The 57,671-nt window shown below is 44.8% G+C and carries 60 protein-coding genes and 1 pseudogene (1 of these 61 running past the window's edge); 15 read left to right on the top strand and 46 right to left on the bottom strand.

Annotated features, from left to right (window positions below):
* Window positions 1-131, bottom strand: the beginning of a protein-coding gene (locus BEP19_RS02295) for a metal ABC transporter substrate-binding protein (protein ID WP_120188224.1). Its footprint begins 838 nt before the window's first position; 131 of the gene's 969 nt are visible here — the first part of the coding sequence; its start codon is at window positions 129-131; its stop codon lies beyond the left edge, outside the window.
* A gap of 255 nt (window positions 132-386) precedes the next feature.
* Between BEP19_RS02295 and BEP19_RS02290 the strand changes: the two genes are divergently transcribed.
* Entirely contained in the window at window positions 387-836 is a 450-nt protein-coding gene (locus tag BEP19_RS02290) for an OsmC family protein (protein ID WP_120188223.1), read from the top strand.
* A gap of 138 nt (window positions 837-974) precedes the next feature.
* Here the strand turns inward: BEP19_RS02290 and BEP19_RS02285 are convergent, their stop codons facing one another.
* The 7 genes from BEP19_RS02285 to BEP19_RS17495 all read right to left on the bottom strand — a co-directional run bounded on the left by BEP19_RS02285 (window position 975) and on the right by BEP19_RS17495 (window position 7,824).
* Window positions 975-1,607 carry a YcnI family copper-binding membrane protein gene (locus tag BEP19_RS02285; RefSeq protein WP_120188222.1) on the bottom strand — a complete coding sequence of 211 codons (633 nt, stop codon included), beginning with the start codon at window positions 1,605-1,607 and terminating at the stop codon, window positions 975-977.
* 30 nt (window positions 1,608-1,637) lie between these two features.
* Window positions 1,638-3,221, bottom strand: coding sequence for a copper resistance CopC/CopD family protein (locus BEP19_RS02280; protein ID WP_120188221.1), 1,584 nt, complete (start codon window positions 3,219-3,221; stop codon window positions 1,638-1,640).
* Window positions 3,211-3,792, bottom strand: coding sequence for a DeoR family transcriptional regulator (locus BEP19_RS02275; RefSeq protein ID WP_281269258.1), 582 nt, complete (start codon window positions 3,790-3,792; stop codon window positions 3,211-3,213). The genes BEP19_RS02280 and BEP19_RS02275 overlap by 11 nt, the downstream gene beginning before the upstream one ends.
* Before the next feature lie 208 nt (window positions 3,793-4,000).
* On the bottom strand, window positions 4,001-4,999 hold the full coding sequence (locus tag BEP19_RS18085) for an ATP-binding protein (RefSeq protein WP_170145232.1): 999 nt from the start codon (window positions 4,997-4,999) through the stop codon (window positions 4,001-4,003).
* Window positions 4,935-6,602, bottom strand: a complete 1,668-nt coding sequence (locus BEP19_RS02265; RefSeq protein ID WP_120188219.1) for a PAS domain S-box protein — start codon at window positions 6,600-6,602, stop codon at window positions 4,935-4,937. Before BEP19_RS02265 ends, BEP19_RS18085 begins: the two co-directional genes overlap by 65 nt.
* A gap of 456 nt (window positions 6,603-7,058) precedes the next feature.
* On the bottom strand, window positions 7,059-7,628 hold the full coding sequence (locus tag BEP19_RS02260) for a YdcF family protein (RefSeq protein WP_120188218.1): 570 nt from the start codon (window positions 7,626-7,628) through the stop codon (window positions 7,059-7,061).
* Window positions 7,629-7,644: 16 nt separating this feature from the next.
* Window positions 7,645-7,824: a hypothetical protein gene (locus BEP19_RS17495; protein ID WP_170145231.1), complete on the bottom strand. Its 180-nt coding sequence runs from the start codon at window positions 7,822-7,824 to the stop codon at window positions 7,645-7,647.
* A 180-nt stretch (window positions 7,825-8,004) separates the two neighbouring features.
* Here BEP19_RS17495 and BEP19_RS02255 point away from each other — a divergent pair, with 180 nt between their 5' ends.
* Window positions 8,005-9,006: a DUF3231 family protein gene (locus BEP19_RS02255; protein WP_170145230.1), complete on the top strand. Its 1,002-nt coding sequence runs from the start codon at window positions 8,005-8,007 to the stop codon at window positions 9,004-9,006.
* Between the two features lie 27 nt (window positions 9,007-9,033).
* Here BEP19_RS02255 and BEP19_RS02250 read toward each other — a convergent pair whose 3' ends face one another.
* From BEP19_RS02250 to BEP19_RS02200, 11 genes and pseudogenes are all read right to left on the bottom strand, one after another.
* Window positions 9,034-9,567, bottom strand: coding sequence for a hypothetical protein (locus BEP19_RS02250; protein ID WP_120188216.1), 534 nt, complete (start codon window positions 9,565-9,567; stop codon window positions 9,034-9,036).
* Window positions 9,568-9,728: 161 nt separating this feature from the next.
* Complete coding sequence (locus BEP19_RS02245) at window positions 9,729-11,225, bottom strand: MDR family MFS transporter (protein WP_120188215.1); 1,497 nt, start codon at window positions 11,223-11,225, stop codon at window positions 9,729-9,731.
* 235 nt (window positions 11,226-11,460) lie between these two features.
* Window positions 11,461-13,011 (bottom strand): alkaline phosphatase family protein, encoded by a 1,551-nt coding sequence (locus BEP19_RS02240; protein WP_120188214.1) that lies wholly within the window; start codon window positions 13,009-13,011, stop codon window positions 11,461-11,463.
* Window positions 13,012-13,021: 10 nt separating this feature from the next.
* Window positions 13,022-14,128: a zinc metalloprotease gene (locus BEP19_RS02235; RefSeq protein ID WP_120188213.1), complete on the bottom strand. Its 1,107-nt coding sequence runs from the start codon at window positions 14,126-14,128 to the stop codon at window positions 13,022-13,024.
* A 22-nt stretch (window positions 14,129-14,150) separates the two neighbouring features.
* Window positions 14,151-15,098 (bottom strand): ATP-grasp domain-containing protein, encoded by a 948-nt coding sequence (locus BEP19_RS02230; RefSeq protein ID WP_120188212.1) that lies wholly within the window; start codon window positions 15,096-15,098, stop codon window positions 14,151-14,153.
* Between the two features lie 86 nt (window positions 15,099-15,184).
* The gene (locus tag BEP19_RS02225; RefSeq protein ID WP_120188211.1) at window positions 15,185-15,406 is read right to left on the bottom strand and encodes a hypothetical protein; all 222 of its coding nucleotides are present in this window, start codon (window positions 15,404-15,406) and stop codon (window positions 15,185-15,187) included.
* A 221-nt stretch (window positions 15,407-15,627) separates the two neighbouring features.
* On the bottom strand, window positions 15,628-16,020 hold the full coding sequence (locus BEP19_RS02220) for a rhodanese-like domain-containing protein (protein ID WP_120188210.1): 393 nt from the start codon (window positions 16,018-16,020) through the stop codon (window positions 15,628-15,630).
* A gap of 37 nt (window positions 16,021-16,057) precedes the next feature.
* Complete coding sequence (locus BEP19_RS02215) at window positions 16,058-16,258, bottom strand: hypothetical protein (RefSeq protein WP_147393758.1); 201 nt, start codon at window positions 16,256-16,258, stop codon at window positions 16,058-16,060.
* 258 nt (window positions 16,259-16,516) lie between these two features.
* Complete coding sequence (locus BEP19_RS02210; protein WP_245983250.1) at window positions 16,517-18,325, bottom strand: adenosylcobalamin-dependent ribonucleoside-diphosphate reductase; 1,809 nt, start codon at window positions 18,323-18,325, stop codon at window positions 16,517-16,519.
* 266 nt (window positions 18,326-18,591) lie between these two features.
* Window positions 18,592-19,506, bottom strand: coding sequence for an endonuclease domain-containing protein (locus BEP19_RS02205; RefSeq protein ID WP_120188208.1), 915 nt, complete (start codon window positions 19,504-19,506; stop codon window positions 18,592-18,594).
* A gap of 116 nt (window positions 19,507-19,622) precedes the next feature.
* A pseudogene (locus BEP19_RS02200) lies at window positions 19,623-20,291 on the bottom strand (adenosylcobalamin-dependent ribonucleoside-diphosphate reductase); the annotation flags it as partial.
* Window positions 20,292-20,506: 215 nt separating this feature from the next.
* Here BEP19_RS02200 and dat point away from each other — a divergent pair.
* On the top strand, window positions 20,507-21,340 hold the full coding sequence (gene dat, locus BEP19_RS02195; RefSeq protein ID WP_120188207.1) for a D-amino-acid transaminase: 834 nt from the start codon (window positions 20,507-20,509) through the stop codon (window positions 21,338-21,340).
* Between the two features lie 123 nt (window positions 21,341-21,463).
* Here dat and BEP19_RS02190 read toward each other — a convergent pair whose 3' ends face one another.
* From BEP19_RS02190 to gcvT, 5 genes are all read right to left on the bottom strand, one after another.
* A complete protein-coding gene (locus tag BEP19_RS02190; RefSeq protein ID WP_170145229.1) occupies window positions 21,464-24,145 on the bottom strand; it encodes an S-layer homology domain-containing protein in 2,682 nt (893 codons plus the stop codon).
* 163 nt (window positions 24,146-24,308) lie between these two features.
* Complete coding sequence (locus BEP19_RS02185; RefSeq protein WP_120188205.1) at window positions 24,309-25,148, bottom strand: lipoate--protein ligase family protein; 840 nt, start codon at window positions 25,146-25,148, stop codon at window positions 24,309-24,311.
* A 126-nt stretch (window positions 25,149-25,274) separates the two neighbouring features.
* Window positions 25,275-26,738, bottom strand: a complete 1,464-nt coding sequence (gcvPB, locus tag BEP19_RS02180; protein ID WP_120188204.1) for an aminomethyl-transferring glycine dehydrogenase subunit GcvPB — start codon at window positions 26,736-26,738, stop codon at window positions 25,275-25,277.
* Window positions 26,731-28,086: an aminomethyl-transferring glycine dehydrogenase subunit GcvPA gene (gene gcvPA / locus BEP19_RS02175; RefSeq protein WP_120188203.1), complete on the bottom strand. Its 1,356-nt coding sequence runs from the start codon at window positions 28,084-28,086 to the stop codon at window positions 26,731-26,733. The genes gcvPB and gcvPA overlap by 8 nt, the downstream gene beginning before the upstream one ends.
* A 67-nt stretch (window positions 28,087-28,153) precedes the next feature.
* Window positions 28,154-29,254 carry a glycine cleavage system aminomethyltransferase GcvT gene (gcvT, locus tag BEP19_RS02170; RefSeq protein WP_120188202.1) on the bottom strand — a complete coding sequence of 367 codons (1,101 nt, stop codon included), beginning with the start codon at window positions 29,252-29,254 and terminating at the stop codon, window positions 28,154-28,156.
* A gap of 580 nt (window positions 29,255-29,834) precedes the next feature.
* On the opposite strand from gcvT, the gene BEP19_RS02165 reads away from it, so the two are divergent.
* The 3 genes from BEP19_RS02165 to BEP19_RS02155 all read left to right on the top strand — a co-directional run bounded on the left by BEP19_RS02165 (window position 29,835) and on the right by BEP19_RS02155 (window position 33,253).
* Window positions 29,835-31,526, top strand: a complete 1,692-nt coding sequence (locus tag BEP19_RS02165; protein WP_120188201.1) for a DEAD/DEAH box helicase — start codon at window positions 29,835-29,837, stop codon at window positions 31,524-31,526.
* On the top strand, window positions 31,526-32,380 hold the full coding sequence (locus tag BEP19_RS02160; protein ID WP_120188200.1) for a YqhG family protein: 855 nt from the start codon (window positions 31,526-31,528) through the stop codon (window positions 32,378-32,380). Before BEP19_RS02165 ends, BEP19_RS02160 begins: the two co-directional genes overlap by 1 nt.
* 108 nt (window positions 32,381-32,488) lie before the next feature.
* On the top strand, window positions 32,489-33,253 hold the full coding sequence (locus BEP19_RS02155) for a hypothetical protein (RefSeq protein ID WP_120188199.1): 765 nt from the start codon (window positions 32,489-32,491) through the stop codon (window positions 33,251-33,253).
* 18 nt (window positions 33,254-33,271) lie between these two features.
* Here BEP19_RS02155 and BEP19_RS02150 read toward each other — a convergent pair whose 3' ends face one another.
* The 13 genes from BEP19_RS02150 to BEP19_RS02090 all read right to left on the bottom strand — a co-directional run bounded on the left by BEP19_RS02150 (window position 33,272) and on the right by BEP19_RS02090 (window position 42,289).
* A complete protein-coding gene (locus tag BEP19_RS02150) occupies window positions 33,272-33,454 on the bottom strand; it encodes a YqzE family protein (protein WP_120188198.1) in 183 nt (60 codons plus the stop codon).
* A gap of 57 nt (window positions 33,455-33,511) precedes the next feature.
* Complete coding sequence (locus tag BEP19_RS02145) at window positions 33,512-34,021, bottom strand: shikimate kinase (RefSeq protein ID WP_120188197.1); 510 nt, start codon at window positions 34,019-34,021, stop codon at window positions 33,512-33,514.
* 5 nt (window positions 34,022-34,026) lie between these two features.
* Window positions 34,027-34,410, bottom strand: coding sequence for a hypothetical protein (locus BEP19_RS02140; RefSeq protein WP_120188196.1), 384 nt, complete (start codon window positions 34,408-34,410; stop codon window positions 34,027-34,029).
* A 26-nt stretch (window positions 34,411-34,436) separates the two neighbouring features.
* Entirely contained in the window at window positions 34,437-34,916 is a 480-nt protein-coding gene (locus BEP19_RS02135; RefSeq protein WP_147393757.1) for a PilW family protein, read from the bottom strand.
* Window positions 34,853-35,194, bottom strand: a complete 342-nt coding sequence (locus BEP19_RS02130) for a hypothetical protein (RefSeq protein ID WP_120188194.1) — start codon at window positions 35,192-35,194, stop codon at window positions 34,853-34,855. The genes BEP19_RS02135 and BEP19_RS02130 overlap by 64 nt, the downstream gene beginning before the upstream one ends.
* Window positions 35,191-35,643: a prepilin-type N-terminal cleavage/methylation domain-containing protein gene (locus BEP19_RS02125; protein WP_120188193.1), complete on the bottom strand. Its 453-nt coding sequence runs from the start codon at window positions 35,641-35,643 to the stop codon at window positions 35,191-35,193. Before BEP19_RS02125 ends, BEP19_RS02130 begins: the two co-directional genes overlap by 4 nt.
* The gene (locus BEP19_RS02120) at window positions 35,636-35,962 is read right to left on the bottom strand and encodes a competence type IV pilus major pilin ComGC (RefSeq protein ID WP_170145228.1); all 327 of its coding nucleotides are present in this window, start codon (window positions 35,960-35,962) and stop codon (window positions 35,636-35,638) included. The genes BEP19_RS02125 and BEP19_RS02120 overlap by 8 nt, the downstream gene beginning before the upstream one ends.
* 11 nt (window positions 35,963-35,973) lie before the next feature.
* Complete coding sequence (locus tag BEP19_RS02115) at window positions 35,974-37,014, bottom strand: type II secretion system F family protein (protein WP_120188191.1); 1,041 nt, start codon at window positions 37,012-37,014, stop codon at window positions 35,974-35,976.
* A complete protein-coding gene (locus BEP19_RS02110; RefSeq protein ID WP_120188190.1) occupies window positions 37,001-38,095 on the bottom strand; it encodes a GspE/PulE family protein in 1,095 nt (364 codons plus the stop codon). The genes BEP19_RS02115 and BEP19_RS02110 overlap by 14 nt, the downstream gene beginning before the upstream one ends.
* Window positions 38,096-38,193: 98 nt before the next feature.
* Entirely contained in the window at window positions 38,194-39,384 is a 1,191-nt protein-coding gene (locus BEP19_RS02105; RefSeq protein WP_120188189.1) for an LL-diaminopimelate aminotransferase, read from the bottom strand.
* A gap of 51 nt (window positions 39,385-39,435) precedes the next feature.
* Window positions 39,436-39,759 (bottom strand): YlbG family protein, encoded by a 324-nt coding sequence (locus tag BEP19_RS02100; RefSeq protein WP_120188188.1) that lies wholly within the window; start codon window positions 39,757-39,759, stop codon window positions 39,436-39,438.
* Window positions 39,760-39,920: 161 nt separating this feature from the next.
* Complete coding sequence (locus BEP19_RS02095) at window positions 39,921-40,382, bottom strand: YlbF/YmcA family competence regulator (RefSeq protein WP_120188187.1); 462 nt, start codon at window positions 40,380-40,382, stop codon at window positions 39,921-39,923.
* A 77-nt stretch (window positions 40,383-40,459) separates the two neighbouring features.
* A complete protein-coding gene (locus BEP19_RS02090; protein ID WP_120188186.1) occupies window positions 40,460-42,289 on the bottom strand; it encodes a helicase-associated domain-containing protein in 1,830 nt (609 codons plus the stop codon).
* 100 nt (window positions 42,290-42,389) lie between these two features.
* Here BEP19_RS02090 and BEP19_RS02085 point away from each other — a divergent pair, with 100 nt between their 5' ends.
* Window positions 42,390-42,833 carry a protease complex subunit PrcB family protein gene (locus BEP19_RS02085; RefSeq protein WP_120188185.1) on the top strand — a complete coding sequence of 148 codons (444 nt, stop codon included), beginning with the start codon at window positions 42,390-42,392 and terminating at the stop codon, window positions 42,831-42,833.
* 62 nt (window positions 42,834-42,895) lie between these two features.
* On the opposite strand, the gene BEP19_RS02080 is transcribed toward BEP19_RS02085, so the two are convergent.
* Both BEP19_RS02080 and BEP19_RS02075 read right to left on the bottom strand, forming a co-directional pair.
* A complete protein-coding gene (locus tag BEP19_RS02080) occupies window positions 42,896-43,474 on the bottom strand; it encodes a hypothetical protein (protein ID WP_120188184.1) in 579 nt (192 codons plus the stop codon).
* A gap of 416 nt (window positions 43,475-43,890) precedes the next feature.
* Window positions 43,891-44,331 (bottom strand): CBS domain-containing protein, encoded by a 441-nt coding sequence (locus BEP19_RS02075; RefSeq protein WP_120188703.1) that lies wholly within the window; start codon window positions 44,329-44,331, stop codon window positions 43,891-43,893.
* A 173-nt stretch (window positions 44,332-44,504) separates the two neighbouring features.
* On the opposite strand from BEP19_RS02075, the gene BEP19_RS02070 reads away from it, so the two are divergent.
* Both BEP19_RS02070 and ftsW read left to right on the top strand, forming a co-directional pair.
* The gene (locus BEP19_RS02070) at window positions 44,505-44,849 is read left to right on the top strand and encodes a YugN family protein (RefSeq protein ID WP_120188183.1); all 345 of its coding nucleotides are present in this window, start codon (window positions 44,505-44,507) and stop codon (window positions 44,847-44,849) included.
* Between the two features lie 64 nt (window positions 44,850-44,913).
* On the top strand, window positions 44,914-46,077 hold the full coding sequence (gene ftsW / locus BEP19_RS02065) for a putative lipid II flippase FtsW (protein ID WP_120188182.1): 1,164 nt from the start codon (window positions 44,914-44,916) through the stop codon (window positions 46,075-46,077).
* A 338-nt stretch (window positions 46,078-46,415) separates the two neighbouring features.
* Here the strand turns inward: ftsW and BEP19_RS02060 are convergent, their stop codons facing one another.
* On the bottom strand, window positions 46,416-46,796 hold the full coding sequence (locus BEP19_RS02060) for an Asp23/Gls24 family envelope stress response protein (RefSeq protein ID WP_120188702.1): 381 nt from the start codon (window positions 46,794-46,796) through the stop codon (window positions 46,416-46,418).
* Between the two features lie 241 nt (window positions 46,797-47,037).
* Between BEP19_RS02060 and sleB the strand changes: the two genes are divergently transcribed.
* Complete coding sequence (sleB, locus tag BEP19_RS02055) at window positions 47,038-47,781, top strand: spore cortex-lytic enzyme (RefSeq protein WP_120188181.1); 744 nt, start codon at window positions 47,038-47,040, stop codon at window positions 47,779-47,781.
* A gap of 54 nt (window positions 47,782-47,835) precedes the next feature.
* Here the strand turns inward: sleB and BEP19_RS02050 are convergent, their stop codons facing one another.
* The 4 genes from BEP19_RS02050 to BEP19_RS02035 form a co-directional block, all read right to left on the bottom strand.
* The gene (locus tag BEP19_RS02050; protein ID WP_120188180.1) at window positions 47,836-48,093 is read right to left on the bottom strand and encodes a DNA alkylation repair protein; all 258 of its coding nucleotides are present in this window, start codon (window positions 48,091-48,093) and stop codon (window positions 47,836-47,838) included.
* Window positions 48,094-48,316: 223 nt separating this feature from the next.
* Window positions 48,317-48,574 (bottom strand): Fpa/YlaN family protein, encoded by a 258-nt coding sequence (locus BEP19_RS02045; protein ID WP_425452716.1) that lies wholly within the window; start codon window positions 48,572-48,574, stop codon window positions 48,317-48,319.
* Window positions 48,575-48,710: 136 nt separating this feature from the next.
* Window positions 48,711-49,217, bottom strand: a complete 507-nt coding sequence (locus BEP19_RS02040; protein ID WP_120188178.1) for a hypothetical protein — start codon at window positions 49,215-49,217, stop codon at window positions 48,711-48,713.
* A gap of 9 nt (window positions 49,218-49,226) precedes the next feature.
* A complete protein-coding gene (locus BEP19_RS02035) occupies window positions 49,227-50,282 on the bottom strand; it encodes a M42 family metallopeptidase (RefSeq protein WP_120188701.1) in 1,056 nt (351 codons plus the stop codon).
* A gap of 153 nt (window positions 50,283-50,435) precedes the next feature.
* Between BEP19_RS02035 and BEP19_RS02030 the strand changes: the two genes are divergently transcribed.
* Entirely contained in the window at window positions 50,436-50,702 is a 267-nt protein-coding gene (locus BEP19_RS02030) for an alpha/beta-type small acid-soluble spore protein (protein WP_120188177.1), read from the top strand.
* A gap of 71 nt (window positions 50,703-50,773) precedes the next feature.
* On the opposite strand, the gene BEP19_RS02025 is transcribed toward BEP19_RS02030, so the two are convergent.
* Complete coding sequence (locus BEP19_RS02025) at window positions 50,774-52,306, bottom strand: fumarate hydratase (protein ID WP_120188176.1); 1,533 nt, start codon at window positions 52,304-52,306, stop codon at window positions 50,774-50,776.
* A gap of 260 nt (window positions 52,307-52,566) precedes the next feature.
* Between BEP19_RS02025 and BEP19_RS02020 the strand changes: the two genes are divergently transcribed.
* On the top strand, window positions 52,567-53,244 hold the full coding sequence (locus tag BEP19_RS02020) for a tetratricopeptide repeat protein (RefSeq protein WP_120188175.1): 678 nt from the start codon (window positions 52,567-52,569) through the stop codon (window positions 53,242-53,244).
* A gap of 36 nt (window positions 53,245-53,280) precedes the next feature.
* Here BEP19_RS02020 and BEP19_RS02015 read toward each other — a convergent pair whose 3' ends face one another.
* Complete coding sequence (locus BEP19_RS02015; RefSeq protein ID WP_120188174.1) at window positions 53,281-53,823, bottom strand: MarR family transcriptional regulator; 543 nt, start codon at window positions 53,821-53,823, stop codon at window positions 53,281-53,283.
* Between the two features lie 278 nt (window positions 53,824-54,101).
* Between BEP19_RS02015 and cysK the strand changes: the two genes are divergently transcribed.
* The 3 genes from cysK to BEP19_RS02000 all read left to right on the top strand — a co-directional run bounded on the left by cysK (window position 54,102) and on the right by BEP19_RS02000 (window position 57,573).
* Complete coding sequence (gene cysK / locus BEP19_RS02010) at window positions 54,102-55,019, top strand: cysteine synthase A (RefSeq protein WP_120188173.1); 918 nt, start codon at window positions 54,102-54,104, stop codon at window positions 55,017-55,019.
* 110 nt (window positions 55,020-55,129) lie between these two features.
* On the top strand, window positions 55,130-55,945 hold the full coding sequence (locus BEP19_RS02005; protein WP_120188172.1) for a metallophosphoesterase: 816 nt from the start codon (window positions 55,130-55,132) through the stop codon (window positions 55,943-55,945).
* Between the two features lie 164 nt (window positions 55,946-56,109).
* A complete protein-coding gene (locus tag BEP19_RS02000) occupies window positions 56,110-57,573 on the top strand; it encodes a S8 family peptidase (protein WP_120188171.1) in 1,464 nt (487 codons plus the stop codon).
* Window positions 57,574-57,671: the final 98 nt, after the last annotated feature.

Raw genomic sequence — 57,671 nt, 5'->3', positions numbered from 1 at the left:
AATAAAGAAGTGTAGATCGAAAGTTGCTCCCCTTTTCCCACAGTTTGACTTGCATTTTGTTGTTGTCCGCATCCGCTGACAATGAGCAAACATCCGATCACCAACAACCACACGACTCTTCTTCTCTCCATTAAAAGCGCCTCCCAATCGGAATCATTCTTATTTAATGCGGTAAATTATATCTTACCGCTCCCCTTTTGTAAATAGAAACATTCTATTTTATCTAAAAGCATATTGCGCCCTTAACGTGAGCAGGAGTCAGGCCCTGTCGCGCAGAATAAGGAATTGTATGGAAATCATTACATTCAGTTAATGCCTGCGCGCTGAAAGCAATCTAAGCAAAGATTGGCAAAGGCGTAATTGATCTATCTGAGGAGGAAACAAGCATGTCTAAAAAATATCATTTTAATTTAGAAGCCAACTGGTCAGGGGGAAGAGATGGAGCAGGGAAAATTTCATCTGGGAAATTACAAGCTCCGATTTCAGCGCCAGCTGAACTAGGCGGTCCTGGCACAGGAACGAACCCGGAGGAGCTACTGCTCGGGGCCGCATCCACTTGCTACTTGATCACACTTGGCATTGTCCTAACGAACCGTAAATTACCGGTAGAAGACATCACGCTCGCATCCGAATGTATTTTAGATGGCGAGGGCGGACTGAAATTCGAAAAGATTATTCACCGTCCAACGATTATCCTTGGTAAAGATGCGACAGAGGAAGATATCGAGACGGCCAAAAAAGGAGCCGAACGAGCGGAATCCGCTTGTATGATTTCCAAAACGTTAGAAGGCAATGTCGAAGTGACCGTAGAACCAACGATTACAATCCAATCCTAACAGATCCAAACAAAAGCAGGCAGTTCAAATTGAACTGCCTGCTTTTTCGCATTCATTGACCGCTCAAGAAGACAGGACCTGTCCGGCATTTACATGGAGCGTTGACCCAGTTACGAAACATGAGCCCGCCAACGAACCTTACGCTCGTTTCCTAAACGACATCCCTAACGCGATTAATCCGAGAACCAACGCTGCAATAGATAATAACAACGAGGCATTCGATCCTCCGCCGTTTGTCGTTTCCACCCCTTCTACCGCCGCTCCAGCTGTCTCATGATCGTGATCATCTGCCGCTTGGCCCGCTGGAAGCGGTTTAACGGTTGTTACCGAAGCCGGCGTTTCCGAACCTTCCGCTCCAACCCAGTCGACAACGTCACCATCACCGTACGTTTGATATGCTTTCCAAATCAGGTCTGTCGCATCATCATTGACACGTCCTTGGAAGGTAAATTGCGCAAATTCAATGGGAGCTAATCCCTCGCCCGTCGCGCTCCAACGAACCCCTTCAATCCGACCATCATCGTTTTCCTCAACCTCATAAGACCAACCTGGTTTCGGTTCAAAACGGGAGACAGAAACTCCTTCCGGAAATTTCACTTCCACTTTCATCGTAGGTGTATCATCCTTTTCAGAAGGGACACGCACTGTAAAAACTTCATAAGAACCTTGCGTCACTTCCCTGGGCTGCACCGTGACGTGGGCCTCCGCCAAACCGCTAAACATCGTGACCGTAAGAACCGTTGAAAGAAGAACTTGAGTTAATTTTTTCATATATGATCAACCTTTCCATTCGTTTATATTTTAATAGACTGTAAAATCTTTTTTGTACATTTTTTCATCATCATTAGAATCACGGACACGAACCTCAATCGTCCAATTACCGGCAAAAGGGAGATACGGTCCTTGGGCCCTGAATGCATCGCCAATTTCCTCTACTTCAGAGTCGATCGGTTCCACTGGCACTTGAATCGGCGCAACCTTACCATCGCGATTCACCAATGAAACTTCAACTAACTTCACTTCCCGATCCGCTTGGACCATCTTGGCGTGAACTGAAATTTGATTGTCGCCTGGCGCTTTTGGCGTAATTTGTGTCATCAAGTGAACAGAAGGTCGTTTTTCATTCCAATATAAAGGCTTATTCTGTGGCAATGGATTAACATACGTTAGCGCTCCCACGATAATCACAATTGCAATCATGAGGGAAAAATCAATACGCAGTAATCGTTCCAACTGATCCACTTGATTTAGCTTCATCTTCGTTCGAACGGACTGAGCAACCAAGACGACAGCCAACACGAGCGCAGTCTTAACAATTAACAAAATTCCCCATACCGTTTTAATCAGGTAAGACCACTTCGGGATAAATAAAAAGGTTAACAACAGTCCGCTGCCAGTCGCAACAAGGATACTGATCAATGCGGCCTGACTAAATAGCGGGTAAAAACGAATCATCTCCCGTCGAGCGCTCTTCCAAAAAACAATGAAGAACCATAAGCCTCCGACCCACACTGTGGCAACGACCAAGTGAATAATATCGATGAACACAGTCAGGAACGCGGGACTAAATGTAATCGCGTGACCGACCAATCCCTCGATAACAAGCAGTAGCAAAATCCATAACGCATCGATCCACTTTGTTTTTCGCAGGATCCAGTAAGCCGAAGCTGCTAACAGTAGACTTATAAGCCAGGTCCAACCCCATAGCGACTTTGATAATTCAGGAATTAAACTGGCGATCCCCCAATCTCTTAACAAGGAGGAAAGTTGAAGTCCACCTGTAATCAGCAAGGAAAAAAGGAAAAAGTGTCTAAAACGCTGCAACCATTGGCGATATGTCGCTTCGTTCGTCTCTTCTTGAAAAGAAAAGAAAATCCCCCAGAAAAGCCAGCCTGTTAAAAATAGAAGAGCGGCATAATAGAGCATACGATCGATGCTAACCCCTTCATGGTTTTGCTGGTTGACCACATTTAACATGTACCAACTGCTCGGTTGTTGCGATGAGCTGCCGACCGTTAAATAACCTGACTGTTCCACGGGATGCCCGTCCGCTGAAACAATATGATACGTTACCGTATACGTTCCATTTGGCAAAAGCGGCAGCTCCAGAGAAACTTCCCGTTGATCTTCGCTCATTTGCGCCTGATCATCGGTCATGAGCTCGCCATGCTCGTTAAAGACACGTATATAAAACAATCTTTTTTCTAATCTTTCATTAAAGACATAACGGATTTCTGCGGGTGACTCTTCCACTTGACTATTTAAGGGCGGATTCGCCTCTATTAACACCGCATGTCCAAATGTCACTTGACAAAAAGAGAATATGAATAAGAATAGAAAAGAAACAACGACCGAGACGGGTTGCAAGCAACGCTTATTTGCCATGCTTGCAGCACCCTTCGGTCCGAGTGACTTCACGAGTCGCCTCTTCAAAAGAACAAACACGACCGCCAAACCCTTTCACAAACTTTTCAGCATCCGAGATACGACCAAAGGCAAGCGCCTGCGGTTGGCAACATTGCATATCAAGTGAAGTGTCCAACACATACCACGCTAATGGGGCGCTGATTGTCGTCTGCAATAGAAAGTCGTAACATAGGGCTTGTATGACATCATCCTCGTATTCTTTATGAAAAATCAATCCACAGTGCGCGCAGCAAGCAGAGTCGATTCGATTGTTTGGTAGAATTAAACGATACGATAGACGCTCATTGATCGTTCGATAGCATACGACGCATTCTTGCGAACCTCTCACCTCGCGTTCGTTCTGCATTAGAGCGATACCGCCAAACGTCTTCATCACCAGTCCCTGTTCGATCAACGGTTTTATGTCACGGTAGATCGTCATTTCTGACACATTAAACCGTTCACTTAGTTCGGCAGTCCTTAAACTTCTTTCAGTTTGAATCAAATCCATGATTTTTCTTTGTCTCTCATTTTGAAACAGCTTTCTCACCCCTCGTCATGTTGTATTCAAACATACTTTAACACTATGACAACAATTATAATATTAAGTTCCATTTCTAGTAATTTCAATGGGTAAACAGGCTCATCTATGACATTTTTGTGAACACTTGGACAACGACAAGCAAATCTAATGTTTGTTTATAACAACTTATCAAGTGGCAACAAAAAAAGAGGTCAGTCATAAAACGACTGCCTCTCTATCTTTTACCAGTGGTCAAGTGGGCCTCATTCACAGGTTCAGTGGGTAAAAACACTTCGATCACCGTACCCTCATCCACTTTGCTTTTTAGCGTCATGCTTCCACCATGATCTTCAATGATCTTTTTACTAATCATAAAGCCAAGCCCTGTACCATTTTCTTTTGTCGTGAAAAAGGGTTGCCCGATCTTCTCCAATATTTCCTCTGGGATGCCACAGCCTTGGTCGATAAAACAAATGCGCAACATCCGCTCTTCAATTCTTTGTAGTTCAATCGAAATTTCTCCGCCTTGTGGCATCGCTTCCATTGAATTTTTTATGAAATTAATGAAGACTTGTTTGATTTGGTTTTCATCACAATCGATATAAGGATGTTCTACCTCAAAATCAGTGGATATGGAGATATTATGCAAATTCCCTTGTGTGCCTAACAAGGCGACAACATGTTCCAAGAGCTTCTGCGCATTAGCCTGTTCATACTTGGTAATTTGCGGTTTTGCTAAGATAAGCAATTCACCTAAAATAATCTCTATTCGGTCAATTTCTGAGGTCATAATTTCCATGTATTCTTCTTTCTCTCCGTACCCTGTTTGCATGAGTTGCAAAAAACCTTTCACCGATGTAATTGGATTTCGAATCTCATGAGCTATCCCTGCGGCTAACTGACCCGCGACAGATAACTTTTCAGATTGCTGCAACATTTCTTGCGACTTTTTCCACTCGGTAATATCGCGAAAAATAACCGCCCAGCCGTCAAACTTTTGATGTAAGTTATACAGAGGAAAAGTCGTAACCGACACGTAGATAACGTCGCCGTTGCGATCAATTCTCTTTGTCTCGCTAATGTGAAATTGTTCCCCTTCTTTTACCGATCGGATCCCTTGCGGCAGTTCAACTGCTTTTAGCTCTGCAGGCACAAATACGACATCAGAATTAATGTTGATTGATGACTTCTTCCGCGGTCCAACCAAATAATCTTTCAAAGGCGCGATTGACACGGATGATCTGACCATTTTCAGAGGAGATAATGACGGCGTCACTATGATTATCAATAAACGATTCTAATTGCGCCTGGGCCGCTCGCGCTTGCTTTTCCATCGTTTTCCTGCTCGTAACATCGCGACAGACGCCAGAAATTCCGACAACATTTCCCTTCGCATCGCGAATAGGCGACAACGTCGTGCTCACATACAGACTAGAGCCATCCTTCCGTTGGCGAAGTGTTTCAAAACTAATCATCGACTCACCCGCTTTGACACGATGGTGCAGTTGTTTATTGGCGATGAGCAGTTGTTCGGGCACGATCGGCAACGTGTTCCCTACAACTTCATCCGTATGCCAACCAAACATTGTTTCAAAAGTCGCGTTCACTTCAGATACCTGATCATCCAAGTCAACCAACCACATTGCATCCGCGCTATTTTTAAAGAACGCTTCCAGCCGCTCCTTCGTTTTGCGCAGTTCCTCCTCCGCCTGTTTGCGTTCCGTTATATCCCGACCGACCCCAATCACCTGCTGAATTTCGCCTTGTTCATTGTGGGTCAACTTCAAAGTTGTTTCAATCCATAAGTAATGACCGTCTTTATGACGCATCCTATTTTCCATTTTAATACAATTCCCATTAAATGCCTCTATATAATCAGGCGATGACAAGATTGCTGCGTCTTCTGGATGCAAGAAATCGGATGCTGGCCTACCAATAACCTCATCAGGAGCATAGCCTAATATCGATTGAACGGACGGCGCGATGTAGCAAAATACACCCTGTCGGTTCGTAAGCGTAATAATGTCCTGCGCATTCTCAGAAATCAAACGATACAGTTGTTCAAGTTCACGTAATTTTTGGCTTTTTTGCTTAAATACAGTTACATCTTTCGCGATACAAAACTTACCGACCAATTTCCCTTCCTCAATAATGGGAATACTCGTTACGCGCAACATGACTCGTTTGCCCATTTTATGAATGGCTGTGATTTCAAACTGCTGTGACTTTCCCTGGTAAGTTAATTCAAAATGTCTTCTCATCCGTTCAAGATCTTCAGGGACCACGAGGGATGCCGGATAAGTAATTTCCTCTGGCGAATAACCTGTGATCCTTTCAAAAGCAGCATTGGCTTGTACTAACTTCCCATCCATCGAAACAGCCATCACGAGATCAGGATGGTACTCAAACAATGAACAATAGCGTTGTTGTTCTAATTTAAGTTGAGTTTCCGCTTTTTTTTGAGCCGTAATATCCTGGATTTGCAAAAAAAATTGCAATGGTTTTCCAAGCTCATCTTCCACTAAAGATAAAGTTAACAATCCCCAAATGACCTTCCCCGATTTATGTAGATACCGTCTTTCAGACTGGTAACATTTTACTTGTCCGCTTATTAATTTTTGAGCTTGGTCTCGCCCTGTTTCAACATCATCTGGGTGGGTGATGGCTTGAAAGGGAGTAGTCATTAACTCTTCTTCTGTATAACCTAGAAACCGACAAAAGGATTGGTTTGCTTTCAACCAGTCACCTTCCAACGAAACCAAAGCCATTCCAATCGATGCGCTTATAAAAGCATTGACAAATATTGAATGGTTGTCTAAATTCAAATCCTTTGCCATCTTCGTTCTCCTCTGCCTCACTTTATATAGTAAAAAGGCCGAAATAGATCAGGGTTGTCTATTCCGGCATGCCTAGCTTATTAACTAGTTCAATTCCGTTTTTCTATTAAATTGAATACAGTATGAATATCAACACTCAAGCAACGACCAAAGTTGTTCTATCTTCAAGGCGCATTCAAACGGGATGCTTATATAAAAACTATCTTTTTCAAGATTTTGTTTATTATTTCGCTTCATAAAATCCCAAATAATTAAGCTTTTCTTAAACTAGAATAAGCATGTCTAATACGAATTATCCTACCCTATCTATATTTTAATTCAAACAGCCAACATTTGCAAAAGAACCCAACAAATTTATATGTTTTTTTATTACGCATCTCTTTTTTCACCAATCTGCGCGTTCTTTTTTACATATACTAAAATTCAACAGTGTTATGGCGATTATTTAGCAGCAGATTACTTTAGCTTTGAAAGAACGAACGTCTGAATGACTGCGAAGCATTCACGAATCGTGTAATTGATTCTGAGTCCGATCCGCGATTCGCTCGCCTGTCCATAAATCTGATACCCTGGTTCCGCCGCCAATTTCTTTGCCCGAAAAAGGTGGTAATCACTCGTAACGATCAACACATGGAGCGGATCCCGCGCGCTTTTGTTCATCAGCTGTTTGGAAAAGACAATATTTTCTCTTGTCGTTGTCGATTGCGTCTCGAGTATGAGCCGTTCTTTGTTAAGGCCTCGCTCGGTTAGATAGTTTGCCATCGCTTCCGCTTCCGTGATGAGCTCGCCCGAACCTTTTCCACCTGAAAGGATAATTGGGACGTTCGGGTGTCGTCTCGCAAATTCCAAACCCGTATCCAACCGTGTTCGCAGTGTTTCCGATGGGATTGTGCCGCGCAAGCCCGCTCCTAAAATAATCGCATAATCAATCGCTTCGGATTCGCCCTCATTCGCGTTAAATTCGGTGGAAATCAACAGCGTAACAACGAACAACATAACAAATAAAGCAGCAATTGACGCCGACAATAAGCGAGAGCTCCATTTATAAATAGAACGTTTCGTTATCTTGTAGAAATAGCGCAGACTCACGATGATTAGTAGGACTAGACTTGCAAACAGCAACTAAAACCCCAAAACTAGCGCCAAACAACATAAGCAGCAGACAAGGAAGGCCGACTAAGCCTGCTGCTTTATAAAGGAAGTTTCTCCTTTGTCGATACATAATCCCACTCCAATTATAAAAACGATTTTCACCACAAAAAAGGCGGTATACCGAAGTATGACCACCTAAGTTTACTGGTTGATTGACGCCTCGTCTAATTAATTTTTTATCAACAGCCAACATGATTTATCTAAGCGGTGGACATACTAACCACAAATCACATTCATGGAGGAACCCGCCTTGAGATTAGCAGACAAACCAATGACGGCTCCCGAACTTTCCAACTTGTGGGCAACTTTTCAATCGAATAGCATGGCGAACTGTATCTTACGCTACTTTTCGGCTAAAGCGGAAGATGAGGAAATTAAATCGACAATCGACTTTGCCCTACGTATTGCCCAACAACAAACGGATCGCATTAAAAATCTCTTCGCCGCCGAAGAGATTGCAATTCCGATCGGATTCACGGACAGTGATGTTGATGTTAATGCGCCGCGCTTGCTGAGCGATATGTTCATGCTCGAATACATCAAACATATGGCTAGTGTTGGCATGATGACCTACAGCTCGGCTCTCTACATTTCCTCGCGCGCTGATGTCAGAGAGATTTTTGATGACTGTTTGATCTCCTCCATTCAATTGGAGCGACGCTCTTCTCAAGTTTTACTTGAAAAAGGGATTTTTGTGCAACCTCCCTACTTGAGTCCGCCCCAAAAGGTCGATTTCGTAAAAAATCAAACCTTCTTAAACGGGTGGTTAGGCGAGCGACGCCCCATTACCGGGATTGAAATTACGAGTCTGTTTATAAACATGATAACCAACTCGATCGGTAAAGCTTTGATCACCTCGTTTGCGCAAGTCGCGGAAATGAAGGATGTTCGCAAATATTTAATACGCGGGAAACACATCGCAACAAAACATTTATCCGTATTTGGGTCCATCCTTACAGAAGAGAATACGGATGTGGCTCCGACATGGGACAGTCATGTCACCGATTCGACCGCCCCTCCTTTCTCCGATAAATTGATGTTATTTCATACGATCGGCTTGATCGCCTTCGGAATTGCTAATTATGGGACCGCCTTATCAAGCTGCGCCCGACGTGACATTAGCAGTCACTACGAGCGACTCATGCAAGAGATATTACTGTATGCAGAGGATGGTATGAATTTAATGATCAAGCGCGGTTGGATGGAAGAACCACCTTTAACCGTAGATCGCGGTGAACTTATAAAAAAATGATGAAACCCGGCGATATCTCACCGGGTTTTATCTTTTGAATTTGAAGTTGCCATAATCAATGACGACGATTTTTCGTTTGCGACCCCTTCGGATATTAGCCCACCTGACTCTTTTACTTTTCTTAGAAAACAAATCTCCCGCTGAAATACCGCTGCGTTCAAATCTTTTTCGAAGACGTCGCGCCTTTACTTTTGTACGCTTTGTTTTAGCAACTTTTCTTTTCATCTTCTTCATCACGAGCCAGCCTTTCCCCGATTCCCGCACTTTTGCAAGATTCCTCTTCAATTTGTTCGGGGCCTTGCGATACATCTCTACTTCCCGTTCTATATCTTTGATTCCATTGACGGAAATCGCAATTTTTAAAACGCTTCGTTTGCCCAGATCCAACACAAGCCGCTTTTTACCGCAACCAACTTCTTTATAACGCAACTGTTTCTTTACTCTTTTGCGCGCCTGTTTTTTGTGCGATTTCTTGGGCTTCTCGTTTTTACGTTTAACTCTATTAATCCAAGCCCGAATGATTTTCAAGTCCCTCGATTTCAAATATTTAGAGGAAGACATCGTATCACGCTCCTCTCCTGAAACCTTAACTCTATTAATTATATGCGAGATAAGGCGCTTTGGAATTAACGGATAACTAGATTCAAACTAATTGGTTCTTCAACTAAATAAAAAAATGCCAGAGAGATCCGCTTACGCCGACTTCTCTGACACGTTCGTTATTAAACAACACCTTCATTCGGTTGTCCAGACGGTTCTTCAGTCGTGGATACCGTTGTTCGATTTATCTTAAATGACCCGAGCCAAGCGACAAGCACGAGTGTGAATGCCAACAGAAATGCCGTTTTCATCCCAACTGTCATCGCTTGGATCAAGAGTTGCGGGTCTGGCGTTGCGCCAGCGGATTCGTTAGCCAAATATCGGGCCTCGCTAGTCGACATGACCGACACGAGCAAAGCCGTCCCGATCGCGCCAGAGACCTGCTGCAATGTGTTAATCACCGCTGTCCCATGCGGATAGAGCCGACTCGGCAGTTGGTTAAGCGCATTGGTCATCACGGGCATCATTAACATTGAAATACCTAGCATCATAAAAGTATTAAATAGCACAATTTGGAAATAAGGGGTTGCCGCGGTAATAAAAGCAAATCTCAACAAGCTCATCCCCATCAGTCCTAAACCAATGATCGCAAGCCATTTTGCCCCAAATCGATCAAACAGGCGCCCTGTAATCGGCGACATAATCCCCATTAAGATCCCGCCAGGCAACATCACAAACCCAACACTGGATGAACTGTATCCTAACCCTTGCTGAAGATAAATAGGCAGTAAAATCATCGAGGAGAACATCGCCATCATCACAATCATCAAAATTAACGTCGATAAACTAAATATTGAATTTTGAAAAACGCGTAAATTTAACATTGGTTTTTCCATCTTTAATTGACGCCGCGTAAAAAAGACAAGCGACGCAATCCCGATCACAATTGGCAACCAAACACCGACACTGGACCAAGTGACATCCTCCGCGCCCGCGCTGCTAAAACCGTATACAATCCCGCCAAAACCGATCGTGGAGAGGATTAATGAACGAAAATCAATTGTTGGTCGGCTCACTTCTGTCACGTTTTTTAGTTTAAAATAGGCAAACAAAAGCACAAATAAAGCAATCGGTAAAACCCCATAAAAAAGTGTCCGCCAGCTAAAGTGTTCAACGACGATGCCTGAAACGGTCGGACCAATCGCGGGCGCGAAAGTAATGACAATCCCAATCGTCCCCATAGCCGAACCCCGTTTATGAAGCGGGACCATCACAAACACGACGTTCATCAACAACGGGAGCAGCAATCCAGTACCCGAAGCCTGCAACACTCTTCCGATTAATAGCGCCATAAAATTCGGCGCAATCGCGGCGACACCTGTTCCAATCGCAAACAATCCCATCGCTGACAGGAAGAGCATTCGCGTCGTAAACCGCTCGATTAAAAACGCGGTAACAGGGATTAACACGCCAATAACAAGCAGATACCCCGTGCTAAGCCATTGCGCCGTACTTGGCAGAATCTCGAGATCACCCATAATTTTAGGTAACGCTACATTCAACAGCGTTTCATTTAAAATAGCAACAAACACACCTAAAATCATAACAATCACGACTAACAGATTTTCTTTGCTGCCAAAGGCGCCCCCTTTAACGGTCCGTTCACTGTTCTGTTCCATATATGTCCTCTTCCCTTCATTCTTGAAAAAGCAAGCTTAACCACTCACTTCCGTTACGTAACGACTACCATTATCTATAATTATTCAGCTGTTGGCAACCACCTTACCTCCTGGTTTATAATGGACGAGAGTGTTCGGCGCGCTTCCTTTCAGACGGATGAGCGCAATAAAAACGGTCTCTACCTTGGCGCGAAAGCGAGTATCGGTAAAGACCGCAACGAGTCCGATTAACTACTTATTTTCCTTCAACCACATCAAGAATAAAAGATTTAAGATCAACGATCCGCCACGTTCGAAGCTTTTTATCCGTTCCGGCAATAAATAGCGGAAATAAAACGTCTTGTTCATGAAATGAACCGTGAGCCCCTCCGCCAACATGATACGGCGAATCCGCGTCAATCAACTCATAACCCGGCTTTGCCGTCACAATCATGTAACGCCCTGGATGGGATTGGCTCGCGGAATATAGGTGCATCAACCCATCGGGATAACGTCCATACGCCAAACGCTGGTCATGACGATCTGTATCGACGCGCAAATCAAGAACTTCTCGGTCGCCATCAATCTCCCAACGCTGCTGGAAAGGATCCGTAAACGTGTTGCCTGGTCGAAACCTCATCCTTTTTTGACTATCCGCTTGGACCACTTCAATCCATTCCCCATCTTTCCAACTCACCGTATCAATCCGCGGCTCCATTGCTAACTTTTCAAGCAACACCGTTTCATCCAGTTGATTCTCTAATAAATAAAGATAAGCCATTCTCTCATTCGTAGCGATCGCCAATGAATCGGCTGCAGTCGGCTTTTCGCCTAACGCAACGTTTTTCAACGGGGATAGCAGCTGCTCCAAATCAATTAGGGCCTCTGTTTTATCCTCCTTTACCTTACTCACTCCACTGTCCCCCATCACGATAAACACGTGCTGCTTAATCGCTTCTTGCCAAGAAGGATAACGATTCAAAATCTGCTGTAGCTTTCGGTCCGCCTCTATGACCGCATCTGTCGGATTCCGTCCGGCTTTATGCGTTTCATGATCGAGATCGGGCAAATAGGCTAGTGTAAAGTGGGGCAACTGGTTATGGTCGAGCAGTTGGATGATATGCTCCACAGACATTTGGTCGTTAATACCATAGTATTTTAAAAACTGATCCTTCGGATTCATCGTTAAGTAATGATGAAAACTGCCTAACACGAAGTAAGCGGGAGCCATCGTCTGAATATCTTCAAAGGGAGTTGGAACATGCAACGTTTGTTTCGTGTCACCCCGATACACAAGCGCATTGACCGAGGCCGTCGAATACCCTTTTTTCGATAGTTCCTCATGGATCGTCTGCTCCTTCTGACTCAAGTGTTCATTATTTAGACGATACAAACTATCCGTAAGTACTTGCTTGGCGCCCAATTTCATGACCGACTTTGGACCATCACCATAACTAACCATACGCTGAGCGTGAACATCATACCACCGCAAACCAGGGATATGATGTTTATCGGCATAAGCGCCTGTCAATAATGTACTGTCAATATTTACAGACATGGTTGGAAATGAGCTAATCATTTTATCGATGTAAACCCCATTCTCCTTCAAAAAGGAAAAAGCAGGCAATTTGTTTTGATCCATTAGTGTTCGTAACGGTTCAGCCAACAACGAGTCAACAATCATCATAATAACTTTTTTACCAGATTCAGTCGGTGGGGACGATTGGATTTTAAGCGGAGGACGTTCCAAGCCGCAACCAGCAAGGAAACACAGCAATAGCAGGAACACGCCTATCTTTCGGGGCATCTATTTCACCTCATTCGTTTTCCTTAAGATGCCCCATTGTAACTTTTCTATAAAATACCAACCTTAAAAAAGAGTAAAAGATGTAAATCATATTTAACGAGATGAGTAGCGGGGCTGGATACAGGATAAACTGGGATATTTCGTCGAACGATCGTCCGATCAAGTTACTGCCCCAAAAATAGATAATATAGGCATATAGGAACCAGATTAACCCTAAAAAGGCATATCTCCCAAGCGCATAGACAGATAACCATGATATTTCCCGCTGTTTGAGTTGGGTTGTCGCCTTTGCCCAAAGATTTGGCTGATCAAATAAGTCGACCAATACCCAATACCCATCTCCTGGCAAAAGCGGCCAGAGGGCAAACACCATGCGGATCATATGCACAAAGAGGAACGTCCAAACCCAGGGCGCTGTTGACCCAACCACAAGACCAATGAGCGCCGCTAGCCCACAAACGATCACATCCGCGACAAACCCAGCGAGGTTGATCCGCATTCGCTGCCATTTTGATAGTTTCCAAGCTTCGTTGCATATAATATTTAAAAGGGGGATCGGTCCTGACCATTGCGCCGAAATCAAGAGATGTTGGTTGCGCGGCATCGTGAATAAATGACCCACCTCATGAAGCAGCACCGACACCGTCAGCAATCCCGCGACGATCCACTGTTCCTTTAAACCGATGATAAACACAAATGGGGTTGTGACTAAAAACAAGGCAGCAGCGAGGATTGAACTGGCAAGAACCAAACCGATTGCAATCGCGAACCAACGTTGTCCAAGCCAGGGATGAAGAATTAAATCTTGTTCCGAATTCTGTAGTGTCGCTTGAGCGGGCAAAACTTCTTTCTTTGCCGTGTTATTATCTATCAGCGCAAAAGGTGACCGTTCATCTAAGCCGATCCTATCAAGGAGCGCGAGAATGTCCTCTTCTTCCACCCCGACTATGTCAGAAACAGCTGAAATCGCTTCGTCATTGGCGAGTCTTTCCAGCGTTTCTTTCGTATCCGCATCAATTTGCAGCATACGGCCATCCGGACACTGCAGCCAAAATCGATCCGCATTCATTTTTCCAATTTGAAAGGTAGGCCTATCGATCGCTAGCAAATTGTTCACACCGCTTCCCCCAAGTTTCCCATTATAATAGCGCAGGATCCCCTTTTTTCATTTGGGAAGCTTGCTCGATTAAGTAGGACGCCAATTGTGACACAATCGAAGTCGGGGCTACCTGATCGAATCCTTCAAACATCGGACTCGGATTGCACTCAATACATACGACAGAACCGTCAGGCCGTAATTTAAAATCAATCCCGCTAAAAATAAGACCGAGCGATTCACACGCTCTGATGCTTATTTCCGCAATTTCGGGTGTAATTTCAAACGGTTGTACAGTGTGTGTTCCCTCGCGGTAATCAATCCCTTCCCCTTCAACGATAAACGAAGCGATCACTTTCCCACCAACGACAAACACGCGTAAATCTTTCCCGCGAATACACTCTTGGAATTGAACAGGCGCCGTCGCCAACGCTTCCAACCGCTCAGGATGCTGATCCTCTGCTGTTAACAAACGACACAACGCCCCACCTGCGACCGGCTTGTAAACGACTTCCCGTTCACGACTAAAATCGAGCAATTGCGCTGGATTTCCCGTCACCAATGTTTTCGGCACCGGAATGCCCGCCGCCCGCAACCGTTCTAAATGGTATGGTTTAGCGAAATGAATCATCAACGTGTCCACAGGATTGACGATTAATCGATTGTGGAATGGCGCTGACATCAGCCAAGAAAGCCACGTTGCATAACGTTCACGTTCAGCCGCATAGGCTGCGTAACCTTCCTCCGCTACTTCTGTCGCATCGAATGCCGGGGTAGGCAAAAACAACGCGCGTAAAAAATACACGTTCGTCTCCGTTAAGTCTCTTCCTTCAAAATGACTCTTTTCTTCTAATAGCGTTAAAGGAAAGGGGCGATTGGGCATGTTGTCAATAATAAACGGTCGGGCGCCCTGTCGCTCCAGTTCTTCAAACAAATAGAGACTATGCCGCTCCGTTTCTGAACCAATAATTCCAATTGAAAGTTCACTCATGTTATACCTCCTGCAAAACGATCATGATCTATGTAAAATAACGACGTCGCAGACCGATGGACCTGCGACGTCAATTGAGAAGAATTTTATTTTAACATGCCGCCTTCTTCACCGATCGCAAACGATGTCATAATCGGGCTACCTTCTTCACCGACCGCCATTGTTGTGACAGGGGGGCCACCGCCCTCTTCGCCAATCGCCATCGTCGTGATTAAACCTGGATCAACAGGCACAATCGGAGCAACAAACAATGGTGAGCTTGATTGACGCGTTTCAAGTTCTTCAATAAATAGCTTTTTCTTTTTCATGATTCCCTCTCCCTTTTTTGGAAATTTTTTGCCTATTCCGACGAGTTGACCTAAATATACAAAATAGGCTCCTAGCCTGTCCATAGTTAATAGAGGCTAAATATGACGAGTAGATTTTATATATATATTAAAAAGGAACTACCATCGCTCCCATTTATGGGTAATAAGTGGTGATGTGAGCGGTTTCCTTGTTATCGATCGCTGTCCAAATCAGGTTAAATTCATGATCTTTTTCTGAGCTGTCCTCTCCAATTCATGATGCCACCCTGCAAATGCGCTATATTTTTAAAACCCTTTTTGAACAAAATCTTTGCGGCGCGTTGGCTACGCGCCCCGCTTCGACAATACAACAGGACATCCCGTTCTTTTGGTATTTCATTTACGCGATCCTCAAATTGAGACAACGGAATATTGATCGCCCCGCGAATATGCCCCGTTTTAAATTCATCTGGCTCGCGCGCGTCAACTAAAAATGCATTGCGGTTATTCCTTAATTGATCATCAAATTCATTCTCTGATAAATTCTTTAACCCGTTGAATCGGACAAAACGTCTATAAAGCAGCCATCCGATCAGAACATACAGTAAAATCCTAAATAACAACGATAGATCCACTGAAAAAACCTCCTTTCAGCCTGCTTAAAACAGTCTATTAATATTCTACTCTGCCTTGCGGAACCACTTTATACGATTCAAATCCCTTTGTCTTTGCGTATGTTTCCGCTTCAGGCACTGATATAAATAACCCCTCCATTCTTTCACTCCCGTTTTCAAGAACAATTAACCTAACCGTCTTATTTTTCTTATTAACCAGTTTGTTGAAAAAATTACTAAACATTTTACCTAACATCATCTCTTCCTCCTTTCCAATGCTTGTTTACTAGAAAATACACTTTATTCCATCGATGCGCTCTACGCCCCAGTTCATTTTTATGATTAATATAAATGTATGTCTATATTTAAAATTCTGTACTATTAATAAAATTCCTTCGCGGTTTGTTTGGAATCATGAAAAAATCCCCGCCTTTAAAAGGATGGGGATTTTCGGTAATACATGTTTATACAAAAGAGCTTATGATTTCACAAGATGATCTATTCGTTTTTTACTTCCCTAACAACGGCTATATCCGCAATTTGCGCAACTCTTACAGCCTTCCGTATTGATCAGCGCTGCTGCTCCACAGGAAGGACAAATGTCCTTTCCTTCGAAGTCAAAATCTTCGTCTTCGAGTTCTGTCGCATTCATATCAGGCAAAGTGGTCGCGGCAACTAAGCCATTTGGATCTTGACCATCGAGATGGATTTCTAGCGCTTTCGCAACCGCGTCGGCTACCGACTCAACGCGATTTGGACCGAAACCAACCGCCCCTGTGCCACCAATTCCTTTCAAGTGCTTGATCAACAAACGCTCTTTGTTACCGTCCGGCAGCTCACCGAAACGCAAGAACAAAGTAGCTACTCTGCCTAACGCTTCAGACATTGCAAACACGTCAGAACCCGCTTTTCCAATGTTGACGATCACTTCAAACGGAGCGCCGTTCACATTGTTAATTGTGATGTACGCTTTGCCTAACGGCGTATTCATTTTATACGTCGCGCCTTGTAAAATTTGCGGCCTGCGCTGATATTTCTTTTCTTTGACAGGCGCCGCTGCCTCAACGGCGACTGCTTGCTTTTCTTCCGGCTCGTCCTTTTTCTCTGTCGTCAAGACCTGCGTATCCCGACTGCCGTCGCGATAGATCGTAACTCCTTTACAACCTAACTCAAAGGCTAATTCATATAAATCTTTCGTCTCTTCAACCGTGAAATCATTCGGCGCGTTCGCTGTCTTCGAAATGGAACTATCAACCCACTTTTGAATCGCAGCTTGAACGCGTACATGATCCTCAGCAGATAGGTCCTGCGCAGTTACAAAATAAGCAGGCAAATCCCGACCTGGATTTTCATTAAGCCACTCTTGGGCGATCGGCACATATTGCTTGTCCATCCCAAGACGACTTTGACGGAAATACTCAAAGGCAAAGTAAGGTTCGATTCCGGTGGACGTTCCAACCATCGTCCCAGTGCTGCCGGTTGGCGCTTGAGTAATTACTGTTACATTCCGCATCCCTTGTTTTTGAATCGCGGAACCGACCTCAGGGAATGTTTCGAGCAGATGTTTCATAAAGCCGCTTTCCAAATACTTATCGACTTCAAAAGCTTTGAACGATCCTTTTTCCCCGGCTATTTCCGCTGACGCGAGATAAGCCTCGCGAGCGATAAAACCGTACAACTTATCTAAAAACACAATCGATTCCGGACTGCCATAACGGACCCGCAACTTGATCAACAGTTCAGCAAGTCCCATTGAGCCTAGCCCGATCCGTCTCTCTTTTAATTGATTTTCCTTGTTTTCTTCAAAATGGTATGGCGTTGTATCGATGACGTTGTCTAGGAAACGCACGGAATGGCGCACACATGTACCCAGCTCGTCCCAAGCAACATCATCATTTAGTTCATCATAGAAACGCGATAAATTGATCGCTGATAAGTTACATACGCCCCAGCCCGGCAACCCTTGCTCCCCGCAAGGATTCGTGGCGATGACTTTATTAAAATACCAAGAGTTGGACATTTCATTGTAGCGTTCCATAAACACAACGCCCGGCTCAGCAGATTTCCAAGCGGACTCAATGATCGTATGCCAAACTTCTCTCGCTTTAACTGTTTTAAATACTTTGACCTCTTTGCCAAGCTCTTTCCACTTTTGGAGGTCGCCATCCCATATTTCATCGTATTCTGGATCAGTCGTGTCTGGAAATACAAAATCCCAATCGGCGTCATTTTTTACAGCTTCCATAAAATCGTTACTCACACAAACAGATAGGTTCGCATTTGTGACGAGACCGGCGGTTTGCTTAATCGTTGTAAATTCCAGCAAATCCGGGTGCCAATCCCAAAGCATTAACATAAGGGCCAAAAAAATTAAAATGTTACGTCGGTTCGCTACACCGACTCTCTAAGTCACCTTAGAGTTCAGACCATATCTTACGCCTTTTGGCGTCCCTGCGCTTCGAGTTCGCTTGAACCCTACTCTACTTGCTTTCGTATTCAAAAAAACACGCGCTTTCGATGGCCGTTGGACCTTCCCCATATCTTTTGACGTAGGGGCTTGGCTGCTGATTGTCTTTAACCTTCCATCATTTTTCAAGCATTCACGTTTATCGTTTCCGATTCCGTTGTAGCAGATGGAACATATGTCGCAATAGTTGATCTCACTTTAGCTAAGTTATTTAATATATCATCTTCCCAGAAACGAAGAATTTGATAGCCATTTCTTCTTGCAATCACATTCTTTTCTTGATCAATCTGAATACGTTCAAGTTGCCAGTCTTTGGGATTTGGGTAAAACTTGGGATTCGCATGCCAATAATCTCCGTCACACTCTATTACGATCTGATGTTTAGGGAGGACGAAATCAAACTGTCTTTTCTCGATACAGAAGGAATACCGATTGGTTATTCCCATTTTATTCAACATATTTTCCATAATTCTCTCAATTTTGGTTTTACGAAAAGATTGTGTTTGAAATTGACGTATCGTCGCATTACGAATCTTCTCAATCGTCTCGGCGCTATAGATTCCCGTTTTTCCTTTATTCCATGCAGGCCTGTAATTCTTCTTTCTGGTCATCGCTGTTTTTTTACCGATAACGGCAAAGTGTGCTTTTTTGTATTCTTCGCTCATTAATTTATGCCATTTTGCAACACCGATTGATCTAAGTTTATTACCGCAAACTTCACTACATCCTCGTATCCGCAAATCCTGATTTTCAAATAAAGTTCCGCAGACTACACATTTTCGAAACTTTGTCTTTGTATTACCACACGATTTGCTACAGTATGTATTAGGAACTCCCCTTCGAAGCTTAACGGTGTTTAAACAAAAATCACTGGCGCACTTCAAGTCCTCTTTCGTGTAATAGTACATTAAGAGGTAATCATGCAAGCTGATTGAATGGCTATGTAGCAAGTGAGATGTAAATCGCCCTTGTTTATTATGCAAAAAGAACATTCCGCAAATTCCACAAGTTTGCTCAACCTTCGCATCATAAGGAATCATAATAACACCCCAAATCCATTATACCAGAACAGATGTTCCTGTTCAATGATTTTGGTGTCAATTCCTAAAAAGATTTCCCAGCAATTCACAGGGTTAAGAGGCACCCCTTTTTACATACCTCTGCGCGAACCGCCCTGCTCTATTAGTCCTGTTGTATAACTAAATAATCCGCCCCAGCTGACCGACCCGCTCGATGAGCCGTTAACGCCTTTAACGAGCGCTCTTCTTGGTCTAAGCGAGGATAGGTTGATTCCAACCCCGCCGCCGCGCGACATAATTTCCGTCATTTCCGATAAGGTTTGCATGATCCCGCCGCGACTATCATGCGGGGATGGGATCACATAGCAGTTAAATAAGGTCAGTTCATCATTCGTTCCCGCCCCAGCGGCAATTCTTCCCCCAGGCACAAGCTTCCAATCATCAAGTAAATAACGAAATTTATTTTCCCATTCCTGTTGCTTCTCAGGCGTTTGTTCACACCGAGACATCGTATAAGCTAATCGGTCCCACAATTTATCGGGCGTTTCTTCAAGCGCCTTTACCATTTTTTCAGGAGTTGTCGTTATTTGTTCTCCACTGCGCAACTGAATTGTCACTTCATCACCGTCACGGCTAGAGACAACACCGACTTCTTTCATTGGGAAACGCGGGTCATCCTTCGTCAGAACGACCACTGTATCACCTTCCCCGATATGATCAGGGTCCAGATCCTTATCCGAATAACGATCCAAGAAGATCTTCTCGCTCAACCCCTCAAGTCGGTATGTAGTTTTTATAAAATCCATCCTTACTCCTCCATTTATATATAGAATTGACCTTACTCTCAGTTGTTTGTTACATTAAATATAGAGCCGTATATTAAGATACCACACACAGGCCCGCCTATCAATATATGGTTCATTCATATTCTATCAGCACTAGATATTGAGTCATATGCGCAATTCCGAAAAAAATCAAGTCTTGTATTTTTCACATCATTTAGGGAGGTTTTCGGAGACAAATGATCTTATACAACGATCAACTAGTCAAACGTGGGGACGTTCAAATTGGGATTGAAGACAGGGGCTATCAATTTGGGGATGGGGTTTATGAAGTCTTAAGTGTGTATGACAGTAAGATTTTTCGGCTAAAGGAACATCTGGACCGTCTATCTTATTGCGCGCAACAACTCGGGATTACTCTCCCAGTATCTCTCGCTCAGTTAGAAACTAATTTGTATCAACTAATCAAAACTGAAAATGTCCAAAATGGGCAACTATATTTTCAAGTGACACGCGGCGCTGCGGAACGAAACCACCTCATACCAGAATCTAGTCAATCTGTGCTAACAGGGTATGCCACTTTTAAGCCAAGACCCATCGAACATATGGAAAAAGGTGTGTCTGTGATCACAACCGAGGACATTCGCTGGTTACGTTGCGATATTAAAAGTTTAAATTTATTAGGAAGTGTATTAGCTAAGCAAAAAGCGGCTGAGCAAGGCGCTTATGAAGCGATCTTACACCGCAATGGCATTGTTACGGAGGGAAGCGCTTCCAATTTATTTATCGTAAAAGACGGCAAGCTACATACCCATCCAACAGGTAACTTGATTTTAAACGGGATTACAAGGGTGGCCGTGATTGAATACGCGAATGAACTTTGCATCGAAGTGATGGAACAGCCATTTACATTAGATAAATTAAAACGAGCGGATGAAGTCTTCTTGACGAGCACAGTCAATGAAGTGATGCCGATTATCGAAATTGATGGAAAAACCGTTGCATCAGGAAAAGTGGGCGAGCTCACACGACGCTTGCAACAAGTGTATGAAGCAAGACTTAAGCATCTTTAATGGACAAGCAAACAGGCGCAGGAAAACAATTTGTTCTCCTGCGCCTGTTTATATTAGAAAGCTGATCAGCAGCCTCTCTGTTTATGACTCTTTAAAAGGTTTTTCTCCAAAACTCCCCTAGTGCTATTGGATCTTATGAACTTCGTACACGATCCCATCTAGGCGATACATGCGAATTTTATCATTTTTACTGAGCATGTCCAATGTAATGCCTCGATTATCCGTTCCACGCACGAATAGATCTGGATCGTATCGATAGCTTCTCACATTTTCGATCGCATAAATAAAGTTGTTATCTTTGTAATAAAATTCTTCTGTTACTTGCTGCATCTTCGTCAGACGCTTTTTACCGCCCAGCCACGTTTGAACGATTACGCGGTCATTGACGACCAAACTGTTCAGTTGGGTATATTCATTATTACCATACTCAATGACGTCGCCTGAATTAAACGTGTATACCGCTGTCGTCCCGTCATTTTTAGCCAAAGTAAATTGTTTCTTATCCTGATCAACATGTGTGACCATGCCCTTATCGCTTGGCAATACGGCTAGGTTTTTTAGATCATCGCCGAGGTAGCTCGCTTTGACGATATCTCCTTTGTTGAAGTCAGTAATTTTCGGAATCGATTTGCCAGGAACCTCTAGTTCTACATTCGTATTTAACGTCATACTGTAGGAGTTTCCTTTTTCATTCTTAACGTTTAGTCGCTTGCTGCTTTCATAAACATCTGTAACGAGATAAGCAAACTCGCGCTGAACCGCAATATCAGTAATCCGATTGTTTTCATCTAGCTTGACTCTTACTTGATCTTGCAACTCCAAATCCGATAGATCGGCGCCGCCTTGATGACGGATGACCATATCGTAATTGTTATCTACATAATACGGAACTTGTTGACCATTTTCATGTGCGAGTGTAAGCAGTCTACGATCTTTATCCACCCTTACGACTTTCCCGCTCAAGCGGTTGTCCACTTCAAAATAAACAATTTTATCTTCAAAAAGTTGGACTTTCGCTCGCATATCTTTTTTAATATCCGCTAAACGCGTCGACCATTTGCCATTGATAGACAGGTCATACGTTGAACCAAAGTCGTACGGATGGTACGTTTTTTGACCATTTGTTTCTTTTTCTAAAATGACAGTCCCCGATCCACTGTCTACAGCGTAAACTTTTCCTTCGATCAAACCATCATCCACTACTGCGTTCCCCGCGCTGCGATTCATGATGTTTAGTGTTTGAATCTGGCCATCCGAACCGATGCGTAATTTCACATCATCCCCCGCTTGAATCGTTTGCGAAGTTGTCGCCGTTCCTTGCAATGTAATCTCAGCATCCGTCGCTAACGAATATACTTTTGCGGCTTGATCCCCCGCGCTTGTAATCGTGATATATTTTTTGTCTGCTGAAACTGAAATAATTTTACCTTGTTCGACAATCTCAGTCACTTTTATTTCAACAACTTCATTGTCTTTTAATTTAATCTCAACTTCCATTTCGCCGCTAAGTCCCGCTAATCCCGTTGCTCGACGATCCGGATATTGAACAGTCGCGTCTTTATTAAGTGTGTATACTTTTGCTGACTGCTGTTCACCATGTTGCAAAGTGATCAGATTGTTAGTCAAATCAACTTCATAAATCGTACCTTTACTGCTCCCTGCGGCGCTGCCTGTGATGAGATACGCTTTGCTTACTTGTCCACCTACAAAGGTGAGTTCAATCGTATCCCCTTCATTGAGATCATCGATCGACTTAACCGTTCCATCTTTCGATCCATAAACAACACCATCGGATAAGTAAAAACTAGTCAGTCCTTCGGAGGTCGTTAAAGCGACTGTCTTTAACGGTTTGACAACTTTCGTGATCGTTCCTGTAATCACTTCTTCCGCCGCGTCTTCATCTAAAATTTGGATGAATTGCGCCACATCAGGCTTACCTGGCGTATATAACGCGTAAATCGGTTGGAATCGTTTGATCACCGAAGATGAAACTTTTTTGTAATCTTGGAATATCGCTGTATCGCCCGTCACTTTCAACTTGCGATTGCCATCTTTCGTTCCAATCAACCACTCATCGCCTACAGACAATATTTGTCCGCGCAGTTCGTTTCCGACAGGATTTGACATGAAGCGTTCTGCTTTACTGATCAACACTGTCATTTGAGCCCGCGTAACATTTTCCTTTGGTTTAAAGCTGAACGTGCCATCATCATTTGGAAAACCGCTGATCAGCCCGTAATCGTCGGATGCGGCCAATTTCACATAGCCATCCGCCCATTTGGAAATATCTCTTGCGTCCGTAAACGAACGACTATCGTGTTTAATAGCGAGCGCTTCGGCTTCCTTATCAATCATCCGCACTAACAGTTGGGCAATCCATTCGCGTGAAGCTGCGTATTCCCCATGGAAGCGGTCCCCTTCATCTACTCGCAACAAATCTTCCTGATGAGCAAAAGAAACATACTTTTTCGCCCAATCAGCCACTCCTTTGTATTGAGCGGAATGATCTTTCCCTTTGTAATTTTCTGCTTCTTGCTCATAGCCCATTGTCTTAATTACCATGACAAGCGCTTGCTGTTGCTGCACACCTTGATCTGGAAGAAATTGACCTTCAGGGGTCCCAACAATAATGCCTTTCAGCGACATTTTAGTAATGTCCTGTAAGGCCCAGCCTTGTTTGGGGCCTACGTCTGAAAATCTTTTTGCGGCAGCCGTTGTCGCCGGGGCATAGCCAGCAACCCAAACACCGAGCGCAAGAAATAGAACAAGCGCTCTTGAGACAGCCGCGATTACCTTTTTAGTCATGTTGTTAGCTCCTCTCCTTTGTATAAATGCAGTCATTTATGTACAGACAAATGACATCTTACCCTCATAACTGAAAAGGAGGAAACGAATTCCTCCCTACCCAATTAATTTTCGACACTTTTATCCCATTTCCTTTTTTTTCACCAAACTTTTTTGCCGAAATTTATCTTTTCCAGTTCCAATCGCTCGAGCCGTATTTTTGCTCGGCCAGTTGCTTAGCAAGCGTTTGTTCTTGTGATGTGAGCTCGCCTCGCTGCAGCTCAATTCCCAACCCCTCTTCGAATCCTTTAAAAAAGGCTTGCTTCGCTTCGGATAAACTAATTTTCTTGTCGCTTAAATGATTGATCGCCACCGCCTTCTCCAAAAACGACGCCTTCAATCTTTCTTTAACTCGTTCCGAGCTAAACTTAAGCGTGTCAAATAGCATCTCCACATCCCAATCGAGAATAATCGAACCGTGTTGCAGAATCGTTCCCTTTTGCCTCGTTTGAGCGCTGCCCGCTACTTTTTTTCCCTCAACAACGAGCTCATACCATGACGGGGAATCAAAACAAGCGGCAGACCCGGCGGAAACGTACTTCGCTTTCTCGGCTTCGCTTGCCAGCGAAACCATCTCCGCCTCCAAGCCCAATTGTTGGAACCCTTTTAATAAGCCATTACTGATCACGCGATACGCCTCATTCACTTGCGTTGGAATCCCTGGATACTGTTCGGAAACAATCACACTATAGGTCAGTTCCTGATCATGCAGCACAGCGCGTCCGCCAGTTGAGCGGCGCACAAAACCAAGTCCGAATTTACGCACTTTTTCAAAATCAATCTCCTGTTCGGCCTTTTGAAAATAACCGATAGATAAGCTCGCGGGATCCCATGTATAAAATCGAATCGTCGGGGGCGTTTCGCCCAAACTATGCGAGGTCAGCAAAGCCTCGTCGATTGCCATATTCATCGCTGGCGATAAGCTGCCTGAATCAATAAAGCGCCATTGCCGCTTCTCCCTCATCCCTATCCCGTCCTCTCATCGTCACTTTTTTTCTGTTCCTAGTCTATCATTTTTATAGATCGAACGGCGCATAAAAGAAAGAGGACTGCCCATTTGGGCAATCCTCCTGTACTTGAATAGAATCAGTTACTGTTCTTGTTGATAGCGTAAAATCGGACGACGGGCGGCGGTGACTTCATCCAATCGGTTCACGATCGTATGATGCGGCGCTTCTTGGACGATCGTCGGATTCTCCTCCGCCTCTTTTGCAATTTGTATCATTGCCTCGATAAATTCATCCAGCGTTTCCTTCGCTTCGGTTTCAGTCGGCTCAATCATCATGCACTCCTCAACAATCAACGGGAAGTAAACCGTTGGCGGATGGTAGCCGAAATCGAGCAATCGCTTCGCGATATCCAGCGTGCGAACACCGAGGTTTTTCTGTCTACTGCCAGATAAAACGAACTCATGTTTACAGGCCCGATCAAACGGCAACTCATAATATGGAGCCAACTTACGCATCATGTAGTTCGCGTTTAAGACCGCTTCCTCCGCGACGCGAAGCAAACCTTCCGGTCCCATCGTTCGGATATACGTATGCGCTCGAACATTGATGCCAAAGTTTCCATAATATGCTTTGACCCGCCCAATTGATTGTGGGATATCGTAGTTCAAATAGTATTGATCACCGTCTTTCCCAACAACGGGCGCTGGCAAAAATGGAGCAAGCGCATCTTTACAACCGATCGGTCCAGAGCCCGGGCCGCCCCCGCCGTGCGGACCTGTAAATGTTTTGTGCAGATTCAGATGAACCACATCAAAGCCCATATCGCCTGGTCGCGTGATGCCTAAAATCGCATTAGCATTCGCCCCATCGTAATAAAGCAAGCCGCCCGCTTCATGAACGATTTCAGCAATTTCTTTAATCTGCTCTTCAAATAAGCCTAATGTATTCGGATTAGTCAACATTAACGCGGCCGTATCGGATCCGACCGCTTGTTTCAATCCTTCAATATCGACTTCGCCTTTTTCATTGGAAGGAATCGTCACCGTTTCGAGCCCCGCGACCGCAACACTGGCTGGGTTCGTCCCATGCGCCGTGTCGGGAACGATTACTTTCGTCCGTTGTTCACCGCGACTTTCATGATAAGCCCGAATCATCATCAGAGCCGTCCACTCCCCTTGCGCGCCCGCGGCGGGCTGTAAGGAGACTTGGCTCATTCCCGTAATTTCTTCTAACTCTTGTTGCAAATTATACATTAATTCGAGGGCGCCTTGCATCGTCTCTTGCTCCTGATATGGATGGACCTGCGTAAAACCTGCGTAACGAGCCACATCTTCATTAATTTTCGGATTGTATTTCATCGTGCAGGAACCAAGCGGATAAAACCCCGAATCAACGCCATGATTCCGAGTCGATAGTTCCGTGTAATGTCGCATTAACTGCAGCTCAGAAACTTCTGGCAATTCGGCCGGCTCTTGACGGATATATTGTTTTGGAATCACGCTCGTCACATCGACTTCGGGCACATCGCACTCAGGCAAACTATAAGCGGTACGCCCTGGTCTACTCATCTCAAAAATTAAAGCTTTGTCTTTATTTTTAACCACGCGCAAACCCCTCCAATCCTTGAACAAACGAATCGATCTGTTCTTTCGTTCGGATTTCCGTGACAGCAACTAATAGGTGTCCCGCTAACTCAGGATAATCTCTCCCAAGGTCATAGCCGCCTACGATCTGCCGCTTTAACAACGCCCGATTCAGGTCGCCCACTTTACCTGGAACTTTGACAACAAACTCATTAAAGATCGGCGCTGAAAATGGAATCTGGTACCCATCTAATTGCGCAATCGCTTGTTTCGCGTATTGTGTTTTCTGAACATTTAACAACGCCATCTCTTGAACGCCGCGTTTACCGAGCGCCGTCATCGCCACGGATGAAGCAAGGGCCATTAGCGCCTGGTTCGAGCAAATGTTTGAAGTCGCCTTCTCGCGACGAATATGTTGTTCTCGCGCTTGCAAGGTCAACACAAAACCTCGTTTTCCATCTTGGTCTGTCGTCTGTCCGACAATGCGCCCAGGTATTCTGCGCATTAGCTTTTGCCTGACCGCAAAATAACCGCACGTCGGTCCACCTAGCTGCATCGGAATCCCGAGTGGTTGGACGTCGCCGACAACAATGTCAGCCCCGAACGCCCCTGGCGGTTGCAACATCCCTAACGCCAACGGATTAGAAGAAACAACCAGCATCCCATTGTGACGATGAGCAATTTTTTCAATCGCCGCCAAATCTTCAATCGAACCGAGAAAATTCGGGTATTGAACGATCACCGCCGCCGTTTGTTCATCGACCGCTGTTTCTAACGCCTGCAAATCGGTCATGCCGTCGACGAGATCAATCTCCACCACTTCATACCCTTGACCTCTTGCGTTTACTTTCAAAATCTGACGGGCCTCGGGATGAACCGCCTTCGAGACGAGAACTTTCTTTCCGGATTTTCCGCCCACCGCCAGATTACCCGCCTCCGCCAATGCGGTCGGTCCATCGTACATCGAAGAATTGGCCACTTCCATTCCCGTCAATTCACAAATCATCGTTTGAAACTCAAAAATCGCTTGTAGTTCACCTTGACTAATTTCCGGTTGGTAAGGGGTGTACGCTGTGTAAAATTCAGAGCGGCTAATGACATGATCGACTGTGCTTGGGATGTAGTGATCGTAGATTCCCGCTCCCAAAAAGTAAGCGTGGTTGCTGCTATTTACATTTTTTCCGGCTAACTTAGAAAAGTATTGTACGGTATCGACTTCAGACAACTCTTTCTGAATGTTCAGCTTTCCTTTGAATCGAATCGCTTCAGGTATATCAGAGAATAGTTCATAAACATCCTCAATCCCTAAAAAAGACAACATTTCTTGTTTGTCTTCGCTTGTCATCGGCAGATAACGATAGCGCGCCATACTACTCCTCCTTCACTTATGCTCATGTATTTTGGCTTCTGTAGGCCAGTGATTAAGCCGCTTACGCTTAGCTCGGCCGTCGATAAAATGGGATCGGAACAAGCTGAGCCTTCAACCGCCTACCGCGAATTTCAATCGCCAATTCGCCGTCCGCTTGCAGGGCTTCCGTCTTAACCAACGCCAGTCCAATGTTTTTCTTCAAAGTAGTAGATTGCGTTCCCGATGTAATCTCCCCAACCTGCTTCTCCCCGAGATAAACAGGATAACCGGTTCGTGGGATGCCGCGATCAATCATTTCAATCCCGACAAGTTTACGCGCAACACCTGCTTCCTTTTGTTTACGCAATGCCTCTTGACCGATAAATGGCGACTCCTTATCTACTTTGACCGCAAAGCCAAGCCCTGCTTCCAATGGGGATATATCGAGACTAAGCTCCTGACCATACAACGGCAATGTCACTTCAAAGCGAAGCGTATCGCGGGCCCCTAACCCGCATGGGAGCAAGCCATCGGCTTCGCCCGCTTGCAATATCCGTTCCCAAAGCGAGAGAGCATCCGCCGACTGGCAGTAGATTTCAAAACCATCTTCTCCCGTATAGCCTGTACGCGAAACGAGGGCGCGACTGCCTGCGATTTCAACATTTTGTTTAAAACGAAAAAAGCCAATTTCGGACAAGTCCTCGTTAGTCAGTTTTGCTAGGATCGTCTCCGCTTTCGGCCCTTGAATCGCAAGCAAGGCCATTTCCGAGGAAATATTTGTAATTACGACATCACCTGCTTGGTGATGCGTCAACCATTCAATATCTTTGTCTATATTTGAAGCATTAATGACTAACATATAATCGTTGTCCGCTTTTTTATAAATAAGTAAATCATCGACCGTGCCCCCATCGGGGTAGCACATGAACGTATATTGGGCCTGACCGACTGCAAGCCGAGCGACATCGTTCGTCGTTACTCGTTGCAAAAAAGTAAGCGCGTCTGGGCCTTTAACCTCAACTTCGCCCATGTGAGAAACGTCGAACAGACCAGCAGCCTCGCGAACAGCTTGGTGCTCCGCTTTGATACTAGAAAATTGAACAGGGAGAGCCCAGCCGCCAAAATCAACCGTCTTGGCTCCATATTTTTCATAAACGGGGTACAGCGGTGTTCTTTTCAACTCACTCATACGAACCCTCCATTCTCTATTTTGTGTTGCAATCTTCACCCAATGGGATGTTCATATACTCAATAGTATGCGTCAGCGCCGCGGCATTACGCCTTAAAGACTTTGTTCTTGCCCATCGCCCCATAAAAGTGAACGCCAAAAAGGACAGTCGTAGAGCTTCCGCTAGTTTGCTCCTCTGTCCTTCTATGTTTAGAGACGACCCCCTTTCCGATAAAAACGTTACCGCCACGAGTTATGTCGGATCCAGCGTCGATTCAGAAGTACTGTTGCCTGAGAGAGTCACCAGCCAACGGCTTGCTCTTTCAGCTCATCCTATGAAGTTTTGCCCTGGACCACTCTTACGATGATCCCATTTTTTGAGTATGAAAAGCTCTTTTTTGTTCCATCCTATACTAACAGTATCCAATACATCGTAGCTTAGCGAGGTTCAGGTTTCGAACTCGCGCTAGAAGCTCTACCTAAAATTCAAAGATCGGACGCAGATGATAACGACATACGATTATTTCAATTTTATCATAGTTTTTTCCAAAAAGGAATGCCGTGTTGTGAATTTCTGGAAATAGGAAAGGAAGTTATATCGATGACTACGATTCCTGTTCATTATGATCGTGAATGGATCTCAGAATTAAAAACACGTACCGAAGCAGACGGTCCCTGGCATAAATGGGAACTGTTCCAGCTCGCATACGAAGCGGAAGAAGTTACTTCCGTGACTAACTTTGATCAGTTGCAATGTTTAAAACACTTGCCGCAATTGGAACCTTTTCCGCATCAACTTGATACAGCCCAACGCGTCGTTACTGAAATGAACGGACGCGCCATTCTCGCCGATGAAGTCGGTCTCGGAAAAACAATTGAAGCGGGATTAATTATAAAAGAGTATATGGTCCGCGGGCTCGCAAAGCGCATCCTCATTTTAACGCCAGCTTCGCTCGTAATGCAGTGGACGCGTGAGTTGAACCAGAAGTTTGGCATCCCGGCCATTGCCCAAAAGAAAGAGTACATGTGGAAACAATATGAGATTGTGATCGCCTCAATCGATACCGCAAAGCGAGACCCGCACCGCCAGCATGTATTGGACCAAGCTTACGATATATTGGTGATTGACGAGGCTCATAAATTAAAAAACAGAAAAACAAAGAACTATCAATTTATAAAAGAAATTAAAAAGAAGTACTGCTTACTTTTAACGGCGACGCCGATCCAAAACGACCTTGACGAGCTCTATAACCTCATTACATTGCTTAAACCGGGGTACTTAGGTCAAACATCGGAATTCCAAGAAAAATACGTCGAAAGCAAACGTCAAGCGCGTAATCATGAGGTATTACAAGAAGAATTGAAAGAGATTATGATTCGCAACAAGCGCAGCGACGGAGGGTTATTCTTTACGAAGCGGATCGTTGAAACGGTCCCGATTGCATTGACCGCGGAGGAAAGAGAGTTATATGAAGGCGTCACTTCGTTCGTGCGGGAACAATATCAAAACGCCGTTTTTAAAAACCCGTTGTCGCTGATTACATTGCAGCGCGAAGTATGTAGCAGCCGCTTTGCCGCGTTTGGAACACTCGTTAATATGCATGACAGGCTAGCGGAAGACTCACCGGCGCGAGATGAAATTGTGAAGCTAGCGGAATTAATTCGCAACATCAAAACGAACACAAAAGCAGAAAAAACGTTGGAGCTGATTCAAGCGACAGACGATAAATTTATTATTTTCACCGAATACCGCAAGACGCAAGAATACTTGCATCATTACTTAGCTGAACACGGGATTACTTCCGTGATGTTCCGCGGCGGGTTTAAACGCAACAAAAAAGATTGGATGACGGAACTGTTTGAAAATCGGGCCCGCGTAATGATCGCGACCGAAGCCGGCGGTGAAGGGATTAACCTTCAATTTTGCAACCGAATTATAAACTATGACCTGCCTTGGAACCCGATGCGTGTGGAACAACGAATCGGACGCGTGCACCGCCTCGGGCAAAAAAGAGATGTCTATATCTACAATTTAGCGACCAGTCAAACGATCGAGGAACACATTTTGAATCTGCTCTACGAAAAGATCAATCTGTTTGAAATGGTAATTGGCGAACTCGACACGATCATTGAACAACTTCAGTTCAACAAGTCGTTGGAGAGCAATTTAGTCGATATTTTCCTTGAATCAGAAGACCACCGCGAAATGGAAGTAAAGATTAACAATATCGGTGAAGTCGTGCGGATGCAGATGGACCAAACGCAGACGAGCGAAGGGATGATGCGACCTTGATGAATCAAGCAGAAATCCGAAACTACATCGAAAACTATTTCAAGGCGTTTGAAAGTGAATTTGTGGAATCGAATGACGCTTATTTTTCCGTAGAATTACCGATTGAAGTCGATAAAGATTTAGGTAACCGACCGTTCTATTGGACCTATGTTGAAAAAATTGGCATCCCTCACAATCCGTTAACACTCACCTTCATTTTTGATCGGGAACAAACGCCTGAAGAGATACGCGGGGAAGAACTTCCTTTCGGCTCACGTCGGCTTCACCAAATTTTTGAATCGGCAAAAAAACATGGTAAATTCGCCCGTCTGTACGAGACACCGCCGAACATTCCAACGGGTTCGCTTCCCTCATTTCCGCTCACACCATGGCTGTGCGTTAATTACAAAATTGAATTTATTTGTGATCAAAAAAGGGACTTATTGCTGCCGCTTGGAATCAATTTGATTTCAGGGCAGATCGTCAAGGATTTCTATAATCAGGTAAACAGTTTGCCATTAACACCGAAACTTCCAAATTACACGTTTACGATGCAACCGATCTTCGGCTTGGAGTCGGCGGCCAATCGACTCGAACAATATATCCAAAGTATCGTCGACAAAGAAGACGACGAGTGGGCCAAGCAAGCCAGTCGTAGATTGGAAGAAGAGAAGCAGTTAATTGAAGCTTATTACTGCGAAGAAGTGAATCAGCGAGCGAAACAAGGAGAAGAAGAGGAAGCGGAGCAGCTCCGTCAACAGGTTCAAGACGAAAAAGAAATGCGGTTAAAAGAATTGATTTGGCAATTCGAGCCTCGAATTCAAGTGACCGCGCTCAACACGGGATTGTTTTACTTACGCAGCCAAATCGAGTAAAACTGTCAAAATCGACCGACAAACATTAACAAAAAATGTATATCTCCTTCGGTAAAATAAGAAACAGAATCACTTAAATACGGAGCGGTTGATACGGAGGAATTGCGCATGAAAAAAACGTTATGGGCGCTCGTCGTTCTTTGTTTGCTTGCGGCGCCCTTTATTGGACAAGCTGAAACACCGCAGGATGAATGGCGTCAACAGATTGTCCGTTGGACTGAACAGCTTGCGGCCGGTGATGATCGTTTCAACGCTTTTCCAAAAGCGGATCGACGCTGGCAGTCGGTAGGAACGAACAGAGATGATTGGGTCGTCACATTTGAACAATCGAATCGGCCAATCGGCTATCTTATTGTTGGCGAGGAAGAACGGGCGCTCCGTTTATTGGAATACGGTCTCGGCGCTCATCCTTTATTTACTGAGCAACCGTTCGTTCCTTTACCATCAGACACAAAGACACCGTTTTACGCCGGGTTACACTCCGTTTGGATCACAGACGACGGACTGATTGACGCCAAATCTGGGGAACACTATCCGCAAACCGCTAAACGCCCGTCCAATTTTAAACCGATTGACCCGATTTACGAACGCGCCGCTTTAACCGCGGTCCAGCTATCACGCTACGCTGACAACACCCAACCGTGGATCAAGCCAGAGGGGAAAATAACCGATGAGCCCGATTTAATTGAACACTTGGACAAAGGATTAAATCTGTCTTATGTCGCTCATCTTTTTGAAGGCGAAATCTTAGCCCCCTTTGCGACACGCGGCTACCATCGTTGGGGTAAGTCTATATACGTGGAGTTAGAAGACGATGGAAGTCGCTTCCTGCCTGTTAAACACGCCTTGCAATGGGGAGTTTTTTATCCATAAGAAAGAGTCTAAGCAACCTTAGACTCTCTTCTTCTTTGCTCGTTTATTTGCGATAGAAAGACGCAAGGCCATCGGAATCATCCCAAAATAACGGGATGACCATTGTTCTCGCGGTCCCTTTTTCTTTCGTTCCGCTTTCGGTGTATCAATATAACGGACAAATTCTTCCGTCATATACTTGACGATATCATTTGTTTTCATCGCTAGATCACCTCTTCATCCGTGTCCTAGCCCTAGTTTCCCCCTTTTACAACCGATTCATTCGTGCTTTAACGCGGCTTCGATTTCTGACACAATCTGCTCGACGCTTTTGGCGGTCGTATCGATTTGAATCGGGGCAAAGCGGTACACGTCTTTTCGTTGTTCTAGCAACGTCATCACTCGTTCTTCCAAATCACCCTGTAACAACGGTCGACTTGTATCTTGTCGCAAACGTTCCACAATCTCTTGAACAGTCGCTTGTAGACAGATCACGGTTCCGCCCGCTAACATGATCTCTCTATTTTCTTGCTTCAGCGGCGCTCCGCCGCCCGTCATCACGACTTGCTGTTGTTGTTCTAAAATTTCAGTTATCGCTTCCGTTTCGAGTTGTCGAAAATGGGCTTCGCCGCGCGTCGCAAAAATTTCACTTATCGCTACTCCTTGTTGTCGCTCAATCCATTGATCTGAATCAATCGGACGCCAGCCGAGCCTTTCAGCTAACGCTTCGCCAATCGTTGTTTTCCCGACACCCATAAACCCAATCAAAATTACGTTTTGTTTTGTCACACTGATCACCTCATCCAGTCGAGCCAACGACTTTGTTCCGTTTCATATAATGCCGTAATGTTGCTTGTATATATGGAATCATAGTCCCCTTTTGCCGTAATTACAATGACCGTTTTTGACCTCGGCTGAGGTTGAATTGAAACGGTCGCTGTTCCATTTGCCAATGAATATATCTCACCTTTAAAATAAATCGGGTCTTGTAACCATGCATTAATAGCCGTATATACGCCCGCTTCCGCGTTTCGCTCCGCCTGTAATTTACCCCACTCATGCTCGATATTTTGGCGATAAGCCACACTGTTTGGCAAAAAAGCGATCAGATACAAGAGTAGCAATGCGGTTAATAACAGAACCGGCGCAAAAACACTCCCTTGTTCATGCTTCAACATTATACCATTCCTTTCTAAGACCGCTGTTAGTTTCGCGCAAGAGATGGAAGCGGGAGAATCGATACAGTTTCGATCGAACTCCGATTTCGTTTTAAAGCTAATTTAACTTCTACTGCAGAATCTAAAGGACGACTCTCAAAATTTTGGACATAATAGCAAACCGTAACGTAACCTTCGCCGCCTTTTTGTCGAATGATACTCTCTTTCCTTTTTATATAATCCAACCAAAAATTATCGTGTAGAAACGACAGCTCTCCCCGCTTGATTATCAGTTTTTCCCCTCTGCCGCTTTCCCTTTCCAAGTAATGGATAAATGCGGCAGCCTCCTGATGCAACTGAATGACCTCTTTTGTCGTTTCAATACGCATCTTCATGGAATAAAACAGTTGCCCATAGAGCGTAAACAGCATCACACACAAACTGATCGCCATTAACAGTTCAATTAAGGAAGAACCATTTTGTAGACAAACTGTGTTTTTTCGTAAGGCCTCTCGATCGTTTGCCACCGAATCGTTACCTCCCCTTCCACGACAGCGGAATCAAACAGCCGCTCTTTGATCTCAATCTCACACGTTTCGCGCTTATATGAACCCGCTGCCACCGTACCTTGTTGCCAGGCGCGTCCAATTTGTTTCATCTCCCAAAACATGTCCCATTCCGCGGCCGTCCGCGATAATTGCTTTGACAGGGCCCCATATAATGGCAATGCCACAGTGAGCAGGACGCTAATTGTTAACAGGACAATCACAAGTTCGAACCAGCAAAACCCGCGTTCATCATTCATTGCGTCGCGCTCCTTACATCAAAACAGCCACTCGATAGCTGCACGACGATATGGTAGCCCCGTCCGTTTCGCTCAAGCAGTTTAAACGTTCCCCCTTGGGAAACTTGTCCATCTATCCGAAACCACAACCGATCATCATTAAAATTACTTGTGAATGTCATCCCGTTGGGCGCAAAAACCATTGGTCGTCTAACACCATTAAACGAAATATAGTAACTTCGACTGTTTGGAACAACGCTCAAGTAAGCCGCTCCTTTTTTTGCCCTTGCTTCTGCCGCGACAAGACTTAAATCGTTTGTAAGCTGTTCGAGAAACTGCGCTGTTTGATATCGCTTTACTGCGTGATGAATGTGAGGAACAGAAATAAGCAAAAGCGTGGAAAATATAGCGAGGGCAACCGCTAGCTCGAGCAGACTATAGCCGTTGTGGTTATGATCACTTCTACCCATGGTTTGTACAGGTTACTTTGATCGGATCACTGCCTTCCGCTTTATAAACGCCTTGATTCGGACATTTAGGTATTTCTCGGAAGTAATCTGTCTCCTTAAAAAATGCGTCGCCGATTGTCGGATATTCACGGTGCTCAAAGTAATAGTGCTCCATTTGCGTTTCGATCAATTTGAGATTTGCATCACAGCTAATTTCTTGGGCTTTGCCCATCACCTTTTTATAGTTAGGGATTCCAATTAATAACAAAGTGGCCATAATCGCGACGACAATACTAAGTTCTAAAAAGGAAAAACCTCGTTGATCTTGCCATTTCACCATGATCATTCCTCCTAAATATGTTGTATGAAATCAAACATCGGTAAAAACAGGGCCAAAATAATAATAAACACAAAGATCCCAGCGACTAGCGCGGTCTGAACCTCAACAAACGAACTTAACAATTCAAGGCGCTGTTGATGTTCTTCCTCTAATTGCTGCGCCAATTGCAACATACCGACAGCCAAATTCCCGCTTTGTTCGAAAATATGGACAGCCTCAATTGTAATCGGATGTAAAAAGGGAACATCTTCAAACGCCTCGCTCAATGTTTTACCGCTGAGCAATGCTAGCTTGACCTTTCCAAATGAGTCTGACACCATTTTCCAATGGCTTTCTTCTTCAAAAAGATCGCAAATATCCAACACATGCGCCCCGCTATCAAGCAGGTAGCCCATCTGTTTTAAAACGAGCGTCGTAACAGACGTTTTCGTAAATGAAGACACGATTGGAATACGGAGCAATCCAAATTCACAACGCAAGCGATGCTTTTTTAGCGCATAGAAGACGACCAAAGAGACAGCAGCAAGGAATACGATGAGTAACACAGTGAACGTGTTTTGATGAGCGGAAAATAGCAAAAGTTGAGTCGTAAACCAGGGAAGTTCGATCGCGAATGATTCGTAGAGGGAGGCTAATTGAGGAATGAGAGCGCGGGCGATAAACAGTAAACAACCGAAACTAGTGAGCAAAACAAGCGTAGGGTAAGCAAACACCTTGAGTAGCTTGCTCTTTCGTTTTCTGCGCTGTTCATAATAAAGGGCGAGAGCGTGAAGCGCTTCAGCATAACGTCCATGAAATTCAGCCGCTAAGATAAGGAAACAGTAAAAAGGCGGAAAGCGGATTCGTTTGAGGACGGATGAGAATGTGGCGCCCTGTTCTAATTGCTGTAATAATAAGCGGATATCGCGTTTCATCCGTTTACTTCCGCTGCCGCGACGTTCGATGATCTCCAAGGCGCCCAACAAACCGAAGCCAACGGTTAACAACTGCCCTAATTGTTGACTAAACAAGACAAGTTCCCGATCCGTGTGGCGCCGCTTAACCTTCCACATCGGTCAGCCATGCCCTCTGATATTCTTGCAACGTCGTGATCCCTGTCCGCACCTTTTCCCGCAAGTTCATATTTAACGAATGAAAGCCGCTATCCCGCAAATGATTTCTGATCTCGGACACCGTTGAGCGGTTCATAATCATTTGCCGCAACTCATCGTCCATCGGCAACACTTCAAAGATCGCCTCCCGACCAAAATAACCACTATCTTGACAATAAGGACACGGTCGTTGCGCGCAGGAGCAAACACGACGAATTAAACGTTGGGCGATGACGCCTCTTAAAGCGGACGTAATCAAATAAGGTTCAATCCCCATTTCAACTAAACGGGTGATCGTTCCCGCGGCATCCGGTGTGTGTAAACTCGACAAGACCAGCCTTCCTGTCAACGCTGCTCGGATCGCAATTTCCACTGTTTCGCGGTCGCGGATTTCACCGACGTAGATCACATCTGGGTCCTGGCGCAAAATAGCCCGTAGCCCCGTTGTAAACGTTAAACCCGCTTTCGGATTGACTTGCACTTGATTCACACCTGAAACTTGATATTCGACTGGATCTTCCAAAGCGATAATGTTGCGTTCATACTGACGTCGAATTTCTTGAATAAGTGTATGGATTGTCGTTGTTTTGCCCGAACCAGTCGGTCCAGTCGCGAGCAACAGCCCTGCTGTCGATTCAAAAATCAAATTGCGAATGGTTTTTATTTGTTCAGGATCAAAACCGAGAGAAGAAAGTTGTTGAAAAGGAAGGTGTTTTTTTAGAAGACGTAACACGAGTTTTTCTCCGTGGATCGTTGGGAGAGTAGAGACGCGGATATCTAAAGCTTCAGAATCAGCTTGGTGGGAAAAACCTCCGTCTTGTGGAATTCGACGCTCCCCAATATCGAGATTGGCTAGCAACTTCAATTTCGAAATGAGCGGGGGACCCCATGCTTCCGATTTTTCTTCAAACATCAGCAGTTCCCCGTCTATGCGCATTCTAATCTGAATCCGATCGGCCAGCGGTTCCAGATGAATATCGCTTGCTCGCCTGCCAATCGCCGCGTCGATTAAATGAGAGAGATAGGAAGAAACATCTTGCATACGATTCACTCCTTATTTATTTCTTCCCTGTCTCTTATTCAACAAATTAATTCGATTTCCTGCATGTTTTCCGCTCATTTGGAAAAGTCTTTTTTTGTTCACATTTCAAGTGGTTTGGACGCTAACAGTCCAGATTGCTCGATTCGTCGCGTCGCTTCTATTAACTGCTGTTCGTCATGCACAAGGGCCATTCGAACATAGCCTTCGCCTTGCGCCCCAAACGCATTGCCGGGAATAACGGCCACACCAGCCTTTTCTAACAGGGTGAACGCGAAATCACTTGAGCGCCAACCTTCGGGGACGCGAGCCCAAATGAACATCGTCGCTTTCGGTTTTGGAATCTCCCAACCAATCCCAGCAAGTCGTTCCAGAAAAACATCGCGACGCCGCTCATAAACATTGGCGTTGGGATTAGGTCCCGTTCGTTCCAGATCCGTTTGCAACGCTTCGACTGCCATCTGTTGTACAGCGGTGAACACACCATAATCAATATTCGATTTGACGACCGCTAACGGTTTTAGCAATTCAGCGCTTCCAATCGCATAAGCAATCCGACAGCCCGCCATGTTAAAGCTTTTTGACAATGAATTAAATTCAATCGCAACCTGCTTCGCCCCGTCGACTTCTAGAATACTTGTTGGTCGATACCCGTCAAAAGCAAGCTCAGAGTACGCGAAATCGTGAGCGACTAAGATTTGATGCTTTTTTGCAAAAGCGATGACACGTTCAAAAAATGCAGGGTCCGCGGTGGCAGCCAACGGGTTGTTCGGGTAATTAAGGATCATCAACTTTGCTCGAGCGCAGACATCCGTGGGAATTGCCTCTAAATCAGGCAGATAATGGTGTTCCTCACGCAATGGCATCGTGACCACTTCACCCCCAGCTAACGCGACACTTGCAGCATAGATCGGATACCCTGGGTCAGGAGCTAACACGATATCGCCAGGATCGATCCAAGCCTGAGCCAAGTGGGCCAGACCATCTTGAGAGCCCATTAAAGCCAACACCTCGTCCCTCGGATCTAGCTCGAGACCAAAACGAAAATGACACCAGCGGGCAACCGCCTCACGAAAGGAATGCATCCCCTCCGAAGTGGGGTAGCGATAATTCAACGGATTGCGGACCGCTTCAACCAATGCTTCCACAAGCTTCGGGCTTGGCGGTTGATCCGGACTGCCGATTCCGAGATCAATGACAGCTAAACCTGTCGCTTCTACCTCCCGTTTTCGTCGGTTAATTTCTGTAAAAATAGCTGAAGTGAGTTCATTCACTCTTTTGGCGGGTTTCATTTGTATCCTTGCCTCTCCTTTCCAAAGCAAAAAAGCTTCAATGATTGAAGCTTAATGGATGATCGCTTGTTTATTTTCGGATTGCTCCAGTTCTAATCGTTGTTCCTCTAGTTTATAATCGAATTCCTTCGCTTTATCCGGTTTTGAATTTTTATACTCGATGGGGATCTCATGGCGATGTGATCGCTCAATGCGAGTGACAAAATCGAGTTTGCGGATCTTGGCCATAATTTCGTCAATCTGTTCACTATCCACATACATGCTTACATAACGCAGACGCCGCGAAACGTAATGCACATTTCCATACCGTCTTAACTGCCGCGCTGCCTTCGTATTCTTGATCCAGACCGCAATTCCTAAACGCCTCTGTTCCATTCTATCCCCTCCTCATCCCAGTCCTCGAATCCAGCAGAAGGACCCATATTTAATCGTTAAAATCTTTTGACAAAAATTTATTACATAGTCAAATCGTATCATGACACTCTGAACGGTGGCAAGAGTCCTCTACAAAAAAAGCTCACGACTAAAGTCGCAAGCTAGCCCGCGCATCCGCAGGAACCGCCTGAGCCACATCCACCACTTGAGCCGCAACCGCCACCCAAATTGTATAGCGGGTTGTCGCTAGGCACTTTAATCGCGTCTGACACACCGTCAGCTATAATGCGGCACACTTGATATAGTAGTTCTTCGAGCGCCGACTCCGCTTTTCTAAACGCCCCGACAGACGGGATCAATTGGATTTCCCTTCTCATCGTACGAACGCGCTCATTGATCTGTTTGTAATCAGGATGATACGTTCCAAAACGTTGCGCTTCCTCAAAGCTTTCTTTTAGCTTTTGAAATTGTTGAATTTGTTCCTGCGCATGCTGATCTTTTTGTAATCCTTCTTTCGTCGTTATATATTCATTCATCTCTTCAGATGCTAAAATCATTTCTGCTATGTCCTGCGCTTGCAAGAGGACGGTCATACGATCGATTTCCTGAGCAATGATTGCCATTGAAATTTCACCTCAATCCCTATTATAGCGTAAAACACACGATTGCAGACGGTCCAATCCGTTCCATCTCTGTTTTTTTAAAGGGGAGAGATAATTTGAATCCTCCCGATTTCCTCTAATCCGTACTCGGCCTCAGCCTTGTCTTCCTTGCGCGCGACCAATTTCCAAAATCCATGCTGATTCGTTAAACGGGCAGGCTGCAATCGATGATCATTGCCATCCGCTTCCAATTTTAATTCCAGTCCTAAATCAATCGCTTGCTGAATCAATTTTCGTAGCGTTGAACCGTGATAATGGGCGTAGTTGGACAGCCACATCCGCGGCAAGTCCCTCAACCCAGGCAAGGCGTCATCCAAATCGGGAAACACGCTCTCCACTTGATAATCCAGCTCAACCACTTTGTTTTTAAACAATGGTAAAATCGGGTCCGCGGTGACTCGATCGGATAAAGTAGGCTGCTCCAATAAATTAACGATCGGGCCTATCGCATAGCCTCTTTTCTCTAACTCTTCACCTAATAACGCCGCGTTCTCCACTCGCACAATAAAATCCCGCTCTCCAATTTGTTCATATAAAAGCGAGGCGATCGGCTCGATTTGCTTCAATTCGGTCGCTAACGTCGCATCGGTTAGACGCAGCAATCTCACATCCCAAAACGAGGCTTGGACAACCGATTGCTCCCATTGCTCAACTGCTGATCGCACATTTTCGGGGATCGGAACGGCGCTCACTTGTTGCAACCAAGCAATCAGTTGGACCGCAGTTTTTCCAGATTCAAAAGCGGCTTGGACGCTCTCCTTGCTCATCTTAAAAACCCACATTTCCTCGCTCGTTTGCAGCTCAGCAATTTGCAGCAACTTCCATTTCAAGCGAAACGGGGCAAAGGCGGGAACCATTAACTCAAAATTCGGTTGTATATAGAGGGGAATCGCTTCGTGATCACGGTACGTTCGCCATTTAAAAAGGGTGACTCCCTCTTCGATATTCGATTCCATCAACCCCAATGCGGTTAACGGTTGAATACACTTTTCCAGGGCGGTTTGGCGATCTGGCCCAAATGAATTCATCGAATCAAGAATCGCATCTAACCTGTACGTTTCGTCTGAATCGAGTCTTTGAATAAGGGTATAAAACATTTCCAGGTTTGGCTCAAATTTCGCTTTTTTTAGCAACTCGGCTAACAGCCACCGCGACAACTCCGCATCCTTGCCGATGACCCATTCGTCGACCGCCCCAATCACCACGTTTTCTCCCTGCTTTTGCAACAGTCCTTGTTCAACTAACAAATCAAGCGCAATCGCTTCGTGTAAGGCAAAAGGGTATTGCTGTTCTAATTCGTCGGCAAAGGGGGCCAACAGCTGCTCGGTTATGTTTGTTCCATGGAATAAAGCGCTCACCGTTCTCTTATGTAAGGTACCCCTTTTTGAAAATCCAATCGCCGTTTTTCTAACAACATTTAACACTTGTAACAGATCATCTAGGATATGGTATGATAAATGACCTGAGAGGCGCTGCTTGCTTTTCCACTCGGTTGAAATCGACACACTTTTCCTACGAAACAAATCAATCTGTTCTTCTGACATGACATAGGCCTGCTCCCCCCACAACCGTCGCAACGTGAAGATTAATCCCGCTCTTCTCAGTTTGGTTAAAGCAATCCGAAAGCGGACTGCGCCTAATGGCAGGGACGCTTGTTCTATTTCACGATAGGTTAACAAATCGTTGCCTTTTTCTCGTAAAAAATATTCAATCACTATTCGCTCATCTTCGGACATTTTTGCCCAATAAGCGTTGTTCCAATCAGAATCCAATAAAAAATGTAACGTTGTATCGGTTTGCTGATGATGATGACAAATAGACTGGATCACTCGCTCAGATAATTGCTTCAAAACTTCTGCAAATTTCATCCAAAAACACCTCGCCACCCCATTTTAACACGGATACTCCCTATTAAAAAAATTCATACTACTTAACAACGGCTTCATCTTTAAAAGGAGGTTGTTTTAAATGCGGTTGAATCATATCTATATAATGTGGAAAAAAGGGTTTTTATTGTGCGCCATCGGGTTTCTGCTCGCAGGTTGCCATGTTCAAGCAACTGAAAGCGTTGAAAAAGAGGAAGGAAGTGTCACGAATTTGAATTACGAACTTGTCGATCCCCCGTATGACGACGCGATTAATCAGGCTATCAGCCAACATCAAGAGCAGGCAGGACTCGCCACGGTCCAACATCAAAATCATACGTACGCGATCATTACATTGGGACAACGGCCCTCTGCCGGTTACAAAATTGTCATTAAAAAAGTAGAACAGTCTTCGGACAAAATCATCGTCAGCTACTCTGAACAGAAACCGACAGGAATGGCCTTAACGGTGATTAGTTATCCCGCGGTCGTCGTAAAATTGCCGGCAACCAAACTTGCGATTCAAGCCAATCAAATAGATCAGTAAGACGAAAACCTCCAGCCGATCGGGTCGCTTTGGAGGTTTATTTTATGTAATCGGCATCGGAGTTATTTTTTAGGTTTTACCCCGGTAAGGAATGTCAGTAGTTTGCCAAAGCCGAGCACAATTTCCGTACTATTATGTAAAGCAATGTTTTTCCCGACCGCCTTACTGCCTACGATTGCCGCGCTTGAAACGCCAGCGACCAAAATGGAAACAACCGACTCATGCATCGTCAGTTGATCGCTTAAACGAATAATCTGAAACACCAATGTCGCCCCCGCCATCCCTGCCACATATCCGAGCACATCACCAACCACATCGCCAAAAAAGTTAGCGTATTTCTCCGCGTTCTGGATCATTTCAATCCCTTTGCGGGCCCCATACACCTTCTTTGCCGCCATTGAATTAAATGGACTCAGTTCCGCCGCCGTAATCGCAACCGCAACCACATCAGCCACAGTGCCGACGACAACGATGCATAGCAAAGTCAAAATAGCGAGCAACAGCGAAGTTTCTCGAAGCAATAGCTCACTGATCATGCTCACGCCAACAGCCGTAAAAAACGTCCAGATCGAAATAATGAAAGACCACCGAGTAAAAATTCGATACTTTTTCTTACCGTTCTTTTTTGTTTTTCTACTCAAGGTCGATAGTCTCCTTTGATTTCAGTACTAAAAATACTACTGGCTTTACTCGATAAATGCAAGAGCCCACCTGATCAAGTATGCTGCTTTCTACCCGTATTTGACAGCGTCAGGGATTGAAGGATTAAATTGGGCGCCTCTCGCAAGCTCCGTTTCGTAGGTAAAAACATACGATATAGCATTATGGAGCGGAAAGGGGGAACCTGCCCTGAGTCTATACCGTTGGTTTCATGAAGATAATGTTTGGTTATGGGTCATTATTATTGTCCTTGTCATCTTTGTCTTTTTTTTAGAGGAAGATTAGCGTGGAACAGGCCCATTCTAAGGGCCCCCGCCGCGCGTGTTATGAGGACCAGACACGCCACCACAAAACAACGGACACGGAGGCAAAAGAAAAAGCCCCAATCGGGGCTTCATTATTGGAGATGTTCTTCTCCGCGTTGTTCAGATATTTCGCTTAACGCATAACCGGCTTGATCAGCGAATTTATCGCGCACAGCCAGGTCAGCCATTGCAACAATTCCGGCCAACTTTCCATTTTCTATAATCGGCAGGCGACGAATTTGTTTTTCAGCCATTAATTTTGCCGCCTCATCGACACTCATCTCTGGTGTCCCCGTAATCAAAGTTTCGCTCATCACTTGTTCAACCGCGCTCGAACCTGATCGTTTACCGGCAACCCCGCGGATCACAATATCTCGGTCCGTAATTACGCCGATACAATTTTGTTGATCATCCACAACCGGAACGATCCCAACATCGTGGTCGCGCATTTTACAAGCCACTTCATACACGTTGTCTAGCAATGTGACACATTCGACATCTGTCGTCATAATATTACGAATTGTATTCGCCATCCCAAGCCCTCCTTGAATTGCGTGATCATATGTAGGTTTTCCTAAACAAAAGACATTCATTCATCCTCTTCCTCGCGTCGCAACGTTAAATTTACATTGCGCCCAGCAGGAAAACATAATATCATGATAGAAGTACTTAATAATGACAATTCTATCAAGGAGTGGGAAGCGAAATGCTATTAGAGATGAGTTTTTCTGAGCTAAAAATTAATTTGGCTCATTTAGACCACGTTTTGAAGAACGCTGGCTTTATAAGCGATGCAACTTGGGATTATGATCACGCTACATACGATTTTAAATATGATGATCGGACGACAAATGCTGTTTACTACTTGCGTATTCGGGGACATGTTGTTGACGGCGGGGATTTGCACCCTGAAGCCATTTTACAACTTGAAGAACCGCACATCGGGAAACACCTTTTTCCACACGGCATCGACTATCAAGCGGAAATCCCTGCCGCGATTTTGGAAGCGGCTAAAAAAAAGCTTTCAGATGTGAAAGCAAAATTAGCGTAGGATGCTTAACAATTTAGGCTGCCGTCAACCCGGCGGCCTATTCTAATCTTGGGAGAGGATCAATATGGAGCGACGTAGAGGATCACCGGATTTCCTTCTATTGTTCATGACCTTAGCATTAGTTGGATTTGGCATTCTTATGGTTTTTAGTTCTAGTTACATACTAGCCTACTACAACCCCGATTATAATAATGACAGTCTCTATTTTGTAAAAAAACAAGCGATTTGGGCCATACTTGGCTTTATTGCCATGCTATTCACGATGAACATTCCGTACACCGTCTATAAACAGAAATTTCCAACGATCGCTATTGGCTCCTTCATTCTCCTCCTTCTTTTGTTTACGCCGTTGGGGATGAAGATTAATGGGGCGCGAAGTTGGTTAGGGATCGGGAAATCTTTTTCCATTCAGCCCGCAGAATTTGCAAAACTGGGATTGATTATTTACTTAGCTGGCCTGATCGCCAAAAAAGGGGATCGGTTTCGCATGTGGAAACAAGGACTTGCTCCTGCCCTCATCGCGACAACTGCCTTTTGCGGCATGGTTATGCTTCAGCCAGATCTCGGGACAACCTCGATTATTTTGTTCACGGCTGTCGTTATCATGTTTTCAGGCGGCGCCCACCTGAAACATCTCGGCATGTTGTGCGGGGTCGCTTCCGTTGCGTTGATTATTTTTGCCGTCGCCGCCCCCTATCGACTGGCGAGAATCAAAACTTTTATTAATCCTTGGAACGATGGGATGAACGGACTTGAACAAGGTTATCATCTCATTCAATCCTTCTATGCGATCGCCAATGGCGGACTCTCCGGGGCAGGTTTTGGGAAGAGCATTCAGAAATACCTTTACTTACCGTATCCGCAAACAGACTTTATTTTTTCCGTTATCGCTGAGGAAATTGGTTTTTTTGGATGCGCTTTGTTCATTCTGTTTTTCGTCCTCTTTCTATGGCGCATCATCCTTATTACCTTAAGATGTGAAGATACATTCGGCTTATTGGTTGGGATTGGAGTTGTAAGCATGATCGGCATCCAAGCTATTATCAATATCGGCGGAGTGACCGGTTCCATGCCGATTACTGGCGTCCCGCTTCCGTTTGTTAGTTATGGCGGCTCCTCATTGCTTGTTTTTATGACAAGCATGGGAATTGTGCTCAGTATTTCAAGGGAAACGTTTAAGAAACGAGCCCAACGACAAGAACAACAATTGCGTAAATTGAGTCATTAAAATAGAATGGCGTCTTTTCGGAAGCGCAAACTAAGTAGGCATAGGAAAACGTTTTGTTTTCCTATGCCTACTTTTTATGGATAGCTTTGGGAGAGATGGCAGGCGACCGACATCAGACCAAATTAAGCGGAGTTTCTCCTGTTAAATGCGTCGAACTACCACTGGATCGCCGTAAATCCCAAGATCCTAAGGCAACCATACAAATTAAGCGGAGTTTCTCCTGTTAAATGCGCCGAACTACCACTGGATTGCCGTAAATCCCGAGATCCTAAGGCAACCATACAAATTAAGCGGCGAAACTCCCGCTAGATCCCCAATCTATTTGTTCATTCATCCCATTACCTGACACGAGAAGAAACAAGTGGTTGAGGCGTGGGACTGTCGTCCTTTAATTCAATCCCCTCGACCTTGACATTTACCTCCACGAGTTGCAATCCAGTCATCATTTCTACGGCTTCCTTGACGCGGTACTGCAAATCTTTACAGACTTGGTCCATTTTCACACCGTAATTTAAAATAACGTGAAGATTGATCCTTGCTTCCACTTCGTCAACTTTGACATGAACGCCACGGTGTACATTTTTACCGCTCACTCTTCGAGCAAAACCTTGCGCAATCCCGCCAGACATGCTCGCTACACCTTCTGTTTCTTCCGCCGCGATCGCAGCGATTACGGCAACCACATCATCAGCAATCCTTACTGTCCCGCGATCTTTCATTTCGGCCAAGTCTATCCCTCCTTATTTACTACCTAGTTTATTCTGCAATCTAGGCGATTGGGACTGATTTTTTGAATTTCTTACTATTATTATTTTATTTCTCCATAGATCGATTAAACTCCTCTTATTTTGTTAAATGACGTTCATACATTATTTCCAGCCTTTTCGCTCAAAATAAGACCGATGTACTTATTTACTTTCGTTCGTTTAGGAATTAATAACATAGGAGGAGCTATTGATCATGAGAAAAATGTTACTCACTTTACTCGTTCTCGGCTTGCTTGGAACGGGAGTTGGCGTCTGGTTTACTGTACATAATACAGAAACCTTTAGCAGCGCGACGATTAAACAAGGAGCAACAGGTCAGGATGTTTTAGAATTACAAGGAAGGCTAAAATTTCTTGGATTTTATAAAGGGGCGGTCGACGGAAAGTTCGGTTCTGGCACGTATTGGGCCTTACGAAATTTTCAACATCAATTTGGAATGAAGGTAGATGGTGTGGCCGGATCGAAGACAAAATTAAAGTTGTGGGAAGCGACAAAAAACTGGAAACCTGGCGGAAATACAAACCCCGCTCCCACTCCGACAAAACCGACTCAAACCGAAACAACATATAAACCACATGGTCTTTCAGAGAATGATCTCAAAATTATGGCGAACGCCGTGTATGGTGAAGCGCGCGGGGAACCCTATATTGGTCAGGTCGCTGTCGCCGCTGTAATCCTCAACCGCGTCAAACACACTTCATTTCCAAATACGCCGTCTGGCGTCATCTTCGAACCAAGGGCCTTTACAGCTGTCGCGGATGGACAAATTTGGCTAACTCCGAATGAGACGGCTAAAAAAGCGGTGCGTGACGCGATCAATGGTTGGGATCCGACTGGAAAAGCAATTTACTACTTTAATCCAGATACAGCGACTTCCCCTTGGATTTGGACAAGACCGCAGATTAAAAAAATCGGAAAACATATCTTTTGTAATTAAAAAAAAAAAGAGGCTCCTCCCGATTCTACAGGGACGGCCTCTTTTTTTAGTTCGTTATATTTCACCACGCGGATAATTTTGCGCGGCTTTGATAAAAAGTTCTTCATCAGAAATAACTCCGCATGTCGCGCATTGGACTTTATGACTCGGTCCCCGATAAGGGGCATGAAACGGATCCTTAATGTGTTGCTCATACGTCTCAACGATCGCGCCTGTAGCGGGATCAACCTTGACTGATTTCGAAACTTGTTCAATTAAATTAAAACGGGTGCGGTTAGTTTTGCAATTTGGACAAAAGAAAGCTTGAGTCAACGCACACTCCTCCTATTGGTCTCATTTTCTCTATTGTGACCAAAAATCACTTTTTTTAAAGATGGACCATACACTAGGAGAAATGAACAGTCACCCTACACTTTATACTTCTGTTTAAATACTTTTAGCTACCCTACGGGAAAGAGCGAATCTTTCCCTCTTTTGTTGTCTATATGTAAACCCTCCACAAAGGAGCGCTCAATTCTCACTACGTCCGTTGGTTTTATCGGTTGAGCTTAGATAGTTTCCGCTCGAGTTCGGAAAGGATTCTTCTTCCTGTATCCTCTTGAATGAGCTTCAAACGGACAGCAAAGTCTATTTCTCTCGATAAGCCAAACATTTGCGTATCCAATACTTCTTCATACAGAGGGCATTGAGGCATCGTAAGATTGTCCAACTGAACCTCGATCAGCTTCAAAATTTTATCAGCATCTTCTTGTAACATTTGGATGGCTCTTTGCTGAATTTCGATTGCGGTCATTGGCGACACTGTTTATTCCCCCCTCGATTCCGTTACTCATATTTCCTAGTTTATCACATTCTATGAACGAAAAGAAGACCCGAGCTTTAACACTCAGGTCCTTCCTATCGTTTTCGCCGCGACGTAATGCGTAAACTTAACTAAGCACCCGAATTGGTAGCGATTCATCTGCGATCAATTGAAGGAATCTCTCCTCTTCTTGCCCTGTAAATGAGGCCTTCATCTCTTTCGCGAAATACACCTCTACCTTTACAGTCTGATCCGAGCAAAGACGATAGGCGCTTAATTCTTCAAGATCTTGGATACGTTTAAAATAGTGGAGAGCCTCAGCCGTTAAGGGGACGCGGAAGCTGCGGCTTAACACGATGTTCTCCTTTTTATTTTCAACGATGTTTTGTTTGTTTGCCCCGAGTAAAGCCAAAATTTCCTGAGCGCGCTTCAGACCGACCAACTGAACCATCTGGTGATCTATATACTCTGCTTCCAAAAGGGTCAACTCCGATTCCACCGCCAATATCATCTGTCTAAACAGACGGGTCAACACTTGATTTGCGGGAGAAAAGGTGTGATCATCAAATCGGTATGTATAGGTCGTAAGCGTATCGCTCGCTTCGTTTTTAAGTAAATAAAGGTGATGTTGCACGCTTGATTCCTACCTTTGTTTGATTTGTTGCAACGTCGTCTGATCCATCTTTTTCACTAACGACAGCAACAATTTTTTCGCCGCTTCATAATCATCCTTGTGAATAATCGACGTATGACTGTGAATGTAACGCGCGGGAATACCGATCACAATCGACGGAACCCCTTGTCCTGAAGTGTGAACGCGGCCAGCATCTGTCCCGCCCATCGAAACAAAGAACTGATACTTAATTCCTTCCGCCTCACACAGATCAATCACATAATCCCTTAATCCAGGGTGAGTGATCATTGTTCGATCGTAGATTCTCATGAGTAAGCCGCCGCCTAATTTCCCCATGCCTTCCGTCAGACCAGGAATGTCCCCCGCCGCGCTAGCGTCGAGACCGATAAACAAGTCAGGGTCCAACAAATTGGCTGACGTTGCCGCTCCTCTTAACCCGACTTCTTCTTGAACCGTCGCTCCAGAGAAAATGAGGTTGGGATGAGGTACGTTTTGAATCTCTCTTAACAATTCAATGCTCAAAGCGCAACCGTATCGATTGTCCCATGCTTTGGCCAGTAGCTTTTGATCGTCCGCCATGACCGTAAACGGACAAACGGGAATGATCGGCTGACCCGGTTTGACTCCGAGTTGCTCCGCATGTTCTTTACTATCCGCGCCAATATCGATAAACATCTTGTTTATTTGCATCGGTTTTCTTCTCGCTTGTTCGTCCAACACGTGAGGTGGAATCGATCCAATCACACCTGGCAACGGTCCATTGTCCGTCATCACTTCGACGCGTTGAGCCAACAGAACTTGACTCCACCAACCGCCAAGCGTTTGAAATTGAATAAAACCTTGTTCATTGATTCGCTTCACCATGAACGCAACCTCATCCATATGACCCGCCACCATAATGCGCGGCCCCGAAGCATCCCCCGTTTTGACCCCAAACACGCTACCTAAATTATCATAGATCAGTTTCTCTGAATACTGTGTTAAATGTTCTTCCATAATTTCGCGAACCGGCCCCTCAAAACCTGGAGCTCCTGGCGCTTCTGTTAACGTTTTAAATAAATCCATTTGCCAATCCACTCGTCATTCCTCCATTTCGGAATCTTTTCCCATAATATAGTATCCCATTCCTTCCCGTTAATTTCAATCTGTCGCCAATTTGGATTTTAGCCAGAATAGGACAAACTACAGATAAGCTTGCTGACAAGGAGGGATGCATAGATGGCTTCACGCAATCGGTTACTTGTTCCCAAGGCCCGCCAAGCGATGGATCGTTTTAAAACGAATGTCATGAAAAAAGAAGGTTATCAAACGGACAACCCGGCAGAGTTGAAATACGAAGTGGCGCAAAGTTTAGGGATTCCCTTGCAAAAAGGGTACAACGGACACCTTGAGTCAAAAGACGCTGGGAAGATCGGCGGTAAAATTGGCGGTTCGATGGTCAAAGAAATGGTCCGACTCGCCCAAGAACAATTGAAGCAACAATAAACAGCCCGCCATTCAAATTAAAAAGATGTCTAGAAAGTCGGTCCGCGCCAACTTTCTAGACATCATAAAACTTAAAAGACGGGATCTCTTAAATCAGCTAGTTTTTCGAGTGAACTCTTTTCCACATCCGCGTGTAGACTGTTGCCATTGGCATCCATTGTCACAATCGCTGTAAATCCTTTCACACGCAAATGCCACATCGCTTCTGGGATTCCGAATTCAAGGAAATCGACACCTTCCACTTTTTCGATACATTGAGCATAATACTGCGCCGCGCCGCCGATCGCATTCAAATAAACACCGCCATGTTCTTTAAGCGCCGCAAGCGTTCTCGCCCCCATCCCGCCTTTGCCAATCACAGCGCGGATGCCAAATTTCTTAATTAGGTCCGCTTGGTATGGCTCCTCGCGAATACTCGTCGTTGGACCCGCCGCCTTCACTTGCCACTCGTCCTTGTCATCTTTCAACATCACAGGGCCGCAATGATAAAGCACCCCGCCATTGAGGTCAACAGGCGAATCATTTTCGGTCAGGTGCTTGTGCAAAGCGTCGCGTCCCGTATACATCGGACCGTTAATCATGACAACATCGCCCACTTCTAATGAACGAATTTTTTCCTCGGTAATCGGCGCTTCTAGTTCAATCACTTCCTTGCGCTCGCGCCCATTGGCAGCCTGCTGGTCTGTCCCAGTCGACATTTTCACTTCACCATCTTTGTACAACCATGCCTTAATCAAACCCGATTGCGGATCAACCGTAATTCCTTGTCGACGATAAGCCCAGCAATTGTAAGCGACAGAGACAAAAAAGCTCGCAGGCAAACGGTTCAAAACGCCAACTTTACAGCCTAATAAAGTCGCTTGCCCGCCAAAGCCCATCGTGCCAATGCCGAGCTCATTCGCTTTTTCCATAATATAATCTTCTAATTTCGCTAACGATTCAATTGGATTGACATCATCGACCGTTCGGAACAATTGTTCTTTTGCCAACGCGTAACCCGTCGTTCGATCACCGCCAACCCCGACGCCGATAAAGCCAGCGGAACACCCCTGTCCTTGCGCTTGATAAACACTATGCAAAATACATTTTCTAATCCCGTCCAAATCACGACTCGCCCGTCCGATGCCTTCCAACTCACAAGGCAGACTATATTGAATGTTTTTGTTCTCGCAGCCGCCCCCTTTTAAAATGAGTCTTAGTTCAATTTCGTCTTTTTCCCATTGTTCAAAGTGAAACACCGGCGCTCCAGGTCCTAAGTTGTTACCCGTATTTTCCCCTGTTAACGAATCAACCGAATTGGGCCGTAGTATTCCGTTTTTTGTGGCGAGAGCAATCGCCTCTTCAATAACCTGTTTCATTTCTAGCTGGTTTGTAGCAACAGGCGTTTTAATTTCAAACGTGGGCATCCCTGTATCTTGACAAATCGGAGATTGATTGACTTCCGCCGTCTCAATATTGCCCGCGATCGTCGACAATGACAATGCGGCTCGAGTGCCCGCGTCCTCTTGTTGCTGCGCCTTCACAATCGCCCTTCTTACGTCCGGCGGTAAATTTGTCGATGTCTCCACAATTAATTGATACACACTCTCTTTAAATTGTTCCATCCCGCGTAACCCCAACTTTCTTTTCTTTTTTATTGTCTTTTTATTATAATATGAAACTACGCGCCGAAAACAGTCGTCGACGAGAGATCCAGACATGTTTTGGTTTGTCCATGCATACAATGAAGTTGCCAACTAGCCAAGTTAAACCACACGATTGGCGCCGCTTACAACAACCGCCCAAGCCCCGTTCGGTCCATTTTCATATAAATGACAATGCGCTATACTGGATGATAGAATGATAAAATAAGCGAGGTTTTGCTATGGGACTTTTGGAGTTATCCCCTTTATCTGTTGTGATTGGTGTCATTGCGATGACAGCGATCGCTTTCATTCGGTTTCATTTTCCTTTTCGATACCATTATTTTTGCTATCTTGTTAAACAGCGCCCGAAACTCGTTAATAAACTATTGCTGCGATCGTATAAGAAGAACAAAACAGCGGTCGGTTTATTGGATAAAGCCACATGCGAAATGATGGATGGGGCGTATGACGATGCAGAGAAGTATCTGTTAGAAGGAATTCAACAAGTGCTCAAATCACACGGCATGCAAAACCGAGTCATTCGCAACTTCTTTTTCAACCATCTTTCCTGGCTTCTATATTACAAAGGCAGCCACCGAGAATCACTCGAAATTGCGTTGCGTCTTTATGAAAAGGCGCCTTCAACCCCGCATATCCTTGCCTTGATTTCTTGCAATTTCGCCCGAATTGGCGAAGTCGGTCAAGCGATTGAGGCGTTTTCTCAATTATCTCGAATGGAAAAAGAGAGCTCGCCGACCTTGCTCACCTGCCGAGCGGAAATCGAAGCGGCCAAGGGGAATCCTAAAAAAGCGGTGAAACTTTTCCACCAAGCAAAGAACAAGAAATCGTATGCTTCCATTTGTTTCATTATGTACGAAATAGAGCAACGAATTGGACAATTAACCAAAACAGCGTAAAGCAACGGGGGTACTTTTTGAGGAGTACCCCTAATTCTATTTTTTATTTACTTCAAGTTGTTGCGCCAATTCCGCATCGATCATCCGCGAGGACTTTTCAAGATAGTCAACATATCCCTTCCCGTACAGCTCCTGAGCTACCGCTAACCCAAAGTCCCTCAAGCTGCCTAACGCAAACCCATGTTCATCTCGCTTTTTAATCACCGCCGCGAGCAACCGACTTTGAACCAGATCCTCATGAGCCATTTTTTCACGGAGCCCCTGTCCTTTTTCCGTGAGGAACACCCGTGAAGCCCGCTTATCGTGACGGAGCCGTTCTTTGCGAACGAGGCCCTTCTCTTCGACTCTGTCAATTAAATGCATCGCGGTTGAAATGTGCCATAGCCCTAGGTTGGCTATTTCAGTAATCGTGCTCCCATCATGAAAATGCAAAACCGAGAGAAGATGTTGTTGCGGAGAAGTCAAGTCATATCGTTTTGCTTGCCTCGTCCAATCCTCTTCCATGATCTTGTACATCGCGCGAATTATATTCATCGTAATGTGAAGATCCGATGTCATTTTATTTTGATGTTCTTCCATCGTTTATATGGCCCACCTTATCTATTCTACTTCTTAAACGTCACTTGTTGGACGCCTTTGTATAATTAGTTAATAGTTAGAACTTTCGCCATAAATCGATAAATTCCTTCTTTTTTCTTTCTTACGACACTCATTTTTTAATTGACAAGCGCGGAGCAAAATCCGTATGATGTTATTTAAACCATACTAATTCAATAGGAATTAATTTTCACACCCCAGACTTGCCCCTTCAAACAGGGGACTGGAGAGATTGAAATAGGAAGATAGGAGGGTTTCAAATGCGTGTTGCGCAAAGTATTTCTGAGTTAATTGGACGCACACCGATCGTTCGCTTGAATCGATTAGTCGGACCTGCGGACGGAGAGGTGCTTATCAAGTTAGAAAAATTTAATCCAAGCGGAAGCGTCAAAGATCGAGCCGCTTATCACATGATTGTTGTCGCTGAACAGGCGGGGCTACTCAAACCTGGCAGTACAATTATTGAACCAACGAGTGGAAATACAGGAATCGGATTAGCAATGAATGCGGCGGCCCGCGGGTATAAAGCGATTTTGGTCATGCCCGATACGATGACGAAAGAAAGAATTAATATTTTAAAAGCGTATGGAGCCGAGGTCGTGTTAACGCCTGGGGACGAACGCATGCCTGGCTCGATCCGCAAGGCCGAGGAATTGGTCCGCGAAATTCCCAACAGTTTCATGCCGCAACAATTTTTAAACGCAGCCAACCCAGAAATCCACCGCCAAACAACCGCATTAGAAATTATCGAACAAACATCAGGTAAACTCGATGCTTTTGTCGCCACGGCGGGAACGGGCGGGACATTGACGGGAACAGGCGAGGTGTTGAAAGAAATGATTCCAGGCATTAACGTTTATGTTGTTGAACCGAAGGGATCTCCTGTTCTATCGGGCGGTGAGCCTGGCTCGCATAAGCTGGTCGGAACGAGCCCCGGCTTTATTCCAGAAATTTTAAATGTTGAAATTTATGATCGCATTTTTCAAATTAGCGATGAGGACGCGATCAGAACGACACGCGATTTGGCAAGCAAAGAAGGCATCCTTGTCGGTCCTTCGGCTGGAGCCGCCGCCTACGCCGCGCTGCTTGTCGCCCGAGAACTCGGGGCAGGAAGTCGTGTCGTCTGCATTGCTCCAGATACGGGCGAACGCTATTTATCAAGCGATCTTTTCCTTTAATAAAATAAATTGTTACAATCAGGCAAATTCCATTTATTTAGGCTTCAAGAAAAGGGGCATCTCTTATATAATAGAGTTATCTAAGTGTATAGAAAGAGTGAGGCTCTATAATGGTTTATGTCATCTGCTTTATTGCGCTAGGTTTCGGTCTCTTTTACGCTCATTGGAACACAAGGAAAGCTGTTTTTACGCGTGTCACCCTTCCTATACATGAAAAGGATTGGGATGCTCAACTTCATGTGCTGCATCTGTCCGATTTACACATGGAAAATTTATCAATCTCACCGTCCCATTTGGTCGAAAAACTCGAACACGAAGACATTGACTTGATCGCTTTAACGGGGGATTACTTAGATCGCGCGAGAAGCATCCCTAAATTTTTAAATTACATTGACAAATTAAAGGAAATTCCAACGCAACACGGCATTTATGTTGTTTTTGGAAACCATGATTATGTTTTAAAGGCCAAAGACTTTTTCCGTCTGACTGAAGAACTCGAACGACGGGGTTGTCACTTGTTATTCAATGAACACATCCAAATTGAACATATGGGCAAAAAGATCAATATCATTGGAATCGATGACAATCATTCCGGCCGCAGTCGCGTTGAAAAATCGTTTACAGGCGTTTGCTGCCAAGGGCTCAATCTCGTTTTGACACACGACCCTAATATTGTGCTCAAAATGAGGGAATATCATTATCACTATTTACTTAGCGGTCATTTTCATGGCGGACAAATTCATTACCCCAAAGCGTATCATCTCGTTAAAATGGGGAAACTTCCAAGAATGAAGATGATCAAAGGATTGCATTACCATGAAAATAAAGCTTTTTATATAAGTGAAGGCTTAGGGCAAACCGGGTTTAACATCCGCTTGCGTTCCAAACCGGAAATTACGTTGCATACACTTGTTCCTAAAAATTAAAACAGTCTTTCTGCTTAACTGCAGAGAGGCTGTTTTTTTATTATATAGGCGCAAACAATCGCGACCACGGTCATGAGATATTCAATTGGCAGCAAACTCCTTTATGAAAAAGCATCGTTTACCTCATCCTAAGACAAGATGGACAGTAAAGTGGAGGTGAATGTTTGTTGCGCCCTTTCATGATCTTTTTTACAGCCTTAATGCTAACAATCGTTGCCGTCTCACCCGCGTGGAACTATGCGACACCTGGACAACGCCAGCTTTCCGTTCAACAAAAGAAAGATGGACCGATTAACATTCCTGAGAAAATCAATTACATTAATCAAGTCCGCCAGACCGTGGAAAGTTTAAATCACAGTCCACATATTATGACGATTCACCATAACGAAAATGAAAAAAGTCACGCGATTAAACGAGAAGTGACCGTAAAGTTCGTGAAAAACCCGGATCAGACGGAACTGGACGAAATTAAGCAACAAATCAACGGCAAAGTAAAACGTCAGTGGGACAACTACTGGATCTTTAAATCGAAGACAAAAAGTAAAACCGATTTAATCAATTACTTTAACGGCCGCGACGATGTCGAATTTGCTGAACCAAATTTTCTTCTATTGCCGAATGATTTCCCGACAGGATTGCTGCCCAATGATCCGCTTTATACACGTTACCAGTGGAACCTGCCGATGATTAACATGGAAAAAGCGTGGGACATTTCGCGCGGAAGTGAAGAAGTGATCATCGCTGTCATCGATACAGGCATCGACTTAAAACATCAGGATTTCCAAGGGCAGCTTGTGAAAGGTTACAATGTGCTAACGGGCCAAAACGATCCGATGGATGACAACGGACACGGCTCCCATGTGGCCGGGATCATTGCTGCTTCTACGAACAACAACCTAGGTATCGCGGGGGTCAGCTGGAACAATAAAATTATGCCGATCAAAGCGATTGGCTCGGAAGGAACGGGCACTTCCTTTGACATCGCGCGCGGCATTCGATGGGCTGCCGATCACGGGGCAAAAGTGATCAATATGAGCGTCGGAAATTATCATCCATCAGGAATTTTGTTAGACTCGATTCGCTATGCCCACAGTAAAGGGATTGTGCTTGTCGCCGCGTCTGGAAACGATAACAGCAACCAACCAAGCTATCCGGCTGCTTATCCTGAGGTCATCAGTGTTGCCGCTGTGGATCAGCAAGCGCGTCGAGCGGAATTTTCCAACTATGGAGGTACCGTGGAAATTGCCGCCCCAGGCGTCGACATCCCAAGCGCTTATCTATATAACGAATACGCGGCGCTCTCAGGCACATCAATGGCCTGTCCGCATGTTGCCGGGCTCGCTGGCTTAATTTTGTCAGTTGAACCGCGTCTAAAAAATGAACAAGTACGCAAGATCATCCAACAATCCGCGCAAAAGGTGACTGGAGCTGGCAGGGATGATGAATACGGCTATGGTTTAATCGATGTATCCAAGGCGTTGCAGATCGCCTCCGACCCGACAGATATTGAGGTTGAAGATGACATAGTTGAACCTGAAGCGCCGACACGAACAAATTCAAACCGACAACCTACCTGGGCCGAGCGTCTTTTATTTAAATTGCGATTAAGTCCACTGTATGGACGGTAGGAGGCGGAGATTCTCCTGCTAAAATGGGAAAGCGAACGAAATCCGGCGACATGCTCATGGGAATCGAGGATTCCAAGGAATTAAGCGGAGATTCTCCT

The organism is Ammoniphilus oxalaticus (assembly GCF_003609605.1).
In the GTDB taxonomy this organism is placed as follows: Bacteria; Bacillota; Bacilli; order Aneurinibacillales; family RAOX-1; genus Ammoniphilus; species Ammoniphilus oxalaticus.
This window is presented reverse-complemented; position numbering and strand designations above follow the sequence as displayed.

Bases quoted from the DNA above. Each gene is read 5' to 3' on its own strand.
- BEP19_RS02025 (WP_120188176.1), bottom strand. From the start codon at position 52,306: ATGGAACAATTTAAAGAGAGTGTGTATCAATTAATTGTGGAGACATCG.
- BEP19_RS02100 (WP_120188188.1), bottom strand. From the start codon at position 39,759: ATGGAACAGAGGCGTTTAGGAATTGCGGTCTGGATCAAGAATACGAAG.
- BEP19_RS02115 (WP_120188191.1), bottom strand. From the start codon at position 37,014: ATGTGGAAGGTTAAGCGGCGCCACACGGATCGGGAACTTGTCTTGTTT.
- BEP19_RS02205 (WP_120188208.1), bottom strand. From the start codon at position 19,506: ATGATTCCTTATGATGCGAAGGTTGAGCAAACTTGTGGAATTTGCGGA.
- cysK (WP_120188173.1), top strand. From the start codon at position 54,102: ATGCGTGTTGCGCAAAGTATTTCTGAGTTAATTGGACGCACACCGATC.
- BEP19_RS02020 (WP_120188175.1), top strand. From the start codon at position 52,567: ATGGGACTTTTGGAGTTATCCCCTTTATCTGTTGTGATTGGTGTCATT.
- BEP19_RS02230 (WP_120188212.1), bottom strand. From the start codon at position 15,098: ATGAGTGAACTTTCAATTGGAATTATTGGTTCAGAAACGGAGCGGCAT.
- BEP19_RS02095 (WP_120188187.1), bottom strand. From the start codon at position 40,382: ATGGCAATCATTGCTCAGGAAATCGATCGTATGACCGTCCTCTTGCAA.
- BEP19_RS17495 (WP_170145231.1), bottom strand. From the start codon at position 7,824: ATGTATCGACAAAGGAGAAACTTCCTTTATAAAGCAGCAGGCTTAGTC.
- BEP19_RS02015 (WP_120188174.1), bottom strand. From the start codon at position 53,823: ATGGAAGAACATCAAAATAAAATGACATCGGATCTTCACATTACGATG.
- BEP19_RS02225 (WP_120188211.1), bottom strand. From the start codon at position 15,406: ATGAAAAAGAAAAAGCTATTTATTGAAGAACTTGAAACGCGTCAATCA.
- BEP19_RS02190 (WP_170145229.1), bottom strand. From the start codon at position 24,145: ATGACTAAAAAGGTAATCGCGGCTGTCTCAAGAGCGCTTGTTCTATTT.
- gcvPA (WP_120188203.1), bottom strand. From the start codon at position 28,086: ATGGCGCGCTATCGTTATCTGCCGATGACAAGCGAAGACAAACAAGAA.
- BEP19_RS02290 (WP_120188223.1), top strand. From the start codon at position 387: ATGTCTAAAAAATATCATTTTAATTTAGAAGCCAACTGGTCAGGGGGA.
- BEP19_RS02165 (WP_120188201.1), top strand. From the start codon at position 29,835: ATGACTACGATTCCTGTTCATTATGATCGTGAATGGATCTCAGAATTA.
- BEP19_RS02250 (WP_120188216.1), bottom strand. From the start codon at position 9,567: ATGTCTTCCTCTAAATATTTGAAATCGAGGGACTTGAAAATCATTCGG.
- BEP19_RS02130 (WP_120188194.1), bottom strand. From the start codon at position 35,194: ATGAATGATGAACGCGGGTTTTGCTGGTTCGAACTTGTGATTGTCCTG.
- ftsW (WP_120188182.1), top strand. From the start codon at position 44,914: ATGGAGCGACGTAGAGGATCACCGGATTTCCTTCTATTGTTCATGACC.
- sleB (WP_120188181.1), top strand. From the start codon at position 47,038: ATGAGAAAAATGTTACTCACTTTACTCGTTCTCGGCTTGCTTGGAACG.
- gcvT (WP_120188202.1), bottom strand. From the start codon at position 29,254: ATGAGTGAGTTGAAAAGAACACCGCTGTACCCCGTTTATGAAAAATAT.
- BEP19_RS02070 (WP_120188183.1), top strand. From the start codon at position 44,505: ATGCTATTAGAGATGAGTTTTTCTGAGCTAAAAATTAATTTGGCTCAT.
- dat (WP_120188207.1), top strand. From the start codon at position 20,507: ATGATCTTATACAACGATCAACTAGTCAAACGTGGGGACGTTCAAATT.
- BEP19_RS02075 (WP_120188703.1), bottom strand. From the start codon at position 44,331: ATGGCGAATACAATTCGTAATATTATGACGACAGATGTCGAATGTGTC.
- BEP19_RS02185 (WP_120188205.1), bottom strand. From the start codon at position 25,148: ATGAGGGAGAAGCGGCAATGGCGCTTTATTGATTCAGGCAGCTTATCG.
- BEP19_RS02215 (WP_147393758.1), bottom strand. From the start codon at position 16,258: ATGATGTTAGGTAAAATGTTTAGTAATTTTTTCAACAAACTGGTTAAT.
- BEP19_RS02060 (WP_120188702.1), bottom strand. From the start codon at position 46,796: ATGAAAGATCGCGGGACAGTAAGGATTGCTGATGATGTGGTTGCCGTA.
- BEP19_RS02035 (WP_120188701.1), bottom strand. From the start codon at position 50,282: ATGGATTTATTTAAAACGTTAACAGAAGCGCCAGGAGCTCCAGGTTTT.
- BEP19_RS02110 (WP_120188190.1), bottom strand. From the start codon at position 38,095: ATGCAAGATGTTTCTTCCTATCTCTCTCATTTAATCGACGCGGCGATT.
- BEP19_RS02240 (WP_120188214.1), bottom strand. From the start codon at position 13,011: ATGCCCCGAAAGATAGGCGTGTTCCTGCTATTGCTGTGTTTCCTTGCT.
- BEP19_RS02150 (WP_120188198.1), bottom strand. From the start codon at position 33,454: ATGAAAACAAATGATATCGTCAAGTATATGACGGAAGAATTTGTCCGT.
- BEP19_RS02285 (WP_120188222.1), bottom strand. From the start codon at position 1,607: ATGAAAAAATTAACTCAAGTTCTTCTTTCAACGGTTCTTACGGTCACG.
- BEP19_RS02140 (WP_120188196.1), bottom strand. From the start codon at position 34,410: ATGTTGAAGCATGAACAAGGGAGTGTTTTTGCGCCGGTTCTGTTATTA.
- BEP19_RS02085 (WP_120188185.1), top strand. From the start codon at position 42,390: ATGCGGTTGAATCATATCTATATAATGTGGAAAAAAGGGTTTTTATTG.
- BEP19_RS02155 (WP_120188199.1), top strand. From the start codon at position 32,489: ATGAAAAAAACGTTATGGGCGCTCGTCGTTCTTTGTTTGCTTGCGGCG.
- BEP19_RS02160 (WP_120188200.1), top strand. From the start codon at position 31,526: ATGAATCAAGCAGAAATCCGAAACTACATCGAAAACTATTTCAAGGCG.
- BEP19_RS02005 (WP_120188172.1), top strand. From the start codon at position 55,130: ATGGTTTATGTCATCTGCTTTATTGCGCTAGGTTTCGGTCTCTTTTAC.
- BEP19_RS02125 (WP_120188193.1), bottom strand. From the start codon at position 35,643: ATGGGTAGAAGTGATCATAACCACAACGGCTATAGTCTGCTCGAGCTA.
- BEP19_RS02280 (WP_120188221.1), bottom strand. From the start codon at position 3,221: ATGGCAAATAAGCGTTGCTTGCAACCCGTCTCGGTCGTTGTTTCTTTT.
- BEP19_RS02245 (WP_120188215.1), bottom strand. From the start codon at position 11,225: ATGGAACAGAACAGTGAACGGACCGTTAAAGGGGGCGCCTTTGGCAGC.
- BEP19_RS02105 (WP_120188189.1), bottom strand. From the start codon at position 39,384: ATGAAACCCGCCAAAAGAGTGAATGAACTCACTTCAGCTATTTTTACA.
- BEP19_RS02265 (WP_120188219.1), bottom strand. From the start codon at position 6,602: ATGGCAAAGGATTTGAATTTAGACAACCATTCAATATTTGTCAATGCT.
- BEP19_RS02030 (WP_120188177.1), top strand. From the start codon at position 50,436: ATGGCTTCACGCAATCGGTTACTTGTTCCCAAGGCCCGCCAAGCGATG.
- BEP19_RS02090 (WP_120188186.1), bottom strand. From the start codon at position 42,289: ATGAAATTTGCAGAAGTTTTGAAGCAATTATCTGAGCGAGTGATCCAG.
- BEP19_RS02120 (WP_170145228.1), bottom strand. From the start codon at position 35,962: ATGGTGAAATGGCAAGATCAACGAGGTTTTTCCTTTTTAGAACTTAGT.
- BEP19_RS02045 (WP_425452716.1), bottom strand. From the start codon at position 48,574: ATGACCGCAATCGAAATTCAGCAAAGAGCCATCCAAATGTTACAAGAA.